Genomic DNA, 56233 nt, shown 5'->3' with positions numbered 1-56233 from the left:
TCTCGACCATCTTGCGCGCGAGCAGGCATTGTCGGCCAAAGGTCGCGGTGTCCTTGTCGTTGAGACCATACATCTCGCGCGTGGCCTCGTTTTCGCCCTGGATGTCCACCAGTTCGGGTACTTCCATCTGCATGCGGTAGGCCAGCTCGTAGCTCTCCATGCGCGCGGCAAGTTCCTTGTGCTCCGCATGCTGCACGGCGTGCTGTTCATTGAGAAAGGCCATCTCATCGAGGAAACGGCGCTGGTGCGCACGTGTCTTGAAAGGCTGCGCGTTCAGGTCCAAAATCGGCGAGCCTTCGGGGCGCAGGCGCGTGCCCTGGAAGTTCGCAGGCAGGAAGCCATTGCTCCAGTTCCGCGCACCGCCCTGCGGGTAGGCGAGTTCGGTCATGACCACATAGCCCGGCAGATTCTGATTCACCGAGCCGAGCCCGTAAGTGACCCAAGATCCAAGCGCCGGATCTGCACCAAGGCGGCTGCCGGTGTTCATGTGATACAGCGCCTCGGGATGGTTCAGCGACTCCGCCTGGCAGCCACGGTAGTTGCACAGTTCATCGGCCACATATGGATCTGCGAGGTACTTCCACTGGTCGCACATCTCGATGCCGTTTTTCCCGACCTTGTGGAACTTAAAGGGGCTGCCCACGAAAAATTTAAAGCCCGTCTCCTGACCTGCGGCCAGCTTCGATTCCTTCTTGTGCAGCTCGTTGAGCTTCGGTTTCGGATCAAACGTGTCCATGTGCCCCGGCCCGCCTTCCATGAACAGCATGATCACGTTCTTGGCTTTCGCGGGCAGCATGGGACTCTTTGGCGCGAGCGGAGAGGCAGCGACACCATCCTTCGCGAGCAGATCGGTGAACGCGAGCGAGCCAAGCGAGGCCCCAAGACCGTGGAACATCTGGCGGCGTGTGAATGCGTTTGAGACAGGGCGTGAGCAGAGTGGGTGGTTCATGGTGGTTTCAGTAAAGGTAGGCAAACTCAGGGCTGTTCAGCAGCAGCAGGCACACATCGGCGAGCGCACGCGTGTCAGCGCCCACGTCGGCGGGTTTCTTGTCGGCGGTGTATTTTTCAAAGGCGGGCAGGATTTCCTCATACTCGAAGATCTTGCCGGAGAACTCCTCCACGAGTGAGCGCGTGATGCGTTTGGGATACGTCACCGGTTCCGGCTTCACCCCGCGATGATACTGCTGCATTTCACCGAGATAAGCGGTCAGCCGCTTGCTCTCAGTGGCGGAAGGCGAACGACCAAGCGCGAGCTGAAAGGCGCGGTTGATCTGCGCTTCCGGCGTTTTCGTGTCCTTTTCCACCCGCAACGCGAAAGCGATGGCGCGATCCGTGATGAGATCACTGTTCATCATCGTAAACGCCTGCGGCGACACGGATGCGGAATCGCGCATGTCGCAGGAGTCGTTCGGGTTCGGCTGGTTGAAGACTTCCAGAAAGGGATCGGCCTGACCACGCACACGATACGCGTAAATGCTGCGGCGATTGCGCTCCGCCGGCGTGGGCGAAGCCTGATACGCCGGTGCGAGTGAGAACTGAATCATGCGCGGCTGCAGGGCGACCTCCATGTTTACTTCCGGCATGACAGGAAGGCCACCGAGCGCGGGGTTCAGCTCGCCCGTGATGAACAGCATCGCATCGCGCATTTCCTCGGCGGTCAGACGGCGGTTCGGAAAGTAGGCCAGCCGCTCGTTGTTTGGGTCGTCATTTTTGAGCGTGTCCATCTGCGGATGTCTTGCCGCCATCTGGTAGGCCTGCGACATCATGATGAGCTTATGCATGCGCTTCATCGTCCAGCCGTGCTCCACGAAATCAGCCGCCAGCCAGTCCAGCAGTTCAGGGTGGGTCGGCTTTCCGCCCTTCACACCGAAGTTGTTCGGAGTTCCCGCAATGGGTTTCCCAAAATGATACTGCCAGAGACGGTTCACAATCGAGCGCGTGGTGAGCGGATTGCGCGCATCAGCGATCCACTTCGCCAAGCCCAGGCGGCGGCTGGTCAAATCCTCCGGCAGCACAAACGGGTCACCGTCTGCGCCTTCAACTCCCAGGCCGATTGCGCTGAGCACGCCTGGCTGAACCTTTTCTCCCGGAGCTTCGATGGAGCCCCCGGTGAGGATGTGAGTCTCGGGCTTTAGGCTGGCTTTGATCACCTCCGGCATGCGCAGCTTTCGCGCGTTTTTGAATTTGGCATCACCGCCGTCATAGACGCTCTGCACCATCGGCTCGTAGCGTTCCAGAGCACGCTCCCAGATCCATTCATCCTGCTCGCGCACCTTGAGCTGGCCTTCGTCCACAAAATCCAGGCCTACATTGCGCGCGGGCTTCACCTCGTCGGGCAGGTCCTTGCGTTCCTCGTTTGTCTTGTAAGGCAGGTTGTGCTCCTTGAACCACGCGCGCGCAGCATCTTCGCGCCTCTGGGTGATTTTGTTCTTCTCACCAGTCGCAAACAACAGCATGCGCTGCACAAATATTTTCCCTTCCGCAAAACTATCGCGCCGTTCCTCCGGCAGAAAGCGCAGAGGGCGCTCGGCCATTTGGATGCCCGAGATGGCGGCATACACGCGGTAGTAGTCACGCGTCGGCAGAGGGTCGAACTTGTGATCGTGGCATTTGAAGCAGCGCATCGTCGTTGCCAGAAAGGTCTGGCCGATGGCATTGACGAGATCGTCACGGTAGATCTGCCGCGCCTCCTCGTCCTTCACCATCGCATTGTCCCACGGCCCCATGCGCAGAAAACCGGTCGCCACGATGTCTTCAGCCTCCTCCGGCGTGTAGTCTCCCTTCAGGCGAGTCTGCGCCAGCTTCTTGGCATCGCCACCGAGCCGCTTGAGCGCTGATGCATCAGCCAGTTGATCTCCCGCGAGCTGTTCCAGCACGAACTCATTGTACGGCTTGTCGTTGTTAAGCGAACGAATCACATAATCGCGGTAGCGCCACATGTTGGAGCGCTCGTAATCATTCGCCATGCCCCCGGTGTCAGCGTAGCGTGTCACATCCAGCCAGTGTTGCCCCCAGCGTTCGCCGTAGTGAGGGCTGGCAAGCAGGCGGTCAATGAGCGACTCCCACGCCTTGGCCGCATCCACCTTCCACGCGGTCACGAACGTCGCGACTTCTTCAGGCGTCGGCGGCAGGCCGATGAGATCAAAGCTGGCGCGACGGATCAGTGTGGGCGCATCTGCATGCGCAGCAGGCTCGGTCTTCGTCTTTGCCAGTTTGGCGCGGATGAAATGATCAATCGCATTCCCCGCCAGCGCCTCCGGGACTGCGGGCTTTTTCACCGCCTGAAACGCCCAGATGTCCTCCGGCTTGTAGCGGCGGTACGTCCACGCATCCGCCAGACCGCCGCTGGATTTCAAAATGACGCCATCCGCATTCGACACCACCGCCCACTCAGCTTCACGTAGTTTTTTTTGCTCCGCCTCGTCCGGCCACGGCGCGCCGGCATCAATCCACGCCCGCAACAGTTCGGTCTGCTCCTTCGTCAGCCGGTCATTCTCCTTCGGTGGCATCTCCAAATCTGCATTCTCCCACGTCACCGCGACAAACATCGAGCTCTCCTCCGCCTTGCCAGGCACCAGCACCTTGTCCGAATTTTCACCACCTTTCAGCAGCCCCTCTCGGCTCAGCATGTTCAGGTCGCCCTTGATCTTCTCCTTGTCATCGCCGTGGCAGGCAAAGCACTTCTCCTTGAGCAGCGGCAAAACCTTCAGCGTGAAGCTGCGCGCAGCAGCGGCCTCGTCGGCTGGCGCGCCGTGCAGTGCAGAAGCAAGGGAAAGCGTGAATGCAGCAAAAGCGGATGAAATGCGATAGATGGTGCCCATGGGTGGTCAGGTGTGTCTACCTGCAAATGCCGCTTCTGGGGAAAGGTTAACGGCAAAACGCACCTTCCTTTGAGGATGTCCTCTGCAGGCTGCTAAGGCCTGCCATGTTCGTAGATCGCGGAAATCTCCGTGGCAGGCAGAGCGGCATCAAACAGCAGGAACTCATCCATGCTGCCGTTGAGATTGCGCACCGCGAACTCGGCGTCCTTGCGGTACGCGGGCTCGCTCCAGTTGCCGATGGAGGCATTGCCAATGCGCACGTCCTCCACCAGAAAATCATCAGGCACCGTCTCGCTGCCCAGTATTTCTCCATTGAGAAAATGCGTCACCGTTCCGGCCTTCACGTCATACACCACCGCCAGCATCAGCCACTGGCCGCTCAGAGATGTGTTCCAAAACGGCGGCGAGAAGGCGTTGTGTTTGTCGGGCCTGCCTTTGGCTTTTTCTGATAGAGCCAATTTTTTCACCGAGAAAAACAGCCGTCCATCTCGGGTGATCTGCCAGTGCGGTGCGCCGACTTCATGCCCGTCGGTGAGAAAGAGCGAATTGTAGAGCCGGTCGACGCTGTTGATTTTCACCCAGCACAGCATCGTCAGCGAGCCATGCTCACCCGGCACGCTCACCCGCACCCGGCTGCCTGCGGGACTGAAATCCAGCGCGCCATCCGTCGTGCCCCAGCGATCCTCCGCACGCCGCGCGGCCACGATGGCCCCCGCACCAGGCCTGGCTGCCGATGTCGAGGCAAGATTGCGCACCAGGCGCTCGCCCGAATCAGAAACATCCATGCGGTAGCTCGCCAGCAGGCGCGGGTCCTTCAGCAGCTTCTCGCTGTAGCGCAACCAGTCGGCGCGGCGGTGTTTCTGCGCCTCCTCATGCCGCATTTTTATTTCTGATAGTCCGACAAAGCGTGACTGGTCCGCTGGCAGGGCCGCATGATCACCACCCGCCTGCCAGCGCAGGGCCTCGCCGCCAACCATGCTCTGCATCTTGGCAGCGCGCGGATGCCACTCCACCTCGCCTTGAAGCACATGCAGCTCCGAGCTTTGCGCCGAAGCATTCACCGCGAACTCAGTACCGAGATCGACCACATCACCCTCTGGGGTGTGAATGCGGAAGCCATGCGCCGTCTCCGGCACATGAGCGCGCACCCGGCCCTGCGTCAGCCGCATTTCCATCGGTGAAAGCACCTCAAACTCCGCCGTTCCTTCCACGACCAGCCGTACGCCGCTGAAGAGTTCCACCTGCGCAAGGCCAGACTCCAGCTTGACCAGACCGGCGGGCAGCAGCGCACCATCGGCCATCGCGCCTGCTTTCCCCGCCCAAACCGCATCCACCTGGCTCACCAGCGCGGCATAGCCATTCGCGGTAGGTTCCACCTCTGCCACGGAAACCGGACGCTCAGGCCGTACTAGGAACAGCGCCGCAACTCCAACGAATGCCACCCACAGTGCCGCCATCGCCAGCCAGGACGGCGTGGTTTTCCACCGCACCGGTGCCTTCTTCTCGGGGATCTGCTTCGCCTGTTCGACCAGCGCCATCGACAACTGCACGCGCTCATAGTACGCCGTACGCGCCTCGGGATCGACCGATAGCTCCGCCTCCAGCCGGAGGAAATCCGCCTCGCTGATCCGTTCCTCAATCAAGTCGTCGATGAGTTCATTGCGTTCCGCCGGGTTCATGATTCCGCCTCCAGAGGTGCGAGTTGTTTTTCAATGCAGCCCAGCAGCGCATTGCGCAGGCGGTGCAGCGTCACCTTCAGGCCGCCCACGCTGCGGCCCGCCCGCTGCGCGTAATCCTCCAGCGTGCCCGCCGAAGCCGTGTAGCGGTGCAGCAGCAGCTCGCGGTCCTGCGGCCGCAGTTTTTCCAGACACCCTTTCAGCGCTTCATGCCGCCGCTCCGTGTCATCGTCCCGCGCAGCGATCTCCTCTGCAAAAGTTTGCTCCAGATCCTCGCCAAACACCAGTCGCGAGTCCCGCGCCTGCTGCTTCCGGTAGTTCAGCACCTCATAGCGTGCCACGCTGAACGCCCATGCTTTAAAATTCGTGCCCAGCGTGAAATCCCCGCGCTTCTTCCACAGCGTCGCATTCGCCTGCTGCACCACATCCGGTGCCGCCGGATCACCCGGAAGCAGCGACTGCACATACAGCCGCAACGGCATCTGGATGTCGGTCAGCTGCGCGACAAAGTCGCTCTCCTGCTGGGATTCGTTCATGTGGGGGGAATTCACATGCAAATGCCGGCCTCCGTCAAAGGTTAACAAGATTTCGACAGGATGTCCATGAACCCACCTATTCGTCGAAAGTGACTGCCAAACTTTTATTGTTTCGTCGCCACGCTCACTTCCGCTCCCACACGCGGACGTAGTCCACCTCCATCGAGGTAGGAAAGCCCTGAGGCGTTGCGGCTTTTGGCTGGGGTTTCATGTCCTGGCCCACCCAGCCAATGTGCGGATGGCGCAGGCCGAGCGAAAGAGTGACATTCATAGGCAGGTGCCAATACTTGTTCGGTTTCCTCGCGACTTCTTTGCCGTCGATATACCAAACGATGGTCTCTGGGGTGACATCGCAACCATAGACGTGGAAGTCCTCGCGCGGGTCCCACGGGGCTGTCCAGGCGCTCTTGCAGAGCGCGGGGTCTGTCCCGGGACGAACCCATTTCACGTTGCCGTCTTTGTCGGCGAGTCGCAGATGGAGGTTCATGTCGATCTGATGGACGGAATCGCGTACGTTGGTCTCGCGATTGAGTTCGTTCATTTGCAGTTCGACGAAATCGATCTCACAGTAGCGCACCTCGCCAGTTGTGGCCTTGCCGTCGCTGAACATCCAGAACGCCGGGCAAGCTCCAGGGAAGAGACTGCACCCTTTGATTCTCGCCTCGTAGTAGCCGTAGGTTCGCTTCAGTTTCGAGCGGAGGATGCCTGATTTGTAAAATAGTGGCTGTCCTTGCTTCCTCGCATGAGGATCGTAGGTCATGCTCAGGATCAGCTTCCCGTCTTTTTGCACTGCGTTCTTCTCTTCCCAAGTCCAAGGTCCCCAGCTTGCGACTTTTGTAGTCCACTTTCGGGCATCGGCCTCTGCTCCATCGAACTCATCGGAAAAAGCAGGTCTGGGCTCCCACTGGCCGGTTTGCCCAAGGGGGCCGACGGGAGGTGTCTGAGCGTGCGCCGACGCGACGAACGTTAGAGAGACGATGAGGGGCAGGAGCTTCGCGATCATTGTTTGGTTCGTGGTTGGTAGAGTGATTCACCCATCGCACGGCTGGCGGTGATGAGTTCAGCATACGGCGTGTCGCACACATCGGTGAAGCCGATTTGGTAGTTTTCACCATCCCAGAGCCGGCCCGTCGTTGGGGAGTCACTGAATTGAAACCAATGACAGCCGACGATGTTGGGATGCTTCAAGCAATCAGTGACAAAGCGCGTGAAGTGCTCAGCGCGGTCGGCCTGATTCTTCACGGGAACGAGGCCGGTATGGAATAGGCCGCGATCAAGCGCGCCGTAGTGAAACTCACCGACGAGATAGGGCTTGTCGCCGGCCTTTTGAAGTTCGGGGAAATGATCCGCAAGTTGCTGCTCGTAGATGTTGAAGCTGACGACATCGCAATGCCGGGTGCTGGCCATGGCGGCGATGGGATTGACGGTGCCGCCCATGAGCCGACAGCCGAGGTAGAGGTGGTTTGGCGCATACTCCTTCAAGGCTTTGCGGACCTTGATGAAGTAGGTGTCGGCGACTTTTTCGGAGAAGGCTTCGAGGTCGGCTTTGGCATCTGGGATCGCGGGTGAGGTGGTTGAGGTCAGCATGGCATCCCAAGAGGCGTGCGCGGTTTTCCAAACCTCGTTCAGCGCCGTAATGGTGTCGAATTTGGCCTTCAGGTCGGCGATGAAAACTTGCTTGGCTTTCTGTTCGGGAGGTGACGCCAGGGCACCGAGAGCGAGGGCTGTGGTGTCTCCCCAACTGAGTTCATTGTCCACGAAGTAGCCGATGCACCAGGGGTCGTTGATGCTGGCGAGGTGTTGCTTCCATTTCATGCGCTGGCGCATCTGGGCCATGAAGTCGGGCTGAAAGGGATCAACGAACTTGCCCCAGTAGCCCCTGGTGCCTTCGATAGGCGGACCGTCTGCGTTAAAGATGACGGTGTAGGGTGTCTTTTTCCTGGTCCACAGCATGTGGTCCGAATGGTTGCCGAGAGTGTTGATACCCCAGGCGGGAAGACGCTCCGTTGTGATCTGGTAGAAGGACTGTTGCCAGTCGCCGCCATATTTCAGCATCAGGTTATGCTTCGAGAAATTGAAGCCTCGGGCATTCTTCCCGAAGTAGTAATAGCCCGCCATGTTGCCCATCCAGCTCAGATAAAAGGCTTTGTTGGCTTCGTCGTCTGGTGGCAGCCCCTCGAACCAATGCTTTCGCTCGTCGATGATGGTGGCGTCGCCGATGCCCACGCCGTCGATGCCGAGTGAAAAGAAAAGGTGGCCGTCAGGATCAACGAGCTGCCATTTGCCTTCGTGCTTCGCAGTGCGAAAAAAACCCGTGGCTTCGAGCTGTGGACCGTCTTTCCATCCACCGAAGCGATCCCATGACGCCGGTGCTTGGGTGGAGGCGAGATGCATGGACTCTTCGTCTCTACGGGAGAGCATCTCTGCGACGGAGTGAGTTTTGCCCGGCCAATCCCGATGGATGAACTGCCCGAACCGGTCGATCAATGGAAACGGTTTCTCGGGTGCTGGCTCCAGTTTGTTGGGCGTGCCTTCAAGTCGCAAACTGCCGACCTCGAAGGTGAGCGGTTTTTCGAGTTTGAAGAGGAAGAAGGTGATTTTGGAGACGTGCTCCAAATGAAACGTCTTTTCTTGGAAAAACGGGATGCCTCTCATGCCGATCAAGTCTTCCTTCTTGATGCCGTGATACTCCACAAACGGCAGCAACGGAATGCGGACCTCCTTGGTCTCGCCTGCCTTCAAATAAATGCCGGTGGTGCGGTCGAGTTCTTTGGCACCCGGCATGTCCTTGGGCCGGCTGTCAATGCGGCACTGGAGCTGCATGGAGTCCGTCTGCGGATTCTTCAGCGTGAACACAAGGTCGCCATATTGCGAGACATCAAGTCCATCCGTCATCGGAAAGGTCACTCCAGGCCAGTCAAGGCCGGTTCTGGCGACGACCTTCAGGGCAGGTCCTTTGTGGCCGTTAACGAGCGACATCTGAACGGCTCTCGGCTGGACTTGCTTGAGCGTGGCCTCTTGAGAGAAATCGAGGAGGACGCGGTCAGCAGCGTGAGCTGTGGACAGCGAGGCAAGGAGAAGGAGGGAGAGGATTCGCATGGGATGTGATGAATGAAGGGCGGTCTTTACCTGTGGCTAGTCGGCCTTCGGCTTGCCCTTGCCTGGCTTCTCATAAGCCGTGGCACCGGGGAACGCGGGTGGGACCATCTGCGCATCCCAGCCTTTGATGCTTTCGCTCATGGCTTTCACCGTATCCGGTTTGTCGCCTTGCAGGTTGGTCTTTTCACCGACGTCAGTTTTCAGATCGTAAAGCGACAACTGGTTGCCGCCGAGTTTCACCAGTTTGGCGTCTCCCTCCCGCATGGCCATGCTGGGGCCGGTGCGCCAGAAGAGTTGTGCATGAGCCGCCTCTTTCTTCTCGCCGCTGAGGTAGGGAATGAGATTCATGCTGTCGTAGATCTTGTCGGTCGGCATGGTGACGCCTGCCACGGCCAGCGATGTGGCGAAGACATCCAGCGAACTGACCGGCAGATCGTAGTTCGCACCGGCTGGCAGCTTGGCGGACCACTTCACCACGAAAGGCACGCGCATCCCGCCCTCATAGACATCCCCTTTGCCGCCGTGAAGGGGAGCGTTGTTTGAGCCATTTCCTTTGCTGCCAATTGGGCCACCATTGTCGCTGAAGAAAAAGACCAGCGTGTTTTGATCTTGTCCCGAAGCACGCATCGAATCCAACGCAGCACCGATGGCATCGTCCATCAGGCTGACCTGGGCAGCATACTTGCGCCGCAATGGATCGGCGATGGCGGCAAATTGAGCGAGGCGCTCTGCGGTCGGCTCGTTCGGCATGTGCGGCGCGTTGAAGGCGAGGTAAAGGAACCATGGCTCGCTCTTGTGCCGCTTGATGAAATCCGCAGCTTCGTTACCCAGCGAGGTGGTGAGATGCTCCTTGATCTCCACTGGCTTGCCGTTGCGTTCGATGGGCACGGTGTATTCGTTTTTGATGTCCACCTTCCAGTTAAGGAATTTGTGGCCTCCACCGATGAAGCCAAAGGTCTCCCCGAAGCCACGATTCTCCGGCCGAAACTCAGGTGCTGCACCGAGGTGCCATTTGCCGATCCAGCCTGTCTTGTAGCCAGCCTTGCCGAGATACTCTGGCAACAACTTTTCACTCAGCGGCAGACCCTCTTTGTGATCGGCTGGATTGTAATACGGATTGAGTTGATGCCCGAAGCGATGCTGATAGCGCCCCGTCATCAACCCCGCCCGCGTTGGACTGCAAAAGGGATGCGAGACATATCCGCTGGTGCAGTGCATGCCCTCGGCAGCCAGTCGGTCGAGATGCGGCGTGGGGATGTCTTTGCAGCCTTGGAAACCCACATCCCCATAGCCGTGATCGTCCGAGACGATGAGAAGGATGTTGGGTTTGTCGGCGGCTTGAGTCTCACGCAGGCTCGCTGAGGCGCTGAGACAGATGAGAAGGAAAAGGGATAATCTTTGAGGTTTCATGTTAAGGTGTACTGTTGGAAAGTGTTGTGGGTCAGTATTCTGGGCTATTTCAACTGCGCCCGCAGTTGCTCCAGGTGCGCTTTGGTGACTTCAGGATTGGCTTTCGCAACGTTCACAGCTTCGTGCGGATCGTTGTCGTGATCGTAGAGTTCTTCGGCGAACGGCGTTTCATCCAGCGCCCGGCGGTCCAGCCAGGCAGTGTAGCGGTAGCGATCCGTGCGGATGCTGTAGCCCATGAGATGGTTGTTGAAGAGCTCCGCATCGTAACGCGCACCGTGCTCCAGTTTGAGCCTGGCTTCCACCGCTTCAATCACGGGGCCGAAGTAGGTGCCGCGCATGGCCGTCGAAAGCGGGCGTGCAGCCCACTCACGCAAGGCAGGTGACGGGAACTGGCTCAAGGCGGCACCTTTCCATTTTTGCTCGGGGTCCTTGAGCAATGGCACGAAGCTTTTGCCTTCGAGAGCGTGGGGCACTGGCAGGTGGACCAGTTCGCAGAGCGTGGGATACACATCGACGAACTCAACAAGTGCCCGCGTTCCCTTCCCTTTGGCGGCCATGGTTGGTGCGCTCACGATGAGTGGTGCGCGCGTGGCGACTTCATAGTTGGTGGCTTTTCCCCAGATGCCATACTCTCCGAGATGCCAGCCATGGTCACCCCAGACGACGACGATGGTGTTCTCGCGCAGACCGAGTGCATCCAGCTCCGCGAGCACGCGGCCGATCTGTGCGTCCACGAAGCTGGCACAGGCATAGTAGGCGCGCAGCAGTTCGCGGCTGCTGCGTTCATCAATCGGACCACTCGTCGGCACCAGCGTGCGGGTGCGCAGTTCAAAGGAGCTGTGCCTCGCGATGCTCGGCGCATCCTGCGGCGGATTCGGTGTGTCGGTCAGCGTCAGCTTCGCCGGATCGTAGAGATCGAAGTATTTCTTCGGTGCGACGAAGGGCAGATGCGGCTTCACGAAGCCCACGCCGAGAAAGAATGGTTTCCCCTTCAATTCGCGCAAGGTCGCGATGGCAGCATCAGCAGTCCGGCCATCCGGGTACTCGCTGTCGCCAGAGTCGGCACTTTCCCAGGCTGGGTCCGCTCCCATGCCTTGGAGTTGTTCGCTCCTGCCATACTTGGCCTCGGATTCCTCCCGCCGCTTTTTGGCGGTGGCGATGCTCTCCGGCAGCTTGTACTCCTGGCCCTTGGGCAGCTCATTGACCTTGTGACTCCATGAAATGGCGTCGTCGGTTTGTCCGGCATGGAAAACCTTGCCCACATACAGCGACGTGTAGCCATTCGCTTTGAAATGCTGCGGCAGCGTCACGACATCCGGCACTGTGTTGCGGAAAAAGGTGTCGATCTCCTCAATCTTGAGCGTGTCCGGCCTCAGTCCGGTGAGCATGCACGCCCGCGATGGGCCGCAGATGGCATACTGGGTGTAGGCGCGTTCAAAGCGCAGTCCCGTGCTCGCAAGTTGATCGAGATGAGGCGTTTTAACTTCTTGGTTGCCATAGCAGCCCAGCTCAGGCCGAAGATCATCAATGGCGATGAAGAGCACGTTGGGCTTATTCCGGGCTGCCTTGGCCGAGGCGGGCTTGTCGGCGGCATGCGTCTCATGCAGAGTCGCGCAGACACAGAGGAAGGTGAGATGGAACCGCAGAACGCGGGCAAACATGGGAGTCATCCCCCTATCACTGCCGAGACTTCAAAAACCTCACGTCCTCTTTCATAAAAATTAACCTTCACTCTTCCGTCGGTGTGCCTGCTGCGTGCAGCGCCTTGATTTCCGTGGCGGTGAGTGCGGCGTTGAAGATGGCCAGCTCATCCATGCGACCATTCAAATTACGCACGGCGAACTGCGCGTCATTGGCCTTGAAGGGCAGGCCCCAGCTCCCGATCTCGGCAGCACCAATGCGCAGCGTGGCGATGTGAAACTTGTCTGGAATTTGCTCCCGACTGAGTTCCACGCCATTTAGAAAGTGGGCCACCTCTCGCCGTCCAGGATCGTACGTGGATGCAAGATGCAGCCATTTGCCGCTCATGGAGTCCTGCCAAAACGGCGGCGAGTAATAAAGGCGATGCAGCCCGCGGTCGCCTGGTTTCATCGGTTCCTTCGTGTCATCCACCATCACGGAGAGCATGAGCTTCCCATCCTCCCGGATCTGCCAGTGCGGCTCGCCCGTGTTGTAGTTGTCACCCATAAACAGCGCGTTGTAGAGACGGCTGAGACTGTCGATCCGCACCCAGGTGGCGAAGGTGAATGCGCTGAACTCGCCGGGTATTTGGACGCGGGCACGGGCATCAGGTCGCTTAACATCCAAGGCGCTTTTTTTTGCATCGAACCGTCCGGGAAGACGATTGGCAAAACCAAGCAGGATCGCATCGCAAGGCTTGCTGCCATCCGCATGCAGTGAGCGATCATGCAACGCCGTATCCGTCCAGTCCTCAGCGGCCATCGGATAGTAGGCGATGAGGCGGGGATCGCGGCGAAGCTTTCGAGAATGCTCTTCCCATTGCGCAAACTCGCGGCGCTCGCGTTCGGCATCGCCGGAGCGGATCTCGCTGAGTCCAGCAGAGGCCGGAGCCTGATCGCTGAGAGTTGCTTTCAGCCCATCGGGCTTGAGTTGCAGCGCATCGCCACCCAGCACTTCACGCGCTGCACCCTTGCTAGGATGAACAATGACCTTCCCCTCCAAAACTTGAACTTGAGAAGCTCCCGGCTGCACGGAAAGAGCGAACTCAGTGCCCAGGTCCTCCACTTCCCCCTGCGCAGTGAGAATGCGAAACCCACGCGCTGCCGGCGGCACCACGGCACGGAGATGACCGCTGACGCAGGTGGCCCCCCAGGCGGAGGTTATGTCCAGTTCCGCCGGCCCTTGCACGACCACGGTGGCTCCGCAGAAAAAATCAATCTGTATCAGGCCAGACTGCAGTCTCAGCTTTCCTTCAGCAAGCAGATCTCCAGATCGCCTAGCTGTCTCGCCTTCAGCCCACTCGGGTTGCAGCACACGACGAACCACGGCATAACCCTGCATGGTGGTCTCTTCGCTCTCAGACTTCGCCATACCCGAAATGGGTATCTTTTGCGGCCAAAGCCAAAGCGTGGCCAGCACGGCGATGGATGCCGCCAGCGCCACCGGCAGCCATGTCGAACGCCACCGAGTTGCAGGTTTTGCCTCCAGTTGGTTCGGCCGCCAGGCCTCAATAAGAGGCGACACGTCCGCAGCCTTTGCACGCAATTGCGCATCCAGCCGCAGGTAGCGCCTCAGTCTCTCACGTGCTCCAGAATTCGTCCGCAGATGCTCCTCGAATGCCCCGAAAGCATCGGCATCGAGAGTCCCGTTCACATAAGCCTCAATCCATTGCTGCTCTTGTTCGCTCTCGAAGTTCATGCGTGTTCCTCCTGTTTAAGAGAGGCCTCCATGCAATGCATCAGATCCTGGCGGATGCGGTTCAGCGTCATGTAGAGGGTGTTGGGCCGGCGGCCTTGCTTTGCCGCGATGTCAGTGATCTGCACCCCCGGCGTATAGGCGAGCATGACGAGCTCACGCTTCGCCTCCGGCAGTTTTTCCAGACAAGCATCCAGCGCCCGCTGCTCCCGGCTGCCCAGCGCGGCCGCTTGCGAGACCTCCGCCTCAGCCTGCGCCTCATCTGCCAGCAGTTCCATGATGCTCTCGCTAAAGACCAGCCGGTCCCGCGCCATTTTCCGTCGATACGCCAGCACCTCAAAGCGCGCCACGACGCAGGCCCACTTCATAAAAACCGTATTCAGATCAAACTGCGCAAACTTCCGCCACAGCGCCAGCGCCGTCCGTTGCATGACCTCATCCACATCCTCCCACGAAGGCAGCAGCGACCTCGTAAAAGCACGCAGATCCCCCTCGTGGCGTGCGAATAGCGCGACAAAGGTTTCGTAGTGGTCAGAGTTGTCCGAGTCCGGTGGCATCGAACGAATACTGCCACCATTGCCGAAACCTCACACCCGAAATGATCGAATTGAGGCGGCTTTGAAGCCAGTCTCTCAGCAGGAGGAGCGTTGGTATTGCCGTAAATGAGCATGAGACTTCAGTGCGCCATGCTAAATTCCGGCGTGGAAATAACAGGCAAGCGACCGGGATCACTTTGAAGCTGAATCAGCAATAGCTAAAAAAGAACTCGATGATGGCTTGCCGCCACCATCGAGCTTTATTTTCTTCATACCGACAATCCGACATGGGTATCAAGCAGGCCATGCAGAGCCTCCGTGCGTTTCGGCAACTCCACCAGATTGCCTTCCTTCAACGATTCGGTGAACGCGTTGAACAAACTCCACACATTTCGTCCTTCAAAGGCATCATGCCTTGGCTCGCGCCACTCGTGAAGCACAGGTGGGATGAGACGGTTGCTGCAGACGCCGACATCTGTGGCGCGGATGACGAGGTCATGGGCTTCGATGTCGGTGATCTCGGCTTCTTTATAGGCAGCGATACGTTTGTCCTGATCATGCCATTTGGCGAGCAGAATTCCGATGGACCGGCTGACCAATTGAGGCAGGTCGCGCACGATGAAGCGGGTGTGTTTGCGGGCGAATTTGATCTCGCCACTGAAGCTCAAATTATCGCAAACCAGAACTGCGGCCCCGGCGACGATGCCTGCGGGAAACGTTTTGTCGTGGCTGTTGCGCAGTCCGAGCACCCAGCAGTAGTCGTCGCTGGATTTCTGGGCATGAACTTCCATAAGACCGAAGTAGCGCTGGCCCTCGTGGGACAGCGAGTGGGCTTGCGTACCGATGCGCAGATTGGTGGTGGCCAGTGTGCGCTGGACGGTGGTGATGAGCTGATGATGGGAAATGGGACACCAGCTTTCGGTGGAGCGTGGTGTCCTGACTTTGCTGACTTCATCAAGGGCAACGTTTTGAGCACCGCAATGGAGGATTAGGTTAGGGGCTCTGCGAGAGGTGATAACGGCTTGAGGTTCAAGATTTGCAATCATGATGGTGTTATGGTTTGGGGTTGAAAACGTCAGGAAAAAAGACGCTCGATTCTTTTGATGACAGGAACTGCGAGTAACCGGGCCGCAAGCTCGCCTGAGCTGGTCCAGTAGCGATCACCCGCCACTTCCCGCCACTCGACCTTGATGGTGCCGAGCGGGGTGATGATCGTGGCTCGTTTGAGTCGCTCGTGTTTGTCGAAGACAATGGACGAAATGCGTTTCATGAAATGACAAGAGCCAGACACACCGATGAGGGCGCGTCTGGCTCTTTTGGGTTTGGCGTAGGGTCAGATCTTCAGACCTTGGATGGACCTGAGCGTGGAACGGACAGACTGCATTTCGCGGGCACTGGCCTTCTGGTCCCGGTTGATGGTTTTGAGTTTCACGGACAGATCACGCAGCAGGTTGAATCCATCGTTGAACTTGTCTCGGATGAGCAAGGTCAAATCGATGGCTTCTTCCACGGCGTTTTTGGGTTCGTTGGTCGCATTTCCTTCGGAAGTGGGGTTCGTGATCATGGGTGGGGATGGTGGTGGTGCTGGCGGAAGAACAGGCCGAGATGGAGGCATGCTCACCGGAGCGGGTTGTGGGTTTGCTGGGGGCGGGGTGCTGGCTCCATCAGGTCGCAGTGGCATCACGATCATCTGCCTGCCTTTGTTGTGGAAACGCAGCGGGGCGATTTGATCAATGATACTGATGGTGTTGAGACCGTAATCGAGGGCCTTGATGAAGAAGCGTCGACTCAGGAAGATCAATGCTTCTGGACCCTGAGCTTTGGCATCGGGCACAGGGACTCGCGTGTAAGGCTCGTTGCAGTTGTCTTTGCCGAGGAGCAGCAATTGCCCCTCTTTGCATTCCACACCGATGCTCTGGTACTTCTCTGGATCGTGACAAGGCATGCGCTGGATGAGCTTGGAGAGCGCTTCCAGTTTTGCCGGGTCGAGCGTGAAGTGTGTCTTGGCGTCGTCTGGGTTAGGGATGGTTTGCCGCCAGTTGGGATAGTTCCCTTCGATCTGCTTGCTGATGAACCTCCAGCGTCGGCTGCTGAGCTGGACTGTCTTGTCGTCCGCCTTGAGCTGCCATTCGCCGTCGTTGTTGAATTCCTTCCAGCCGAGGAATTTATTGTTTGGAATGATGACGGAGTGCTTCAAAGGCAGCGCAAAGGAGTTTGCGCTGTACAGATGCTTGCCATCGGTGCCGACGATGTAGTTGGCCTTCGGGTTGCTGGCGTCGATGAAGGCACCATTGAGAACATACCGCGTGCTGTCGATGCTGGCGCATTCCATCGCTTCGTGGATGGAGCGGCGCAGTTCGGGCGGCAGCGGGATGGCCTCGCCAGGAAGGCGCGGTGTCAACGGAAACTCCGCAAGTGGGATGAGTTTCACTTTGGATTCGCCGAGATTATCAGCCAGGGCGAATTTGATGACGGGTCCCCCCGGTGTGGTATCAATGAGCAGGCTCTCATTGCGATTACAGTTCTTGGTGAGTTGAACGAGCTGGTCATGAGGAATAAACACCGTCATGGCAGGTCCTGTGGCGGGATGTTCGAGACGCACAGTGACGAAGCGGTCGAGATCGGTGCTCGTGAGAGCAATCCAACCATCGGCCGTACGCTCGACTTTAACGTACTGCAGGATGGGCAACGTGGATCGTGGATTGATCACTTTGCCGAGTCCTACAAGGGCGGGTTTCAATTCCGCAATGGGTAGTGAGATGGGATTCATGAGTGTAGGCTTTGGGATTGTACGCAAACAAGTCCAGGCGCCGTTGATGGCACCTAGGCTTGAGCGTGGGTTGTCGTGTTGTACTATTCCTCAGCTTCAGGTTTGTACTTTAGCGGGGCGGTGGTGCATTCGGCGGCGCGAATGTCCGCACGAGCACCCAGGTAAACCGGCTGGTAGATGCTGCCGGAGTCTTTGAATGCGTACAGATAGCGGCACTCCACCACTGTTCCCGGTACAGGAACATCGTGGTTGGGTGGAATGGTGACGTTGCCAGCGGGGCGTACTTTGTCGCCCTCGAACAGGATCAATGAAACGCTGCGCTTGTCGTTCACCTTGGTGACGATGAACGATGCTGTCTCGTGGAACTTGTACTTGAACTGGCTGCCACCACTGTTGGGGCGGCCGGCAGTGTACGGCGCGTCCTTGTGTTTGAACACCACGCCTTCCTTTCCTTCCTGCTTGAACCGCTGGAGCTGGCCAGCCGTTTCAAATGGGAAGATGACCTCGACCAAACGGATGTGCGGATGGTCGAAGGCGTTGAGCATGTCGCGCATCCGCAAATAGCGCACCGCGAAGCCCAAAGAACGCATGTCCTCGGGGCCGATGGTGAGCAAGTCGAAGGCATGGAAGGTTTCTCCCACGGTTTCACCATCGAGGAGGAAGTCGCGAGGGTATTGGGCGGCTTCGCGGGCGATGGATTCAGGGATGGCCGTGGGAAATCCCAGGCGATTGATGCCGGAGATCTGGTTGCCATCCTTTTTGATCAGCAGCCGACGGCCATCGATCTTCTCCTGCATCCAGTAGTCCGGATTGAGCAGCACCTCGGCGAGCTGCTGCTCATGCAGAGGATTGAGGAGCTGGCAGTGAATGCCGGTGTGCTGGTTTTGAGACTCCGGAGGCGCAGTGACGACGCCGTCGGCGCCGGGTTTGTAGCCCTTCGCCATTTTTTCCTGGATCAATTTGTCGTAGATTCCCTTGGCAATCGGGTAAGCGACCGGCGTTTGTGTTTTGCTGCCGGTACTGAGTGTGGTGCCGCGACGGCCATAAGCGAAGTGTACGTGATAGCCGTCGTCCTTGGGGCAGATGCTGGCTTGGTACACTTTATCGGAGGGACCTTCGCGATAGTACAGGGAGATGCTTTCCATGAGTTGTGTTCCTTTCTTGAAATGAAAAAAGCCGGACGATCCTGCGATCATCCGGCTCTGGGGTTGAGGTGTTGAGAAGTGGGTTCCGCGTCAGTAGTTGTAGGGATCCCGGCGCTGGTGCTGCTGGCGCAAGCGCATCGTGAGGATCGATTTCCCGATGGAAATCAGCCCGCAAATGAGGCCGATGACCAGCAGCGCTGAAAGCGGGACGAGCACCATGTTGGAGGTGGTCCGCGTAATGAGATCGATCCAGACATTGAACTGCTTCAATGCCAGCGTGACCAGCGGTGCCACCAGCAAGGCGGGCACCGCAAGTCCAAGGGCGAGACGCAGGTTGAATTTGAACCATTCGCGCAGGATGCCCCGCGGTGAGATCCAATATTCAAACCGGCGGCAGGTGAAGCAGACGACTTCTGCCGAACGCTCAATGGCACTGAGCTGAGGCAAGTCCTGATCGACCACCGGTTCGCTGAGCGGCTCAGGCTGCCATCGTTTGACGACGATCTGACTGACCTGTTTCGCCCACGTGGTGGCGGGCACCGTTGGGAGCTGCCGGGGCAGCGGTGGGGACTGTTCGTCCCAGTCTTGTTGTTCCATCATAGTACTGGCGGGTTTTGGCCCCGAGGGCCGTTCCGATGACAAACAACAACAGGGCTCCGCACGCGAGACTGCCTGTGGCAATCTTCCAGCGGTCGGCGTTTGCCTGCTGTTCCGACATTTGTTCTTCGAGTTTGGAGATCTTGGCCCGATATTCCGGACCGAGGTCCGGCAGTGGGGGCGGCGGATCGTCGAAGAACCAGCCAGCGTGCATGTTCGGGGCGAACAGCATCAGCAGGCCAGTGATGAGGATGAGATGTTTCATTGTGGGTGTGGGGGATGAGCCGCAGACCAGTGCTCGTGTTGAGCACCGGCCTGCAGCGGGGTTTAATGCCAGCGGCGGCATTCGTTGAAGAACTCGCAACTTGAGCAGTGCATCCCAGGTGAAGGGATGAAGTCGCGACGCTGCAATCCTTCGAGGTAGGCCTCCATTTGCCGGAACAGCCGGGTCTGTTGCGGTGGGCTCATGGCTGGCAGTGTGGTGATGACCACCTTGGGGTTCTTGAGTTTGACCAGGTGATGCAACTGCATGCCGGCTTCCTGCGAGCCGGTGTTGTGCCGGTACAGGATGGCGTAGCTGCTGGTTTGGATCTCAGTGGTGTGGGCGACCTTGTCGGCGTTGGGAGTGGTGGCGCTGGTCTTGTAGTCGATAATCTGGCGTTGCTGCACCAGATCGAGGATGCCGATGAGACGGGGCAGCCCATGCTGCTGCAAATCGGCCTCTACCGGGACTTCCACGGCGTCAGGTTTGATGGCGGCAGGGAGGTGGCTTTCACGCAGGTAGGTATCTAGCAGACGCCAACCGGTGGTTTTGTCGGCCTCTTCCTCCCCGGGTTCCCATTTCACCGATCCCTCGGTATCGTCCGCCCAGGCTGTCTGGTAGGTCTCATGGACCACCTTGAGCGAAAGCGGCTGCTGCACCCAGCGCGCCTTGTTCCAGGCCTTCAATACGGCGTGAACCGCATTGCCGAGATGGAGAGAGGCTGTTTTGGGCTTCTTGAGCTTGAGCACGTAGCGGAAGTAGAACTTCAGCCGGCATTGCAGGAACAGCGACAGCCGGGAGGCTGACACGGTTGCCTGCAATGCGGTGAGGACGTCCTGCTCGCTGCGCTCTGGTGGTGAGGCAGCGGGCGTGTTCATGCGGCTTGGGCGTTGGTGGGTTGCTGCTGCCAGCGGGTCTGGCGGGGAGCGGGCTTCCCCGCCATGACGAGCAGATCCTCGATCAACTGGGAGGCCTGCATCTTGTTGAGCTGCTTGACGCCGATGCCGAAGAGCTGCTGGGACAGATCCTCCGCCACCTGCTTGGTGATGCCGGGGTTTTCGTTGACGATGCGCAGGATGAACCCGCGCTGCCCGTCGGTGCAGTTCCAGCGGTCGGCGCTGGGTTGTGCAGTTACGCGGCCACTGCCATTGACGGGCTGAGCACGTTCCTTTTGCTGGGGCGCAGGGCGGCTGTTGCCGTTGGTGCTGGCTGCCGGGACAAAGCCTGGCTGCTGGATTTCCTGATCGACGGACTGCTGCAAGAGCTGGTAAAGCTTCTGCACTTCGGCTTCGACCTGGGTGATGTCGCTGAGTTCGACTTCAACGGAGGCGCTGAAGCTGTGGCTGCTGTATTGGGGCAGTCCGAGTTTTTTGCTGTAATTGGCGCTGAGTTTGATGGCCATGGTGGTGTGTCTCCTGATGTGGGGTGGGTGTGCTTGGGTGGATGAAGAAGCCGCCACATGGCCCGACAACAAAACACCCGGTCCCTCTCGCGAGAGAACCGGGTGGGTGAAGTGGGATACAGTGACGACGTGGTGCGGCTAGCAAGTGGTGCCAGCCTCCTGAATGCGGCCCTGAGCCGGGACGCTCATCTGCGTGGCAGCGATGCTCCATCCCTGCGTGTGTTGCAGGGAAGATGTGAGCAGATCGTTGACCAGTCGCGTCATGGGACGGCGTAGGCGCCGGCCTTCATGATACAACGCGCAGACAATGACCCGGTTGATGCAGGGCGAATAATGGGTTCGCCGGGGCATGGGGGTGGATGAAAGTGGCCGGGGTAAAGCCCGACCTCTCAAGTTCTTATAACGCGAAAGAGGAACAAATTGCAGTTCACCTTGCGGGCAGGCCAGGGGTGGAGGTGTCTGCATGGGTGTCCAGACAAGAAACTGGCCGGGGATGTTGCTCCGCAAAAGTGGCCAAGAAGTGGCCAAGGTACATTTTTTCGGCGTTTCGTCGTCCCACCTAAAATTCGTCATTTCTCCTTCGCAAGTGCCGGAGACAGGACTCGAACCTGCACTAGTTTCCCAACCAGATCCTAAGTCTGGCGCGTCTACCAATTCCGCCACTCCGGCATGGAGTTGCATCGGGCATGATTCCGTGCGGACACCCATGCTGCAAATGAATTATCGCTGGCGCAGCAGACGGGTGGCGATCCAGCCGGTGAACAGAACGGTGCACAGCGGCATGAGCCCGACTTTGAGGTTGGCACCGATCCAGGGCAGCCAGCCACTGGTATAGGTGGTCAGGGCGCTGAAGTATTTCAGGCCAAAGACCCAGCCACCATGCAGGCCGATGCCGGCCCACAATGCTCCCGTTTGCATGCGCGCTTTGGCCAGCACCCAGCCAACGGCGAAGAGCGTGGCAAATTCAGCGAGAAGAAAGTGCACATCGCCAAAGCCTGCGGCGATTTGTCGGAGTACGAGGAATCCACTGCTCCAGGTGACGGCGGCATCGCTGATCTGCCAGCCTTCCGGGGGTTTGAGGAAATGTACCAGGGCAAAGACGAAAGTGAGTGAGAGCAGGGCTTTCGTCTCCTTCATGGTGCGCAGCAGCAGGCCCAGCAGCAGACCACGGAAGAAAAACTCCTCCACGATGCCAGCACCGAGTGCGGCGGTGATGGGTTCCCCCAGTTTCCACCAGCGTGGGTCGGGGCGCAGTTGATAGGCGCCGATCTTGAGAAAAATGAACCCGAGCGCGAGCAGCAGGCCAGAGGCCAGAACAAAACCGACGGCCCACTGTTTGAGCCCCGTGCTGAACGGACGCCAGGCGGGCAGCAGGGCGCGCTCCAGCCGCACCCAGCGCATGAAGGGCCAGATGAAGACCAGAGCGCAGACGAGCACGGCACGGTTGAAGTAGCGCGTAAACTGCGCCCGCTCGATTTCTGAGAGCAGCCACTTCACCAGCCCGGCGTCATGCAGGGATGAAGTGGAAAGCCAGCCGTGGGCTGCTTTGCCAAGGTGAAACAGCGGCGCGGACAGCAGCGCTCCGCCGAGCATGACGGCGAGAAGATAGAGCAGGAGTTTGGGCAGGGCAGGGGAACTGCCGGGGCTGGCGGCTTGCATGGGAGCGATACTAGCGCATCCTACGCGCTCTCAATGACCAAAAACCAAATCCACGAATGGCATGAACGTCTCGAAGACGGTCGCAAACAATACATCCGCGCCTATTGGAACTCGCGCGAATGGCAGTTTCGCTATGCCCATCCCGATGGCGAGGCATGGATGCCCTTGGAAAATCCACCCCCGGAGCGCTGGCTGGAGCTGCGCGATCTGCTCTTCCGCAAGTATCAGCGTAAAAAGCTGCCGTGGAAATATGTCGTCGATCTGGACAAGAAGCTGGAGGACATGGGGATCAAGCTTGAGGAAGACGAGCCGCAGTCAGAGGACGAATGACGTCCCGTCAATGGGCAGCGACGTTCGTTTTGATCTCAGAAGTCACGCCTCCGCCGTAGGCTGCGCCAAAACGCATGCCCACCTGCACCTCGGGGAAAAGAAAACGACGGCTTGCGCGTGCACTGCGCCGCCGTGAAACAATCCCAAGCAAGGCCAGCACGATGCCCCCACCAGCCAGAAAGATGGGAACCGCCAGCGCGAAAGGCTTTTCACCTCGTTGCAGCCAGAGTGACTGCTTCAGCCGCACGCTCTCCATGCTGCGCAGCCGGTCCATCCAGTAGCGCGTGGCCTGGATGAGCCTCTCTTCGAGTGTGAGCTTGGTGTCGGACTGGATGCGGCGAGCCTCCTGGATGATCTCGACGAGATCGGCTGCCGGGTAGCGGTCCCAGAAATCCGGAGAAAAAGACATCGCATTGCTGTTGCTGGCGCGGTCGTAGGCCATCAGCACGGCAGACCGCGTCCCGCTCCATTCACGTCTCGTGATCTGGGCCTGTCGCCGGACGGTGAGCCCCGAAGGCATGAAACTCGTGGCTTGGAACCACGCATCGCATTTCAAATTTTGGGAAAACTGTTTGAACTCCTCGGCGAGCACCCGGTGGCTTTCAGAGGTGAGCGCCCGGGTCTCATCGCGAATACCGTCTGCAGGTGGCGCAGTCTGGGCCACACTCCACCCGACCATGGCAAGCCAGATCCCGGCGCAAACCGGGAAAAAAGGGCATCGTTTGAGGTGGGGTGCGTATCGCATGTCCGCACGTAGTTTGTCCCAGACCGGGCCTGAGGGCAACTTCCGCCGCGCCAGCTCCCTCATCTTCAGCCTATCTAAAGGGTGGTTGGAGAGGGTTTTTGAGGCGGTTTTGAGCGAGCTTGTGAAATTTTTCACAAAATCGCCTTGCCGCTCTTTGGGCAGCATAGATAGATACCCCTCACGCACGCTACCAGCCCCCTGCTTTTCATGCCCACTGTCACCCGAGAATACGAGGCCCCGGATACCGCCGCCAAAGCGGCCCGGCAGCTCGAAGCTGTGGAAGAAGCCACGACGGACATCGTCGGGGAGAAACTGGTGCTCAACATGGGGCCAAGCCATCCGGCCACCCACGGTGTGTTGCGGCTGATTCTGGAACTCGACGGCGAAATCATCACCAAGTGTGATCCCGATGTCGGCTTCCTGCATCGTGGCGACGAAAAAATCGCCGAGAACATGCACTACAACCAGTTCGTGCCTTACACGGACCGGCTGGACTACCTGGCACCGCTGGCGAACAACGTCGCTTATGCCCTCGCGGTGGAAAAGCTCATGGGCTGGGAAGTTCCCGAACGTGGCCGCGCGATCCGTGTGATCTGCTGCGAGCTCGCCCGCATTTCCGCCCACATGCTCGGAGTCGGGGTGTTTGCCATGGATGTCGGCGCGATGACCGTGTTCCTCTACACCTTCACTGAGCGCGAAAAGATCTACAATCTGTGCGAGCAGCTCACCGGCGCGCGCTTCACCACCAGCTACACCCGCGTGGGTGGGCAGATCCGCGATCTGCCCAATGGCTTTGTTGGTGCCGTGAAAACCTTCCTCGATCAGCTGGAGCCGGTGATCGATGAGATCGACAAGCTGCTCTCACGCAATCGCATCTTCATCGACCGTACGCAGGACATCGGCATCATCTCCAAAGAAGACGCCATCGGCTATGGTCTCACAGGGCCGAATCTGCGTGGCTCGGGTGTCGAGCATGACCTGCGCAAGGCGCATCCTTATCTCGATTACGACAAGTACGACTTCGACGTGCCCGTCGGCTCCAAGGGCGACTGCTATGATCGTTATCTCGTCCGTATGGAAGAGATGCGCCAGAGCGTGCGCATCCTCCGGCAGGTGTTCGCCACTTTGCCCGAAGGCCCCATCAATGTGGCCGACGCCAAAGGGCTGCTGCCAAAGAAGGAAAAAGTGCTGATGAAAATGGAGGAGCTGATCCACCACTTCATCATCTCCACCCAGGGCATTGATGCTCCTGCGGGAGAAGTTTATTTTGCCGCCGAAAACCCCAAGGGAGAGCTCGGCTTCTACATCAACAGCACCGGCGGCGGAGTCCCGCACCGCTTGAAAATCCGCGCCCCCTCCTTCCTCAATCTCAGCATCATCTCCAAGCTGATCCCAGGCCACATGCTCAGCGACATTCCTGCAGTGCTTGGCAGCCTGGACTTCGTCATGGGCGAATGTGACCGCTGATTCATCCTAACCATTTCATCCGAGACACTCCCCCGCATGGCCTTTGAAGTTCCAGCCGAATTGGAAAAACGCATGGACGAGGCGATCTCGCATTACCCCGTTTCCAAACGCAGCGCCGTCCTACCCCTGCTGCATCTCGTGCAGGAGCATTTCCGCTTCATCAGTGAAGAGGCTGTGAACTGGGTGGCCGCCAAGCTCTCTCTTGAGCCGATTCAGGTGCTCGAAGTCGTCACCTTCTATCCGGGCTTCCGTCAAACCGCTCCCGGCAAATACCACATCCGGGTGTGCCGCACGCTCTCATGCGCCATGGCAGGGAGCTACGAACTGATGGACGCGCTTTGCAAAGCCGGCAACATCGACCGCTCGCACACAGATCATCATCATCCCATCGCGGTCAGCGCCGATGGCAAGTACAGCATTGAATTTGCCGAGTGTCTTGCGAGCTGCGGCTTTGGTCCGGTCTGCATGATCGAGGACGACTTCTACGAGAAAGTCGATCCCGCCAAAGCCGGTGAACTGCTCGCCCAACGCGCCTGATCCAGACATGAAAAAGCGCAGCGGTTTGCCGCTGCGCCTCTTGGGTCACCTGCTGGCAGGTTCTCTCACTTGCTCCGCCAGGACACAACGTCATCCGGCGTCTGCTGTTTCAAGTCCTGACCCCAGCTGTAGATGGCGACTTCCAGAGGAAGCTTCTGCGGCGGCGGGCTGATCGCGTTGGCTGAAATCTTGGGGTCTGAGTTGCCCAAGTCTGGATTGGTCACCTGGAGGTCGCCGTTGGTGTCAAGCAGCACGTAATAGACGGTGCCCCAGAGATCGACCAGCTTGTAGGGAGGCTGGGCGTTGACCAGGCCAAACTTGCCATTCCTGGCAGTCGGAAGGTCGATGAATTTGATGCCCTTGGGGTTCAGGTTGACTGCGCCGCTGCCACCGCCGCTGCCGCCACCACTTGAAGATGTAGTCAGAGTCGTCAGAGCACCGACGATGCCGCTGTTCTCATCCGTCGGCAAAGCCGGAACGTCCTGGCCGGAAGAGGCGGCGCTGAGCAGGCTGGGATTCACCGGCCAGCGGTTGTAATCGACCTGATAGCTCGTGATGGCGCTGCGCATGTCTTTGAGGACCACCTGCACCTGCAACTTTCTGCCATCCGCCATCAGCTTGTTGGCCTGTGAGATGACCAGACCTGCAAGGACGGCGATGATGGTGATCACCACCAGCAGTTCGATAAGCGTAAAGCCCGGTCGAGTGGAAAGGTTGGAACGAGGTTTGAGTTTCATGATCTTCGGTTGGGTTTGTGTTAGGCGTGTGCCAGGAACGAAAAGGTTCGAAAAAACAGTCGTCGTTCCGCTGAAGCAATTTAATCGTTTTTGCATTGCCACGTCAATACTTGTCATGAACAAGCGCCAACTTCGACGGCTGCTCACAGAGTGAGCAATCACCCATGTGAGTCTTGATGCGCCGCATTCACCGGCGGGCCTGGATTGTCAACTAATGCTTGCATCATATACTGCAACGATTTAAATCCGCGCTTCAAACCCCACTGAACCTACACACAACCACGGATCGCATCAGACGATTCGAAATATCTTATATGGCAAAGACAGCATCCAAGGGCAACGCAGATAAAAAGAAGTACGTTTACTTTTTCGGACCAGGCAAATCAGACGGTGATGGTTCCATGAAAGCATTGTTGGGCGGCAAGGGCGCCAATCTCGCAGAGATGAGCCGCATCGGCCTTCCCGTTCCTCCCGGGTTCACCATCAGCACCGAGGTCTGCACCTACTTCTACGAAAACAAGAAAACCTATCCTGCCTCTTTGCAGTCGCAGATGGAAGCTGCCGTCAAAGGCATGGAAAAAATCATGGGCTACAAGTTCGGTGACGCCAAAGGCTTCCCGCTTCTCGTTGCCGTGCGCTCCGGTGCGCGTGACTCCATGCCCGGCATGATGGACACGATTCTCAACCTTGGCCTGAACGACCAAACCGTTCTCTCCCTGGTTGCCGCCACAAACAACGAGCGCTTCGCATGGGACTGCTACCGCCGTTTCGTTCAGATGTACGGTGACGTCGTTCTCGGCGTGCAGAAGCTCGAAGGTGAAGACCATGAGCCTTTTGAAACGGTGATCGAGAAGTTCAAACACGAAACTTACGGCAAGGACATCATCGACAGCGATCTGACCGCTGATGACCAGAAGGAGCTGGTGAAGCGTTTCAAGGCTCTCGTCAAAGAGCGCACCGGCAAGGTGTTCCCTTCCGATCCATGGGATCAGCTGCGTGGTGCCGCCGGTGCCGTTTTCGGCAGCTGGATGAATGACCGCGCCATCGTTTATCGCCGCAAGTACAACATCCCCGCCGAGTGGGGCACTGCCGTGAACGTCCAGGCCATGGTGTTCGGAAACACGGGCCCGACCTCTGGCTCCGGCGTGGCCTTTACCCGTAATCCTGCGAACGGTACCAACGAGTTCTATGGTGAGTTCCTCATCAACGCCCAGGGCGAAGACGTCGTCGCTGGCGTGCGCACTCCTGAGCCGGTGATCCAGCTCAAGAAGGAAATGCCGAAGTCCTATGCCGAACTGCTGTTGGTCCGCCAGAAGCTTGAAAAGCATTTCAAGGACGTGCAGGACATCGAGTTCACCATTCAGGAAGGCAAGCTGTTCATGCTGCAGACCCGCAATGGCAAACGTACCGCAGCCGCCGCTCTGAAGTTCTCCATCGACATGGTGAAGGAAAAGCTCATCGACTGGGAAACCGCCGTGCTGCGCAATCCTGCCGATCAGCTCGAACAGCTTCTTGCTCCTATCTTTGACGTCGCTGACGTGAAAAGGGCCAAGGCCATCGCTTCCGGTCTTCCTGCCGGCCCGGGTGCCGCCTCTGGCAAGATCTACCTCAACGCCGACCGTGCCGTCATCGCCGAAGCAAAAGGCGAGAAGGTGCTGCTCGTCCGCAATGAAACCAGCCCTGAAGATCTTCGCGGCATGATCGCTGCAGAAGGTATTCTCACCGCACGTGGTGGTGTGTCATCCCACGCCGCTCTCGTCGCCCGTCAGATGGGCAAGGTTTGCATCTGCGGCGCCGCCGCTCTGGAAATCGATTACGACAAGAAGACGGTTTCTGTCGCAGGTGTGACCTTCAATGAAGGGGATTACCTCTCCATCGACGGCACCAGCGGCATCGTTTACGGCGGCGAGCTGAAGACCGCTCCTTCCGAAATCATCACTGGCATGATCAGTGGTGACAAGGCCGCACAGGGCACCGAAAAATTCAAGAGCTTCCAGCAGCTCATGACCTGGTGCTCCAAGGCAACGCGCATGGAGGTCCGCACAAACGCCGACAATCCGGAGCAGACGCAGAACGCCATCGCTTTCGGTGCCCAGGGCATCGGCCTCACCCGCACAGAACATATGTTCTTTGAAGGCGATCGCATCGACGCCGTGCGTGAAATGATTCTGGCTGACAATGTGGCTGACCGCAAAAAAGCGCTCGCCAAGCTGCTGCCATATCAGCGTGAAGACTTCACCGGCATCTTCAAGGCTCTCAAAGGACTTCCTGCCACCATCCGTCTGCTTGACCCACCGCTTCACGAATTCGTGCCGCATGAAGAAAAAGCTCAGGCTGAACTCGCCAGGAAAATGGGCGTGTCAGTTGAGAAGGTCACCGCACGTGTCGCTGCTCTGCATGAGTTCAACCCGATGCTCGGACATCGCGGCTGCCGTCTTGGCATCGCTTATCCAGAGATCACTGAGATGCAGGCTCGCGCCATCTTTGAAGCCGCTGCAGATGTGGCGAAACTGAAGATCAAGGTGAAACCTGAGGTGATGATTCCGCTTGTCGGCTTCAAGAAAGAACTCGACCTCCAGGTGGAAATCGTGCATAAGGTAGCAAAAGAAGTGATGGCTGAGAAAAAAATTAAGCTCGACTATCTTGTCGGCACCATGATTGAGGTGCCGCGTGGAGCTCTCACGGCTGATGAAATCGCCGAGACCGCACAGTTCTTCAGCTTCGGCACCAATGACCTCACGCAGACTGCGCTTGGCATCAGCCGTGATGACATGGGCAGCTTCCTGATGCCCTACACGGAGAACGAAATCTTCAAGAAGAACCCCTTTGCTACACTGGATCAAACCGGTGTCGGCCAGCTCATCAATATCGCCATCGAAAAAGGCCGCAAGACCAAGCCCGACATCAAGCTGGGCATCTGCGGTGAACACGGCGGCGATCCTGATAGCGTCAAATTCTGCCATCGTGCAGGCCTCACGTATGTGAGTTGCAGTCCTTTCCGGGTCCCAGTCGCACGCCTTGCCGCAGCGCAGGCCGCGATCGAAGAAAAGCGCGCCGCCGCTTCGGCCGCCGCAGGAAAAAGTGTCCCTGGAGGTGCCAAAAGCGCGTCCGTGGCAAAACAAAACAACAACGCAACCAACAACAAACAGAGGATAAACACCATGGCTAAGAAAGCTGCAAAGAAAGCCGCCAAAAAGGCGCCTGCAAAGAAAGCCGTCAAAGCCGCCAAAAAGGCGCCTGCAAAGAAAGCCGTCAAAGTCGCAAAGAAGGCCGCAAAGAAGGCTGCAAAGAAGTAACGCATTGACCTCCTAGGGAGGTCAATATGGCGGAGCAATCCGCCCCAAAAGCCCTGTGGGGATCACTCCTCACAGGGCTTTATCTTTGAATGCGGTGGCTTCTGTCGCGATCCCGGCCCAAAGGGCCCAAAAAAGAAAAGGGGGCGTCTGTTTAACGCTTCACGTCTTGATCGTAAACGGAACCGGGAGGCGGCGCGGAAAGATAGGTGCCCCCGGCTGACATGGCATCATTGCGGATGCTCTTGGATTGTCCAATCTGCTCATTGGCAGATCGCATGCTGCCCATGCCTGCGGTGCCACCCATGCCTGTAACGGCACCATAATTCTGATATGAGGGCTGATAAAACGACCCCATACCCCCGGATGCGACTCCTCCGCTCATGCCATTGCCTCCCACCAGGCCCGCATGCAATGCCACCGGCTGATCCGGGGTCGGGACACCGTCAGATTTGCGCTCTGATTCTGCGAGGTAGTGTTTGTTCCATGCCGCGTTGTTGACGTTCTCAGCGACCTTGGAATCCAGCCGGTGCTTCTCTTCCGCATAGTCAGCTTTGCTCAGCGCACCGCTGGCGCGCTTTTTCTCAAGTTCATCGTACATGACCTGATATCTGGCGCGGACCACTTTTTCGTACGCATTCAGATCTGCCAGTGTGGGAATGCTGTCCATGGTTCTGCTGGCGCATGATGCCAGAAGACCAGAGAGCACTGCGGCCTGGAGGAGTTTTGAGACGTTATTCATGGCTCATTCTAAGCTCCCGCAGCGGCATTTCAAATCAAAGCGCCGTTGCATACCGCACCCCCGCAGCCCATCTTATGATAGAAAACGCACCTGTTTTGGACCCCATCGACGCTGCTCTGCAAGCCCCCGAGCCCCGTGGCAACTACCTGCCGTATCCGGCTTCGCGCCTGGCTGCCAAAATCATCCCGCAGGATCTTACCAATTTCAAATCCCGCGGCGTCTCCCGGGTCGAGCGCGTCCTCCAGCAGGAGATGGTGGAAATCCAGGAGCGCTACATGGAGGTCATCGACGCGTTCAACTGGAACAAGCTCATCTACGAAAGCAGCTTCGGTTTTGAACCTGTCTGTGGCGAGGTCTATCACCTCTACGAAGTCTCGGGCAGGCACCAGCTCAGCATGATTTCCCCCGAAGAGTGGCACCAGCGCTGGCTAGGCAGCGTCAGATTGAACGCTGATGGCCGCTGGCAGATTGAAAAAGCTGCGCCAGATTTCAGCATTCGCGACTGGGTGCAGACCTCGGTCGCCTCTTGATGCAACCCACCTTCTCAGACATCGGCCAGCGCCTTGCCGGCCCCAGCGGCATCCAGGAACTCATGGATGATTGCGGAGCCGCGCTCACCACCCACCCGGACATGCGCATGCTCGGCGGCGGACAGCCTGCGGCCATTCCCGAAGTGCAGCAGCTCTGGCGCACTCGCATGCACGCCATGCTCGCCGACGGCAGCATCGACCGCACCTTGCTCAACTACGATCCTCCCGGTGGCAATCCGCTCTTCCGTGAAGCCTTCGCTGCCTTCCTCCAGCGCGAGTGTGGCTGGAATGTGACCCGCGAAAACATCGGGGTCATGCCGAGTTCGCAGTCGGCGTTCTTCCTGCTCTTCAATCTTCTCGCCGGTCAGGCGGGCACCACCAGGAAGCGCATCCTCTTCCCGCTGCTGCCCGAATACATCGGCTACGCCAATCAGGCGCTCTGCCCCGGCCAGTTCACCGCCTGTCTGCCCCGCATTGTCGAAACCGCCCCGCACGAAATCAAATATCACGTCGATTTTGATCAGCTTCGCATCACTCCGGATGTCGCAGCCATGTGTGTCTCCTGCCCCACCAATCCCACGGGCAACGTGCTCACGCAAAACGAGTTCGAAAGCCTGCATGCGCTGGCGGATGCGCACGGCATCCCGCTCATCATCGACAACGCCTACGGCCATCCTTTTCCGGGCGTCATCCACAATGGCTTCCAGCCTAGGTGGCAGCCGGGCATGATCTTCAGCATCAGCATGAGCAAGGTCGGCCTGCCCGGCTTGCGCACCGCCATGATCGTCGCCGATCCTCACATCGTGAAGGCGCTGTCCAACATGAACGCCATCGTCTCGCTGGCGAATGGCAATCTCGGCCAGGCGCTCCTCATGCCGCTGCTCCAAGACGACACCCTCGTCAAACTCGGCCCCTCGGTTATTCGCCCTTTCTACCGCGAGCGCTCCGACTTCGCCAAATCCGTGCTCGCATCTGCACTGGGAGATCGTGTCCCGTGGGCTCTGCATGCTCAGGAGGGTGCTTTCTTCCTCTGGCTCTGGGTCAATGGCCTGCCCATCCCCGCCGCAGAACTCTATCGTCGGCTCAAAGAGCGCAAGGTGCTCGTCATCCCCGGGCATTACTTTGCTTTCGGCCTGGAGAAGGAGTGGCGTCATCCTCATGAGTGTCTGCGTCTCACCTACTCGCAGCCGGAGCACATCGTGCGCGAAGGCTTGGAAATCATCGCTGATGAAATCATCCGCAGTTTCTGAGCCCTTCTCCGCCTTCATGGCACGCGCCCTGTTCGATCCCGAACGCGGCTACTACACCCGCCACATTAAGACCGTCGGCGCACGCGGCGATTTCTCCACCTCCGCCACTCTCTCGCCAGCGTTGGGTCACGCCATCGCCGCCTGGCTCAAAGCCGAATCCCGCCTTCAGCCGCAGGTGCGGCACATCATCGAAATCGGTGCCGGCGATGGATCTCTCATGCACGCCGTGCGCAATTCGCTCGGCTGGTGGGCGCGCCGTCGTTTCACTTTCCACATCGTCGAAACCTCCCCGGTGCTCCAGCGGGAGCAGCAAAAGAAACTGGGAGCCAAGGTGAGCTGGCACAACGATCTCGAATCCGCCCTCGCGGCTGCGCAAGGCCACGCGCTCATCTATCACAACGAATTGCTCGACGCCTTCCCCGCCACCCTCGTTCAATGGGACGCCGCATCGCAGCGCTGGCTGGAGGTCTGGGTGCCCGAGCAGCTTCACCCGCACGCTCTCGATGCCGCCCACTACAGCGCGCTGCGTCACACCACCTTTGCCGATCGCCAGCGCTGCGAGCTCCACCCCAGTGTGCGCGACTGGCTGCACCGATGGACCCCGCATTGGAAAAGCGGCGCCATGCTTACCATCGACTACGGTGACGATTTTCCCCGGCTCTACCATCGGCGGCCACACGGCACGCTGCGTGCTTATCTGCTGCATCAAAGAATCACCGGAGCCGACATCTATGCCAACCCCGGCCGCCAGGACATCACCGCCGACATCAACTTCACCGACTATGCCGCCTGGCTGCTTGAACTGGGCCTCGCAGAGGTTTCACACCAGACCTTGGCCGAATTTCTGCACTCACATACTGCACCAGCCGCGCTCATCGACTCCGATGGAGCCGGAACCGCCTTTAAATGCTTCGTGCATCGCCGTCAGGCATGCGCATCATCCCATCACCCCACATGAATTCTGTCAACGACCGCCCCGGCACGCTTGAAAAGGCGCTCAAGATCAATCTCGCCCAAACCATCTACGGCACCTTTGCTGAAATCGGCGCCGGTCAGGAAGTCGCCAACTGGTTCTTCCGTGCCGGCGGCGCATCCGGCACTGTCGCTAAAACCATGTCGGCGTATGACATGACCATCAGCGATGAGATCTATGGCAAATGCTCTCGCTACGTCTCGCGTCAGCGCATGTGCGACATGCTGGAGCATGAGTATCCCATGCTCATTCAGCGGCTGAATGCCAAACGGGGCGCCACCACCACCTTCTTCACGCTGGCAGACACCGTGCGCGCCCGTTCCTACCGCGACACCAAGGAGGAATGCCACGGCTGGATCGGCATGCGCTTTCAGACCGATCCCGGCGGCCCGAGCAGCGAAATCCAGATGCATGTGCGTCTCCTTGACGACACGAACGCCCGGCAGTCGGATGCACTCGGCAAACTGGGCGTCAATTTCATCTACGCCGCCTTCCATCTGCGCGATGACCTCTCCACCTTTCTCCAAAGCTTGCTCGACGATCTCAGCCGCAAGCGTGTGGAAATCGACATGATCGACTTCACCGGCCCCGCCTTTGCCGCATCGGAGTTCCAGGACCGCCTTGTGGCGTTGAAACTCGTCCGCCTCGGTCTGGCTGACGCCGCACTGTTCGGTGCCGATGGCGAAATCTGGCAGGCTTCGGATGTCCTCTACAAAAAGCCGGTCTTTCTCAAGCGCGGCAGCTTCGATCCCATCACCAAGCTCAACCTCGACATGATCGAGCGTGGTCAGGCCGCGTTTCAGGCAGATTTCGGTGAGGCCGCCCGCCACAACATCGAGATTCTCGAAATCACCATGCACAATCTTCTCGCCAGTGGTGCCGAGGTGCCGGACAGCGAATTCCTCGCGCGTGCAGATGTCCTCCAGGCACTTGGCAAAAACGTGCTCATCTCGACGTATCCGGAGTTCCATCGTGTCAGCAGCTATCTCGCGCGCCACACGCAGTGCCCCATCGGCATTGTCCTCGGTCTGCCCCTGTTTCAGGAGTTGTTCAATGAGCGTTGGTGTGCGGATCTCGAAGGGGGGCTGCTCGAAGCCTTTGGGCGGCTTTTCAAAAACCAAGTGCGTGTCTATGTCTATCCCATGGGCAATCCGATGAACGGCCAGGTCCTCGGGCTCAACGACGTCCGCGTCACTCCTGAGCAAAGGCATCTGCTCCGCTACCTGATTGAAACCAAAAGCGTGCGGGCGCTGGAGGAGCCCAACCAGGACTTCCTCTTTCACACCAGCGCCGAAGTGCGCAACATGATCCACGCACGGGATGGCAACTGGCAGTCCCTCGTGCCGGACATCGTTCTTAAGCAGGGACCGTGGCGTGAGATCGGGCAGCCGGTCATATAGCCTCGGCATACCTATTGCTTTTCTGGGCGCAGCCGCTTGAATTCGCGGCACCATGCCAGACTTCAAATTCACCAGCACAGAGCCGCTCTGGATCACAGTCTGGGTCGTTTATATCCTGATTTACTGGGGCACTCTCGCCTACCTGCTTAACCGCAGGCGCTTTGGGACCCAAGAGCGCATCCTCTGGTTTCTGGTCATCACTTTCGCACCTGTGATAGGCATTCTGTTGTTTGTCCTCATCAGCGAAGACGACAAACTTCCGGCCAGTCACGCCTCCAAAAGCCGCCCCCCGCTTTCAGACACCACCGGCACTCCCTGGCAAAACAATCCCGGCCACACCAAAGACTCCGCCCCATGAGCGACCCAATGCCAGACGACCTCGATCTCATCACGATCACCCAGCTGCGGCAGGTCGCGAATCCAACACCGCAGCCCTACCGTTTGCACCTGCAGGTCGAATCACGCATCGAAAAAACCACCAGCTCGGGGAGCCCGTTCTTCGAGGTGAAGCTCGTCGATGCCGCCGATTCCTTCATCTGGCGTGTCTTTGACAACAATCCGCTCTTCCAAGACGCGGCCAGGCTGGGGCGCAATGCCTTCATCCAGCTCGCGGGACAGTGGGTGGAGGGCAAATACGGTCTCGAACCACGGCAGGTGCAGATGCGCCTTCTCGCCGAAGACGAAGCCAGCACGCTGCTCCTCGGAGATCCCGATCTCTCGGCACGCCAGTCGGCCGATTACGCCGACATTGCCGCCTTCGTCGAATCCATGCGCGACCCACGTCTCGCGAAGCTCTGCCGGGTCTTTCTTGAACGCCATGGCGAACGCTTCCGCCGCACCGGCGCCGCGCGCAAAAACCATCATGCCCGCCGTGGCGGACTGGTGGAGCATGTGGCGCAGATGATGCGCTGCGCGGTGGCGCTGGCTGGCCTCTACCCGCAGTTGAACCGCGACCTCATGATCGCGGGCGTCTTGTTTCACGACTGCGGCAAGCTCTGGGAGAATGTCTATGCGGAGTCCGGCTTCACCATGCCCTACAATCTCACCGCCGAAATGCTCGGGCACATCCCGCTGGGCCTGGAACTGGTGAACAAGCTGTGGCGCGATCTGCTGGAAGATCCTGCAGCGGCAGAATGGACCGCCTTGGAGCCCGCTTCGGAAATCGTGCGCCTCCATCTGCTGCATCTCATCGCGGCACATCACGGCAGTCTTGAATTCGGCTCCCCCGTTCTGCCCAAGACGCCTGAGGCCGTGGCGCTGCATCACGTTGATAACATCGACGCCAAGCTCGAAATGTTCCGTCGCGGTTATGCCAGCAGCAAAGAACTCGCCCCTGGCATCTTCGAGAAATTTTCCCCATGGCCGGTGAACATCGTCGCACCGCTGCCAGCCGTGCATCTGCCGCCGGCGGAGGGTGCCGCCTAGGCGCGCAGTTTCATCAGCGCCGCACGCACCATGAGCGTCTCACCCACGTTTTCAGTGGTGAGCAGGCCGATGAGTTCCCCGCTGCTGGGATCAAGCACTGGCAGAGCCGGGCAATTGCTGGAGTTCAAGGTTTCCAGCGCTTGGGTGAGGTCAATGGTTGCCTGGGTCGATTCAGGGCAGGGGCGCATCACATCCACCACCGGCTGCTCGGGGCCCTTTTCCGCGAGGGCTGAGATCAGATCATGTCGCGTCAGCATGCCCTGGATGCCGCCATGGGTGTCCAGCACTGGGAAATCCTGCTGCGCGCCGGCCAGCAGCAGCTCGACGCCATCACGCAGCGTGGCCTCCGGTGGCAGACTGCGGAAATCCGTGAGCATGGCATCACGCACGCGCAGATTCCGCGTGGCCTCCTGCTGGGTTACCATGGCTGCCTCCTGCCCTGCGGCCATGAAGATGAAGAAGCAGATGAGCAGCAGCATGGGCTGAAACGTGTGGTTCAGCAGCATGTAGATGGCCACCATCATCGCGAGACCCTGGCCGATGGAAGCCGCCCGCCGTGTGGCGCTGCTGTATTCCATGAACATGGCAAAGACGGCGCGCAGCACCCGCCCGCCGTCCATGGGAAAGGCGGGGACTAGATTGAAGGCCACCATCATGACATTCCACACCATGAGCTTCTCGAAGAAGTTGCCCGATTTGAGGAAGTCGTAATCGGGATGCAGCGCGGTGTTGATGCCAAGGCCCAGCCAGATGGCCGCAGCGATGATCACATTGACCAGCGGGCCGCTGATGGCCACCACCAGCTCCTGCGAAGGTTTGCGCGGCATGCGCTCCAGCCGCGCCACGCCGCCGATGGGCAGCAGCGTGATGTCCGGCGTGCGAATGCCGTAGCCCCGCGCCGCCATGACGTGGCCAAATTCATGCAGCACCACGCACGCAAACATGGCGGTGATGAACAATGTCGACTCCAGCGCTGCTGGAAGCCCCTGTCCGCTGAGAAAACTCTGGCTGGCGACAAACAGCAGCAGCAGCAGGAAGGTGACATGAACACGAACCTCCGTGCCGGCAAAGGTGAAGAGGCGAAAGGACCATTTCATAGAGGGGGTAGTCAAAACTAGGTCTTGGGGGATTTCGAGGGATCGTAGTAGATACGCACATCAGCGTCTTTGATGCCCAGAATCTCCTGCGCACGGCGCAAAGCATTGCGGGTGGAAAGATTGGGATTGGACGGGCTGGCGGGGAAGAGGTTGTCCTTGCCGATCACCTCCACCATGCCCGCACCCTTCAGCACGCGGTACAAATCCTTCGACACGCCGCTGACGATCAGGTCGCGCCCGTCGGCACGCAGCGTGCGCACCAGTTCTTCAATCGCCATGGCACAGGTGGCATCGAGATGGCGGGCATTCTTGAGCCGTAGAATGACGACACGCAGATTCGGGTCCGTGCAGGAGCCCTGGATCTGCGTGCGAAACAGGTCGGCCGACGCAAAAAACAAGTCGCCCTCCACATGCACGATGGAGATCGCCGGATGCTGGCGCCCGCCCTGATGCGCTTCGGCCAGATTGCCTTCCTCATTGAAGACGTACTCCACCAGCGAGGGCTGGCTGGCTTTGTGCAGGTAAAGAATGATCGAGATGCCCACACCGGTGAAGATCGCCACATGCAGCGGCACCAGCAGCGTGGCCACGAAGGTTGTGACAAACACCGCCGCATCCGCCCCCGTGGCTCGCAGGGAAATCTGGATCTGCCGCTTGTTGATGAGCGCCACCGCCACGCAGATCACCATCGCCCCCAGCGCAGCCTTGGGGATGAACGCCACCAGCGGGCCGATCGTCAGCGCCGCCACCAGACACACCACGCCACTCACAATGGCAGACACAGGCGACACCGCCCCGCTCTCATACGCCGCCAGCGAACGCGTCAGTGAATGAGACGCCGGCATGCCGCTGAGATAGGCGCAGGCCAGATTCGCCGCGCCCAGGCTCAGCATGTCCTGGTTGGCATCCACGTTGTGCCCTGACCGGCTGGCCAGCGTGCGCGCCATCGCGGAGTTTTCCATCATCGCCACAAACGCGAGCGAAAGTGCCAGCCCAAAAAGCTGGCTGAACTGCGCCGAGGCATTGCCGCTGGTGAAATCCGGGAACGGCGGCAGCAGCGTGCGCCAGGTGAAGGACAGATCTGAATAGGTGGCCACCTGCAGCCCCGCCCTGTTCATCGCCATGGCGATCAGTGACATGAGAATCAGCGTCAGCGTCAGCGCCGGGAAGCGTTTGCCGAAACGTTTGAGGCCGTAGTAGCAGCCTATGGCCAGAGCGCAGATCAGCGCACTCGGCCAGTGGATGCCTCCCAGATTGCCCAGCACATCGTGCAAATCGGAGACCAGGGTTCGTGCCACCGGTTTGCCAGAGGGCGAGGCGATCTGCTGGCCCAGCACCACCGGGAGCTGATGCGCAAACATCTGCAAAGCGGCACCAGTGAGATACGCCACCACCACCGCCCGGCTGATGAACCGCGCCATGTCCGCCACGCGGAAATACGCGCCGAAGATCAGCAGCGCTCCCACGAGGAATACCAGCATCGGCATTGACGCCATTTGATTCAGGTTGGGAAACGCGGCGAAATAGGACGAAACCATGAAGGCCGTGGCATTCGTCGGCCCATAAATGGAATGCCGCGAACTCATCAGCAGCGCCCCAACCACGCAGGCCACCGCCGAACAGGTGATGCCATAGGCCAGCGGCAGCCCGGCCACCACGGCAAACGCCATGCCCTGCGGGATGGCCAGCAGCGCACCGTCCAGCCCGCTCTTGCAGTCCGCCTTGAGGAACTCCCTGTGGTAGCCTTTCAGGATCTGTTTCAGCGGAAACGGATCCAGCTCGCTGGCTGCGGTCATGGCATGCAGCCATGATCGGCCTTGGCGTGCAAAGTCACGCAGTTGCTGGAACCAGGCTCGTAGGTGGGAAAGCAAAAGAAACTCCTTGGAGGCGCTCGGTCCAAGCTAGACGCCTCAGCACAGATCACAAGCTTTGTGCTTATACGATTGCCATTGGACTCAAGGTTTTATCGAATCACCTTCCCGCATGACTGCCGCTGATGAAGAACCGATCCCCGAGGTGGTGGAGCATCCCATCGGTCCCGAACTCGATCTGCACACCTTCCGGCCCGGTGAAATCGGCAGCCTGCTGCCTGAATACTTCGCCGAATGCCGCAAGCGCGGCATCCTCCGCGTCCGCATCATTCACGGCAAAGGCAGCGGCACCCTCAGAGCCGGCGTGCATCAGCTGCTCGCGAAGCTCCCAGAAGTGCAGCAGTTCATCTGGCCTGCCGATGAAACCAGCGGCTCCTGGGGCGCCACCTGGGTCATTTTGCAGGCCTGAAGCTACTCAGGGAGCCCAGTTGGCACTCGTCCACACCTTTGGCTTGGCGTTTTCCAGCTTCTCCAGATCCAGCGCCGTGCCGTTTTTGACTTCCAGTTTCTGCCCGCGAATTTCCAGGGTCAGAGGGCCGGCGAGGTCGGCTTTTTCCAGCCAGAAGCGCAGGCGGACGTCTCCCGTGGTCTGGGCTCCGATGCTCGGCGGGCGTTCCACGGGGAGAATAAAGGGTGGCACGTCCTTGCCGGCTCCATTGACCAAACGCACATCCGGTGCCTGCATCGAGAGGGGGCGTGGGCTGGAATTCTTGTAGCGCACCTCCAAATCTAGCCGGGCATTGCCAAAATCCCGCTCCAGCGTGCTGCGGCGCAGTTGCAGGGCGGCATCGGCGCTCATTTCTGATCCGGGCCCAGTTTCAGCCGGGGTTTGGACAGGTTCAAACGACCACCAAATGGCGATTCCGCCTACGATAAGCAGCAGCCAGACCTCAAATCTCTGAAAAATACGCATGAAGGCTAAAATCGGGGATGTCGTTCTCTGTTTGTCAAAACCGTCAAACTGTCTATCATGCGCGCCCCTCCGGCCCGGACGCGGTTCCCCACCGCCCGGTTCTTGGGATGGAAAACACTTCGCCCACTAACCTCTTTCTCATGAACATCAACGTCGAACATCAGCCCAACTGCCGAGCCGTCGCCCACGTCCGCGTACCTTCCGACCAAGTCGGCAAAGAACGTGACGAGATCATCACCTACTTCGCCGGCATGGTGCGCATGCCTGGCTATCGCCCCGGCAAAACGCCGAAGAGCATCGTCGCCAAGCGCTACGAAAACGAAGTGAAGGACGAACTCGAGAAGAAGCTCATCAGCGAAGGCCTGCGCCAGGCTGTGAAGAGCGAAGGCCTCGAACTCCTCAACGTCCTCGCCGTGAACGACAAAATGTATCACGACACGGACAAGAGCTTCAGCTTCACCATCGAGATGAGCCTCGCGCCGAAGTTTGAGCTGCCTGAGTACACCGGCATCCCCGTCAAGCTCCCACGCATCGAAGTCACCGACGCGGATGTGGACCACGATCTCCTCCACCTCCGTGAAAACCAGGCCACCTATGAAGACGTGGACCGTGTCGCCGCCGTGGGTGATGTCGTCGTTCTCAGCGTCACCGGCAGCCTCGACGGCCAGCCCCTCGCCGAAGCCATGCCAGACGCTCCTGCGCATCTCAAGGAGATGAAGGAAAACTGGTTCCTCCTCGCCGATGAAGACGATTTCCTCCCCGGCTTCTACGCAGGCCTCGTCGGCATCGCCAAAGATGACGAGCGCACGCTCAACATCACCCTGGCAGACGACTTCAATTTCGAAGCCCTGCGCGGCAAGACCATCGCCTTGAACGTTAAATGCCACGGCGTGAAGAACAAGGCCGTGCCGGAACTCACCGAAGAGTTCATCAAAAAGATCGCCGGTGAGGAAATGAGCCTCGAAACCCTGCGTGACGAAGTGCGCGACGCCATCCGCCGCCGCCGCGAACAGGCCCGTGATGCCGCAAAGTCCAATCAGGTCATCGCCCACCTCTTTGAAAAGGTGGAGTTCGAACTCCCGCAGGAAGTCGTGAACCGCGAAGCCCAGCGCCGCACCAACGAAATCGCCCAGCGCGCCATGCAGCAGGGCATCGGCGAAGAGGAGCTGATCAAGCAGCAGGACGAGATCCTCAACAGCGCCACCAATCAGGCCCGCCAGAACGTCAAAGTCAGCTTCATCCTTGAGCAGATCGCCAAGAAGGAGGCCCTCGAAGTTCCCGCCCAGAAGATCGCCATGGCCCTCGCCCAGATCGCCGAGCGTCAGAAGACCCCCGCGAAGAAGTTCATGGCCGAGGCGCAGAAAAACGGCCTCATCGACAACGTCCGCGGCGACCTTCTCCTGCAGGAAGCCATGGAGTTCCTCAAGTCCAAGGCCATCGTCGAAGAAACCGAGCCCGAAGCGGAACACTGCGACGTGCACAGCAAGTAAGGCGCGGAGCAGTCAAGGATTCGTCAGGAGGTCAAGCTGGTCGTCACAGACCCTTGACCTTCCTCACAGCTCCTTGATCGAAATATTCCTGAATTGAATCAGGCTGGAGGCCGGCGAGAGTTCGCCGGTCTTCGCATTTTTACCGCCGTGGTGCTGCAGGCCCAGTCTGCCTTGGGCGGGAACGCCCGGCAGTTGCGCGTTTTCGATCACCTTCTGCCCGTTGAGCACCACGGTCAGCCTGTCGCCCTTCATCGTGATTTCAAAGGTGTTCCACTCACCCACGGGTTTGTCGGCCTTCACCTTTGGCGTCACTCCAGCGCGTACTGCAGGCGGCATCGTTTTGTCCATGCGGTAGCCATAGACTTCACCTGAACCGATGGGCCAGCACCAGATGTTGATCTGGGATTTGCCAGCGCCGCGCAGGTAGATGCCCGAGTCGGCATTCGGCGTGGGAATTTTGATCTCCTTGCCGTTTTCATCCAGCTTGTGCGTGCCGTCGGGCAGAACAACTGGCATGTCGTAGAGCCCCGTCGTCTGTTTGAGCCGCCAGTCGATCTTCAGCGTGAAGTCGCCATATTCCTTGGCCGTCCACAAGTCCTTGGACTTGTGGGGGGATTCACTGCACGCATCGTAGTCGATCACGCCGTCGATCACCTTCCAGTGGCCGTTATCACCTGCGGGCACGGTCCAGTTCGTGAAGTCCTTGCCGTTGAACAGCGGAGAGAAGCCGTCATCGGCTGCGAATGACGTCAACGACAGGGCGAGGAGGGAGTAAAGCAGGGTCTTCATGGTCGTGAGAAAACGCCACGGGCAAGGTTTGCATTGCATGCCGAAGCTGGAATGTGCCATGAGTGCGCATGTCCCACGATCTCCACGCCGCCTTGAAACAGCACTTTGGCCACAAGGCCTTTCGTGCCGGGCAGGAGCAGGTGATGGAGGCCCTGCTCGCAGGAAGAAGCGCACTCGCGCTCTTCCCCACCAGCGCGGGCAAATCGCTCTGCTATCAGCTCCCGGCGCTGCTCATGGACGGTGTCACGCTGGTCATCTCACCACTGATCGCGCTGATGAAGGACCAGGTGCAGGCGCTGCGCGCGCGTGGCATCGCCGCCGCACGCTTGGACTCCTCGCTCTCTGCCGACGAAGCGGCGCAGGTCTTTGACGACATGCGCAACGGCACGCTCAAGCTGCTCTACATCGCCCCGGAGCGGCTCATGAATGAAAACTTCGTCGAGCGGCTCAAGCGCCTGCGCATCGCCATGATGGCGGTCGATGAAGCGCACTGCATCTCCGAGTGGGGGCACAATTTCCGCCCGGAATACCTGCGTCTCGCGCTGGTTGCCAAAGAACTCGGCATCCAGCCCGTGCTCGCCCTCACCGCCACGGCCACACCTTCGGTCGCGGCAGACATTCGCAAGGCCTTTGGCATTGAGCCAGCGGACCATGTGCAGACTTCCTTCCTGCGGTCAAATCTGCACTTTCGCATCACGCCCTGCACCGCGCAGCAGCGCCTGCCCGTGCTCACCAAGCTGCTTCTCAAGCGCAAGGTGCCCTCCATCGTCTATGTGACGCTGCAAAACACCGCCGAGCACGTGGCCACGCATTTGCAGAAAAACGGCGTGAACGCCCTCGCCTACCACGCCGGTTTGCCGGATGAGCATCGCCACGCCGCGCAGGATGCCTTCATGAACGGCCAGACCGATGTCATCGTCGCCACCATCGCCTTCGGCATGGGCATCGACAAAGCGGACATCCGCGCCGTCTATCACTACAACCTGCCCAAGACCCTCGAAAACTACTCGCAGGAAACCGGCCGCGCCGGACGCGATGGCAAGGTCTCCGTCTGCGAACTGCTCGCCTGCGCGGACGACTGCATCGTGCTGGAAAACTTCACCTTTGGCGACACCCCCACACCGCAGGCCATCCGCCAGCTCCTCGATCATCTGCTGCTGCAGGGCACCGAGTTTGATGTCTCCATGTACGATCTCGCCCACGCCACGGACATCCGCCCGCTGGTCATTGAAACGGTCATCACCAACCTCGAACTCGACGGCATCCTGCGCCCGCTCGGCTCCTTTTATGCCAGCTACCAGTTTCGCTTCATCCAGCCGGAGCAGCGCATCCTTTCGGGTCATAAACCCGAGCGCCAGGCCTTCCTGCGCCTGTTGTTTCAATGCGGCAAACGCGGCACCAAGTGGATCACGCTCAATCCCGACGAAGCCGCCGCCGAACTCAACGAACCGCGTGAGCGCGTGCTCAAAGCCCTGACCTGGCTGCAGGAATCCGGCGACATCGAGCTCAAGCCCAGCGGCAGCCGCCAGAAATATCGTCTCTCCGAAGACGCGCATCGTCGTGACCCGCAGGAGATCACCAAAAAGATGCAGCACCTCTTTGCAGAGCGCGAACGTCGTGATGTCGAGCGCTTGAACGAGGTGCTGGCCTTCGCCCAGCACCGTGGCTGTCTCACGCGCTGGCTCCTGCACTACTTCGGTGAAGAAATGGCCGCCGACTGCGGCACCTGCACCAGTTGCAAAGAGCACGAAAAAGGCAGCGCCGACGAATCACCGCGCGAAATTCCGCAGTCCGAGCCGCCGCCGATCACCGTCGAGCACGTGGCCGCCATCCACGAGGTCATCGCCGAGCGCAAAGCCGCGCTGCGCTCCTCCCGCCAGCTCGCCCGTTTCCTCTGCGGTCTCACCAGTCCTGCCACCACCCGTGCGAGACTCGGCCGGCATGAGTCCTTCGGCCTGCTGGAGCGCATTCCCTTTGGCGATGTTCTCGCCCAGACGGAGACGATGCTGGGGTGAGTACCGGCGACCTTGTGCGAAGCACTTTCAGATTTTGCGATCAACGGCTTGTTCGGCGGAAACGAGGTAGTACGTGCGGCTCTGTTTCCCCAGCACAAACCAGCAAAGTAATGACACAACTATGGCAAAACCGATCCACCGCCCCAACTCTAAGGTTTGGTCATCCGAGGCGCCAGGCCAGGAGATTTTGAACCATACACTCCCGAGACTCAACAGGGCGGCAAGAGCCAGGCAAAGACTGACGAGCCAATAAACCCAGGGTTTTCTCCTCTTAGCAAGCATCGCTCTGCATGCGATCAGGCACCCGAGAAACCATGCCCATGACAACCAATCATCATGAAGGCTTGGAATACCGATGTGAAACGGATCTCCTCCAAACCGGGTGAGGATCCATGATGCGCCTGCAAAGAAAACAGCGACTGCCAGGAGTAGAATTGAGCACCCGCCCGTCAACGCAGGCAATGCCAGACAACCCAGTGCAGCACGACTCGATGATGGTAGAGAAGGGGGATCATAGGCTGCTGAAGCCGGGATCGGCTTTTCAAAGCCTGAATCTGGACTCAGGTTGGAATCACTCATCAGTTGTTAAAGCTAGTGGCTCGGTCTTCTTGTCACAAGATGTGAGTTTACGGATGGATAAACAAATCCTTGCCAGAACGCCCTTTCTTGCGCGGTATGTGCCTCTCTCTCATTTCCATCCACCACCATGCGCTTTCTCCCGCTTCTCCCCATTCTTCTGGCCGCCGTCAGCTTGCGTGCCGAGCCCCTGCTGCCGCCAAACGCCCGTGTCGCCGTCATTGGTGACAGCATCACGGAGCAGAAGATCTATTCGAGATACATCGAGACCTATCTTCTCGCCTGCACCGGGCGCAGCGACATCAAGGTCTTCCAGTTCGGCTGGAGTGGCGAACGCGCCGGTGGCTTCGCCGCACGCCTCGAAAACGATCTCGCGGTCTTCAATCCGAATGTCGCCACCACCTGCTACGGCATGAACGACGCCAGCTACAAGCCCTATGCCCCCGAAATTGGCGCCGAGTATGAAAAGAACATGCGTCTGGTGATCGAGGGCCTCAAGAAGGTGGGCGTGAAGGCCATGGCCATCGGCTCTCCCGGTGGTGTGGACCCGGATTACTTCAAGAAAAACGTCACCGGCCAGGACTACAACGACAACCTCGCCCACCTGCGCGACGTCGCCAAAAAACTCGCTGAAGAAAACAAGCAGCCCTTTGCCAACGTGTATGACACGATGATCAGCGCGCTCACCAAGTCGAAGGCGGCGCTGGGCAAAGAATACGGCCCTTTCGGAGGCGACGGCTTCCATCCGGCTCCCGCAGGCCAGCTTTTGATGGCCCAGGCGTTTTTGAAGGCGCTGGGTTTTGACGGAGACATCGGCACGGTCACGGTCGACATGAAAGGCCCCAACACCGCGAGCACCGGCCACACGGTCAAAGGGCTGGAACTCGGCAGCGTCACGCTGGAAAGCACCAAGTGGCCGTTTGTCTTCGATGCCGATCCAAAGTCAGCCAGCAGCAACCGCAGCATCCTGCCCTTCACCAGCTTCAATCAGGACCTCAACCGCTTCACGCTGCGGGTGCTGAACCTCGGCAGCGCCAAGGCCACGGTCACCTGGGGCAGCCAGAGCAAGGAGTTCACCCGCGAGCAGCTCCAAGCAGGCGTCAATCTCGCCGCCGAGTTCACCAAGACACCGTTTGACAATGACTTTGCCGCATTGACCAACGCCATCACTCAGAAGGAAGCCTTCGAAACAGTGCTGGTCAAAAACCTCGTCACTCACATGCGCGTGATCGCTGCCGAAGCGGCGGAAGACCCCAAAGTGGCCGTGGCTCTGACCAAACTGAAGAAGAAACTGGCCGATGAGCATGCCAAACAGGACGCCAACGTCCGCAAGTTCATCAAGCCCGTCACGCACACGATCAAGGTCGAAGAAATCCGCTGAGGAGGCGCTCAGAGCAGCGTGCGCCAGCCATTCGGAAGCTGCCCTGTCCAGAGGATCGAGCCGCTGGCATTTCGCGTGATGTGCCAGCTGTTCTCGGGCTGCAACCCCTGCACCAAGTAGGACTTCATGCGGGCCGCGAAGGCCGGGCTGCGAATGATCACACCTGTCTCTGTATTGATGTATTTCGAGCGGGGGTCCATGTTGTACGAACCGATGAATGACAGGCGGTCATCGACGACGAAGCTCTTGGTGTGCATGCCCAGCGGCGTGAGTCTGCGAGCATGGATGTAGTCTTTCCGATCAGCCGCATGGGAGTTGAGTTCAAAGAGGTTGATGCCACAGTCGAGCACGGCCGTGCGGCGGTTGGCGATTCCGGCCATGGCAGCCAGCCCATCAATGGAAGCCAGCGAATTGGTTAGTACCTGCACCTGCACACCGCGTGCGGTGGCCGCCTGAAGCAGATCCAGCGTGTCCTTTTGAGGGATGAAGTAGGCGGCATGCATGACCACATGGGATCTGGCGCCACGCACCGTGTTTTCAATGCTGCGCCATACCGGTGAGGGCAGGTGTCCCTGCCGCATCATGCGCTCCGGTGGGTCCGCCACAAATTCATACTCCGCCCAGATCATGCGACTCACGATCTTGTGCAGGGTGTCCAATGACTCCGCCCTGCTTAGAGAGAGGGGGAAGGGGCGGCCGCTCCTCGCGGCGAGCCTGCGTTTTTTGCGTGCAATGTGGCGGCGCAAATCCTGGAGCGTTTCTCGATCACGATCGGTGATTTTTGTCTGATCACCCATGCGTGTCAGCGGCGAACGCCAGTAGAGCTGAAAGGACCTGACAGCTGCTTCCACCACTGGCCCGGCGGCGAGGAAATCCAAATCTCGCATGTTGTGCTGGCGATCAACGCCAAAGTAGGTGTCTCCCAGATTGCGCCCGCCGCCCATGACAAGGGTGCCGTCCGCGATCATGAGCTTGTTGTGCATGCGGCTTTGCATGCGGTCGATCTCCCCGATCACCGGAATGGGGTTTCCGGCAAAGATGCCCTTGAGGTCGGTCATCGGATTGAAGAAGGCCACCTGGATGTTGGGGTGCGCCGCCAGTGCTGCAGAGCTCACCTCCACCTGGGCGTCGGTGGTGTTGTCCAGCAGCAGCCGGATTTTCACACCCCGGTCGGCGGCTGCCAGCAGACGGTCGGCAAAGGTGGTGCCGACCACATCGTCTCTCCAGATGTAATACTGCATGTCCAGCGTGCGCTGCGCGGCTTCCACCATGGCCAGCCGTGCCAGAAAAGCCTCGCGGCCATCCACCAGCATTTCAAATCCAGCCGTGCCCTGACGGCGCACGGTGTGCTGACGGCAGGCATGCGCGATGGTTTCCTGACTCACCAATCCCACCGTGGGGAGGTTCCCATTTTTTGGGCTGGAGGTTCCACAGGCCGCCAGCTCCAGAGTGAGTATCCCACCAAGCAGAAGACGGGGCCATGATTTCATCCGATAGGATTCCAGCCCTGAACAAAGTTGCAAGTCCATCAAAAAACGAATCGCTGATGGCGTTCTAATTGGATGCTTTTAGCTGATCTCACCTGGCCCGCCGTGGCCGCTCTCGACAAAAACACCCCCGTTATCTTCCCCGTCGCTGCCTTGGAGCAGCATGGCCGGCACATGCCCGTCTTTACCGACAGCATGCTGACCAACGAACTCGTCCGCCGCACCGAAGCGGCGCTGGGGGAGCGTGTCTTGTTTGCTCCTCTGACCTGGCTCGGAAATTCGCATCACCACATGGACTTCCCCGGCACCTTGTCCGCAGAGCCACGGCTGTATCTCGATCTGCTCAACGGCCTGATGGACAACTTCATCGCCCATGGTTTCAAGCGCCTCGTCTTCCTGAATGGTCACGGCGGCAACGACATTCCCGGCAAGCAGGCCGTGTTTGAGACCCGCCAGAAATATCGTGATCGCAGCGATCTGCTGCTCCTCTTCGCCACCTACTGGAACCTCGGGGCCGAACCCTGGACTCGTGATCCCTCCATCCAGCAGCGCGTCATGGGCCACGCCTGCGAATGGGAGACCAGCATGGTGCTCCGCCTCCGCCCCGAACTCGTCGTCGATTTGTCAAAAACCGGCGACGTCCCCTTCGGCAATCCCTTCGAGCCCGCCTCCCGCGGCTGGATCATGCCCGATCGCAGCGAGCCTGGCCACGTCGGCGATCCCCGCTCCGCCACCGCCGAAAAAGGCGAGGTGCTGTTTCAATGCTTCAGCGAGACAGTGGTGAAGATGCTGGAACGCGTGATCGCGTGGGATGGCAAAAGCTGGGAAGGATAGTCTCATGGCCCTAAAAGTGTCCGTCTGCTAATGAAGCTCGCGGACACGAATGCCGCGATTTCACTCAGCTCAGTTGGTCTGATTTTTGCATGAGAAGAAAAATGCAGTGATCTCCATTTGCTCCCGTACTCAACAACATGCCCACTCCCCGCTCCTCCCTCTGGAAATGGTACCTCTGCGGCCTCCTGCTGCTCGCCACGACAATCAATTACATGGACCGCCAGACGCTGGCGAATGCCTCGACACGCGTGACGAAGGAGTTCCATCTGTCGCAGGAGCAGTATGGCGACTTGGAGCTGGCCTTCGGCTGGGCCTTTGCGGTGGGATCGCTCGTGTTCGGCTTTCTGGCGGACCGCTTTCGCATTTACTGGCTTTATCCGGTGGTGCTCAGCGGATGGTCGCTGATGGGCATTGCCTCGGCGCAGACGGAAGGCTACTGGCCGCTGCTGACGTGTCGTGTGCTGCTGGGCTTCTTTGAAGCAGGGCACTGGCCGTGTGCGTTGAAAACGACGTTTGCCCTGCTGGAGCCGAAGGACCGCACCATGGGAAACAGCGTGCTGCAAAGCGGCGCATCCATCGGCGCAGTGGTGACGCCGCCGCTGATGATCTGGCTCATGACGGACGAGCTTTCCAGCTGGCGTCTGGCCTTTGAAGCCATCGGCTTCATCGGGCTTATATGGGTGGTGCTTTGGTTCGTGTCGATGCGCAAAAATGATCTGGACGTGGTGGTGGAGGATGATCCATCGAAACGCGAGAGCATGTGGGGCATTCTTCGTGGCGGCCGCTTCTGGGCGCTGGCCATTTTGATCTTCGGTGCGCAGACCTGCTGGCATCTCTTCCGCGTCTGGCTGCCGAAGTTCATGCAGGAAGGGCGTGGTTACTCGGAGACGGAGGCCCTCGCCTTCAACTCCGCCTACTACATCGGCACGGACATCGGCTGCATCGCCGCAGGGATCATCTCGCTCTGGCTCGCCCGGCGGTTCACCATCTCCGCACACGGCGCCCGGCGTTGGGTCTATGCAGGCGCTTGTTTCATGACGTCTTTCAGCGTGCTGCTGCTCTGGCTGCCCAAAGGCTGGCCTCTCATGGGGGCCATTCTCATCGTCGGTGCCGGAGCCTTGGCCTTGTTCCCCTGCTACTACAGTTTTGTGCAGGAGCTTTCCGACAGGCATGTGGGGCGCCTCACCGGCTTGCTCAGCACCTGGGTGTGGGCGGTGTCATCCCCCATGCACAAGCTCTTTGGCCGCCTCGTCGATGAAACGAAGTCCTTTGATCTCGGAATGGCGATGGCAGGCCTCGTCCCGTGGCTCGGCGTTATCGCCATGAAGCTCCTGTGGGACACGCAAAAGTCGAAGGACCCGGCAGCTGCGGTGCGTTGAGTGGGCATGATTCGTCTGCTGACTCCTGCCTTGCTCGTCGTTTCGGTGCTGCACGCCGCAGAACCGTATGAACTGAAGCTCGAAACAATCACCAAAGGATACGACGGCAAAATGTGCTGGGTGCATCCCCGTGCAGGCGCCATCCCCGGCAGCCCGCCGCAGGTTGTGCTGACCATGCAAAAGCTCCTCCTCACCGGCAGCGATGTCTTTTATGCGCTGAACCATCTGAGCAGCTCCGATCTCGGCAAGACGTGGACCCGGCCGGTCGAGCACTCGGCAGCATTGGGTCGGCGCGAAGAGCCTGACGGCGTGATCGTGGCCGCCTGTGACTTCACCCCGAAGTGGCATGCCAAGTCTGGCAAACTCCTCGGCATCGGCCACACCGTGCGTTATTCCAGCAACAAGGTCATTCACGAACGCCCCCGCGAAACCTGCTTCTCCGTCTATGACCCGCAGCACGCCACATGGTCTCCTTGGGCGGTGATGCCCATGCCCGCAGGCCCCAAGTTTTACAACGCCGGTGCCGGCAGTGTGCAGCGCGTGGATCTGGAAAACGGTGACATTCTTCTGCCCATTTATTTCAAGGGTCAGGGAGACAAATACTACCGCGTCACCGTGCTGCGTTGCAGCTTTGACGGCAGCACGCTGCGCTTCATTGAGCAGGGCAACGATCTCGCATTGGAATCCGGACGCGGCGTGTATGAACCGTCATTGATCCGCTGCGCGGGGAAATTCTATCTGACCCTGCGCAACGACACCGCAGGCTACGTGTGTGCCAGCGATGACGGCCTGCACTTCAGCGAACCGAAACGCTGGAATTGGACTGACGGCAGCGATCTGGGCAACTACAACACCCAGCAGCACTGGGTGGCGCACAAAGATCATCTCTACCTCGTTTACACCCGCAAAGGCGCGAACAACGATCACGTTTTCCGCCATCGCGCCCCGTTGTTCATGGCAGAGGTGGACAAGGCCAGCCTAACCGTGAAACGCGAAACCGAACGCATCCTGGTGCCGGAACGCGGCGCACGGCTCGGAAACTTCGGCGTGTGTGAGGTCAGTGAAAACGAAACCTGGGTCACCGTGGCCGAGTGGATGCAGAAAAACGGGCCTGACATCGTCATCAAGCCCGACAACAAATATGGCGCTGACAACAGCGTCTATGCCGCTCGTATCCTGTGGCAGGCTGAAAAGTAGCCCGCCTCAGCCCAGATACTCACCCGCAATCACTTCTTCCTCGCCTTCGTTCTCATGAATGGCACCCGAGATGACACGCTCAGTGACTTCATCAAGGTAGGTTTGCAGCACGCCGCTGAGTTCCAGAAACTCCGGCCATAGCGTCTCATCCACAAAGCTCCGCGGCACTCTGACCATGACGGTGGTTCGCCGCTGACGTGCATAGCGGTACGGTCTGAGCGAATACCGCCTCAGCAAAGCGGTGAAGAGTTTTTTCGACCAGCCATCGGCCAGGGTGAACTTGTATTCGATGGGCCTCTCGATCTTTGCCGTCTCACCCAGCCTCCGTTTGATGCGCTCCATGGCATCAGCGGCGGCTTCCTTCTCACCCAGAGTTGCGGCACCGGCATAGAGCCGCTCAATTTTGCTCAGCTTGTCGAGAAGATCCTGTTCGCGCATGCAGGTTCTTTCTCAAACCAGACGCACTTGTCAACGCATGCCCCGCTTACGATGCGCGACGGATGCCACGTGTGGCCAGGATGTTGCGCACAAGGCGCAGCATGTCGGCGGGCTCGTACGGCTTGGGCAGCACGGCGGCAAAGCCGTAGGCGGCAGGGTTGGCCATCACCGGATCGTCCGAGTAGCCGCTGGAGACGATGGCAAAAACTTCAGGATCGATGGCGCGGAGTTTTTCCATTGCACGCACCCCCCCCATGCCATTGGGAATGCTGAGGTCGAGAATGACGAGGTCAAAGGCGCGGCCTTGAGTCACGCTTTCCTGGTACATGCGCACCGTTTCACTGCCTTCGGAGCTTTCGGCCACATCGAAGCCGTTGCCAGTGAGGTTGCGGACGATCAACGAGCGAACCAGCGGATCATCCTCAAGCACCAGAATGCGCGGATTGGCGGCGTTCAGGTCCGGCGCCGCGTCGAACACTTTGCTCAGGCCAAAGGCATCGGCTTCCTCACCATCAGAATCCAGCGGCAGGTAGAAGCGCACCGTGGTGCCCTTGCCATGCTCGGAACTGACGGTCAGCGAGCCGCCGTGGGCTTTCGCAATGGATTCGCAGACCGTGAGGCCCAGCCCTGTCGCGTTGTCTGCCTTGCGGGTGCTGAAGTAAGGCTCAAAAATATGCGGCAGATGCTCCGTCGTGATCCCTTCACCTTTGTCTTCGACTTCGATGGCGAGGCCTGAAGGCTGGAAGTTCGTGTCGGTGACCATTTCACCGGGGAACATCTCGGCGTGGTCAGGCGCAAAGCAGCGCACGGTGATTTCACCGCCATCGGGCTGCGCCTGTTCGGCGTTGCGGATCAGATTGCTCAGCAGGCGGCGGATTTGAGCACCATCAATGGCGATCTGCGGCAGGCCGGGCTGCACTTCGATGCGGTACTCCACGCGATTCGCGCGCGTGTGATGCGCAAAGAAGGTCTCAATCAGATCGCCAAGGCGGATCTGAGTTTTGATCGGCGCACCACCTCGGGCAAAGGTCAGCAGCTGCTGCACAAGGTTCTGCGCCTGCAGCGTGGCCTGTTTGGCCGTGTGCAGTTCCGGCAGTGTGATGGCATTGCGCAGCCGCATCTCCGCCAGCGAGATGTTGCCCAGCAGCACGGTGAGCAAATTGTTGAAATCGTGGGCAAAGCCACGCGCCAGCAGTCCGAGTGATTCCAGGCGGTCGATGCGGTTGCGGCGCTCCGCTTCCTCGCGCCGGGCCGTCACATCCTGCACGAGGAGCAGCAGACCTTCTCCAAAAGGATAACCGCGCAGTTCCAGCCAGATCTGCTTTTCGTCGAGGTAAAGCTCACGGTTCACCGTCTCGCGGTGCAGCATGGCATGGGCGAAGGCCTCATGATGCAGCTCGCGCGTGGCGCTGGGCATGATGTCCCACAACGAAAGGCCCAGCATGTTCTGCAGGTTACGGTCAAACAGGCGCAGGGCGCTCGCATTGGCATAGGTCACCCGCCAGCGGGCATCCAGCGCAAACAGCGGGTCCGAAATGCTTTCGACCACATCCACCAGCGGCGCAGTGCTGCGGTTCGGGATGGGCGTTGTTTCCTCCGGCGCTGGCAGAGCCGCGGCTCGGAAAAGAATGATGAGCCCGGTCAGCTGGCCCTGCGCATCACGCAGCGGTGCCGTCCGGTCCTGGATTGGTACACGTTCACCCGCCAGAGTCGTGAGATAAACCGTACGTTCGGCGGCCTGCGTGGCTGACTCCGCTGACAGAATCTCCGCCGGCTCACCGGTGCTCTGATAAATGCGAAACACTTCATTTAAGGAGCGGCCCACGGCTTCCTGCGCATTCCAGCCCGTGACACGGGCGGCGGAGGGGTTCATGAACACCACCCCTCCAGACAGATCCGCAGCGATCACGCCATCGGCCAGGCTTTGAAAAGCCTCAAAGTAGCTGTGCTCCCTCCGCTGGCGCTCATTCTCTTCAAAATGGCGCTGCGCAGCCACTTCCACGGCCAGGCGCAGTTCATCGTGGTTAAAAGGCTTGAGCAAATAGCCATGCGGGTGCGTTTGGCGGGCACGTGCCACGGTGTCCAGATCTGCGCAGGCCGTGACATAGACGATGGCCACATGGCTGCGGCTCTGCAGCTCACGGGCAGTATCAATGCCATCCAGCTGACCCGCCAGATGAACGTCCATTAGTACTAGATCAGGTCGAAACTCGTCCAGGCGTTCCAGTGCTTCCTCTCCAGAGGCACAGATGGCGACCACCACATAGCCGAGTTTGCCTAGAGTCGTGGCCATGTCACAGCCCACGAGGCCCTCGTTTTCGACGATCAAGATGCGGATGCGGTCAGAATTGGTCATTTCCCCGTAAGTCCAACTATTCTAACCGATATGAATTAGAAACGCCATAGGAATTCTAAGTACTTTTATTTGATTGGTGAGAATTCCACGAAACGGCACCCTTCACCATGGGGCTGTTCATCGGGACTGGCGGGGTTGTTCTTTCCTAGGGTGGGATGAAATGGCCTCCTGTGCCCGCTTTGCCATGATGCCGGAAAAAAGAGGCACGCCACAATTTTGACTCGCCAACCATCGCTTTATTTTTAATAATCTTACCGGGTATCATACACAATCTCTCTCATGAAATCGTTCTTTGCATTTCTCGCCGTCTTCGCTCTCAGCTTCTCGCTTTCCGCTGCTGACACCTCCGCCCCGAAAAAAGGTCCGGAGAAACCCTCGGCCAAGGTGGAGGCTTTAGCCAAAACCCTGGTAACCCAGCAAAGGGCCCAGTTGCTGACTCTGCTGAACCAGGGTGATCTGGCGGCGCTCATGGCGATTCCCGGCATTGGTGAAGTCCGCGCCAAGGCCATCCAAAAAGCCCGCCCCTTGGCCGATGTGACCAACGTGGTGGGCGTTGATGGCATTGGCGAAGGCATTTTTGCTCAAATGGTTGCTTATGCGCAGGCAGGATTTCCCCAGCCGGAGAAAAAAGCTCCCGCCAAGAAGAAGTCCGCGCCGAAGAAAACGGGCATCCAAGGCTCCCAACAGCCTTCCAAAGGGCGCTTTGGCCCTCCCCTCGCTCATTCAGGTGATTCAAGGCCCATTTCGGCCTGATTTTGGGATTCCGGCCCGACCTTGTGAAATTTTTCACAAATAGCGGTTGCCGCACTGCGGGACGTTCGGATAATCAAACCCGGTTCTCCTGCGGTTCCCTGCTCCTACATGGCCACTATCATTGTACAACGTCCCAAACTTGCCTGGCATGAACGCTGGTTCATTTCCACGCTGCTGAAAGGGCTGAAAATCACAATTGGGCACGGTATCAAGACCTTCCTCCAGATCGCCGGGGGCAAGCCCAAGGTCACGATGGAATACCCGGAGCAGAAGTGGGACGAGCATCTGCCCGAACACTACCGTGGCGCCCCCGCTCTCGTCACGGACGAGCAGGACCGCGAACGCTGCGTCAGCTGCCAGCTCTGCGAGTTCATCTGCCCGCCCAAGGCCATCAAAATCATCCCCGGCGAGATCCCCAGCGATGATCCGTGGGCCAAGGTCGAGAAGCGACCCAAGGAATTCGACATCGACATGATTCGCTGCATCTACTGCGGCATGTGCGAGGAGGTCTGCCCGGAGCAGGCCATTTTCCTGCGCAAGGACTACGCCATCACCGGTCTCTCACGTCAGGAGATGGTGCACAACAAAAAGCGCCTCTATGAAATCGGCGGCCAGCGCGTGGGGCTGGTGAACAAGTGGAACGAGCTCAAGTAATGCCCCCTCTGCTGTTCTATCTCTTTGCACTGATCACCTTGGGCTTCGGCTTCCTGGTCGTCACGGGTCGTAATCCAGTCACCTGCGCTCTCGCGCTCGCCGCCAGCTTCGTCGGCCTCGCGGCGCTGTTTCTCAGCCTCGACGCCTATTTTATAGGAGTCATCCAGATTCTTGTCTATGCCGGTGCAGTGATGGTGCTCTTCCTGTTCATCATCATGCTCTTGGACATTAAGACGGAGGAGGGCAAGAAGCTGAATGTCCCGGCCATCGTGTCCGGTGTGCTGCTGGCGGTGTTGCTGACCCTGCAGATCATTGCGGTCGCCGGTGGTACGGGACTGGCAAATAAAACCACGCAAAACACCCCTCTGGCGTTGACCGAGGCAGCCGGAAAGATTGGCAAAGCGGCGCTGCCTACGATTACCAACGACCTCAAAGCAGGCACACTGCCTGACGCCAAGCTGATCGGCTTCACCCTTTTTGATCAATACGGCTTCCACCTTCAAGTCATCGGCCTGCTGCTGCTCGTCGGTACGATCGGTGTCGTCGTTCTCAGCAAACGCGAAAGGAGCGCCCCATGATCACCCTTGGCCACTATCTCGTTGTCAGCGGCATGCTGTTCTCTCTGGGGCTCGCTGGCGTCATCGCCAGAAGAAACATCATCATCGTCTACATGTGCCTGGAGATGATGCTCAGCGCCGCAAATCTCGCTCTCGTCGGCTTCTCCCGCTTTCACCTCGTCAACGGCCTGCCGGATTACACCGCTCAGTCGCTCGTGTTCTTCACCATCACCGTGGCTGCTGCTGAAGTGGCCGTGGGTCTCGCCATCATCGTGGCTCTCTTCCGCTCCAAGCAGAGCGTGGATGTGGAGTCCGTCACCAAACTTCAAGGATAACGCGCCCGCATGCACGCCAGCATCATCCTACTGCTGCCATTCTTTTCGGCGCTCGTCATCCTTCTGGGGCACCGTCAGCTCAAAGGGGCTTCCGTGCTCATTTCGGTGGGTTCCTCGATCATTTCCTTCATCGCCTGCCTTTTCTTCCTGGCGGCGGAAGATGACAACAAGCTGCTTCTGCCCTTCCTCGATGTCGGCGGCCATTTCCATGCAGGCATTGATGTCCTGATCGACAAGCAGAGCCGGGGCATGATGTTCATCGTCAGCTTCATCGGCATGCTGGTGCACATTTTCTCGCTCGGCTATATGAAGGACGACGATGCGAAGCCCCGCTTCTTCGGCTCGCTCTCCCTCTTCATGTTTTCCATGACCGGCATCGTGCTGGCTGGAAACC

General features: G+C 59.1%; 52 protein-coding genes and 1 tRNA gene (2 of these 53 running past the window's edge). 22 read left to right on the top strand and 31 right to left on the bottom strand.

Translation table 11 applies throughout. The features are described 5' to 3' along the window. The 20 genes from ACILSL_RS02575 to ACILSL_RS02480 all read right to left on the bottom strand — a co-directional run. A protein-coding gene (locus tag ACILSL_RS02575; RefSeq protein WP_395730433.1) for a DUF1501 domain-containing protein crosses the window boundary here: on the bottom strand, positions 1–949 show its 5' portion. Its footprint begins 467 nt before the window's first position; the window shows 949 of its 1416 coding nt (coding positions 1–949); its start codon is at positions 947–949; its stop codon lies beyond the left edge, outside the window. Between the two features lie 7 nt (positions 950–956). Further along, a complete protein-coding gene (locus tag ACILSL_RS02570; protein WP_395730432.1) occupies positions 957–3821 on the bottom strand; it encodes a PSD1 and planctomycete cytochrome C domain-containing protein in 2865 nt (954 codons plus the stop codon). 92 nt (positions 3822–3913) lie between these two features. Then, a complete protein-coding gene (locus ACILSL_RS02565) occupies positions 3914–5500 on the bottom strand; it encodes a LamG-like jellyroll fold domain-containing protein (protein ID WP_395730431.1) in 1587 nt (528 codons plus the stop codon). Then, positions 5497–6033, bottom strand: a complete 537-nt coding sequence (locus ACILSL_RS02560; protein ID WP_395730430.1) for a sigma-70 family RNA polymerase sigma factor — start codon at positions 6031–6033, stop codon at positions 5497–5499. Before ACILSL_RS02560 ends, ACILSL_RS02565 begins: the two co-directional genes overlap by 4 nt. Positions 6034–6157: 124 nt before the next feature. Continuing rightward, positions 6158–7036, bottom strand: coding sequence for a kappa-carrageenase (locus ACILSL_RS02555; RefSeq protein ID WP_395730429.1), 879 nt, complete (start codon positions 7034–7036; stop codon positions 6158–6160). Next, positions 7033–9132, bottom strand: coding sequence for a beta-agarase (locus ACILSL_RS02550; protein ID WP_395730428.1), 2100 nt, complete (start codon positions 9130–9132; stop codon positions 7033–7035). Before ACILSL_RS02550 ends, ACILSL_RS02555 begins: the two co-directional genes overlap by 4 nt. Before the next feature lie 36 nt (positions 9133–9168). Beyond that, complete coding sequence (locus ACILSL_RS02545) at positions 9169–10542, bottom strand: sulfatase-like hydrolase/transferase (RefSeq protein WP_395730427.1); 1374 nt, start codon at positions 10540–10542, stop codon at positions 9169–9171. Positions 10543–10586: 44 nt separating this feature from the next. Then, positions 10587–12203 (bottom strand): sulfatase, encoded by a 1617-nt coding sequence (locus ACILSL_RS02540; protein WP_395730426.1) that lies wholly within the window; start codon positions 12201–12203, stop codon positions 10587–10589. Between the two features lie 67 nt (positions 12204–12270). Continuing rightward, a complete protein-coding gene (locus ACILSL_RS02535) occupies positions 12271–13920 on the bottom strand; it encodes a LamG-like jellyroll fold domain-containing protein (protein WP_395730425.1) in 1650 nt (549 codons plus the stop codon). Then, positions 13917–14474 (bottom strand): sigma-70 family RNA polymerase sigma factor, encoded by a 558-nt coding sequence (locus tag ACILSL_RS02530; protein WP_395730424.1) that lies wholly within the window; start codon positions 14472–14474, stop codon positions 13917–13919. The genes ACILSL_RS02535 and ACILSL_RS02530 overlap by 4 nt, the downstream gene beginning before the upstream one ends. 248 nt (positions 14475–14722) lie before the next feature. Beyond that, a complete protein-coding gene (locus tag ACILSL_RS02525) occupies positions 14723–15499 on the bottom strand; it encodes a DUF932 domain-containing protein (protein WP_395730423.1) in 777 nt (258 codons plus the stop codon). A gap of 29 nt (positions 15500–15528) precedes the next feature. Continuing rightward, positions 15529–15723, bottom strand: a complete 195-nt coding sequence (locus tag ACILSL_RS02520; protein ID WP_395730422.1) for a hypothetical protein — start codon at positions 15721–15723, stop codon at positions 15529–15531. A 63-nt stretch (positions 15724–15786) separates the two neighbouring features. Beyond that, entirely contained in the window at positions 15787–17223 is a 1437-nt protein-coding gene (locus ACILSL_RS02515; RefSeq protein WP_395730421.1) for a DNA polymerase III subunit beta, read from the bottom strand. Positions 17224–17306: 83 nt separating this feature from the next. Further along, complete coding sequence (locus ACILSL_RS02510) at positions 17307–18368, bottom strand: DNA ligase (RefSeq protein WP_395730420.1); 1062 nt, start codon at positions 18366–18368, stop codon at positions 17307–17309. A 90-nt stretch (positions 18369–18458) separates the two neighbouring features. Continuing rightward, complete coding sequence (locus ACILSL_RS02505) at positions 18459–18908, bottom strand: hypothetical protein (protein WP_395730419.1); 450 nt, start codon at positions 18906–18908, stop codon at positions 18459–18461. Continuing rightward, positions 18847–19230 carry a hypothetical protein gene (locus ACILSL_RS02500; RefSeq protein ID WP_395730418.1) on the bottom strand — a complete coding sequence of 128 codons (384 nt, stop codon included), beginning with the start codon at positions 19228–19230 and terminating at the stop codon, positions 18847–18849. The genes ACILSL_RS02505 and ACILSL_RS02500 overlap by 62 nt, the downstream gene beginning before the upstream one ends. 62 nt (positions 19231–19292) lie before the next feature. Beyond that, complete coding sequence (locus ACILSL_RS02495) at positions 19293–20105, bottom strand: RecB family exonuclease (RefSeq protein WP_395730417.1); 813 nt, start codon at positions 20103–20105, stop codon at positions 19293–19295. Continuing rightward, a complete protein-coding gene (locus tag ACILSL_RS02490; protein ID WP_395730416.1) occupies positions 20102–20629 on the bottom strand; it encodes a hypothetical protein in 528 nt (175 codons plus the stop codon). Before ACILSL_RS02490 ends, ACILSL_RS02495 begins: the two co-directional genes overlap by 4 nt. A gap of 587 nt (positions 20630–21216) precedes the next feature. Beyond that, positions 21217–21298: transfer RNA gene (locus ACILSL_RS02485), tRNA-Leu, on the bottom strand. A 51-nt stretch (positions 21299–21349) separates the two neighbouring features. Then, the gene (locus tag ACILSL_RS02480) at positions 21350–22288 is read right to left on the bottom strand and encodes a type II CAAX prenyl endopeptidase Rce1 family protein (RefSeq protein ID WP_395730415.1); all 939 of its coding nucleotides are present in this window, start codon (positions 22286–22288) and stop codon (positions 21350–21352) included. 33 nt (positions 22289–22321) lie between these two features. On the opposite strand from ACILSL_RS02480, the gene ACILSL_RS02475 reads away from it, so the two are divergent. After that, the gene (locus ACILSL_RS02475; RefSeq protein WP_395730414.1) at positions 22322–22618 is read left to right on the top strand and encodes a hypothetical protein; all 297 of its coding nucleotides are present in this window, start codon (positions 22322–22324) and stop codon (positions 22616–22618) included. A 7-nt stretch (positions 22619–22625) separates the two neighbouring features. On the opposite strand, the gene ACILSL_RS02470 is transcribed toward ACILSL_RS02475, so the two are convergent. Next, positions 22626–23297 (bottom strand): hypothetical protein, encoded by a 672-nt coding sequence (locus ACILSL_RS02470; protein ID WP_395730413.1) that lies wholly within the window; start codon positions 23295–23297, stop codon positions 22626–22628. A 273-nt stretch (positions 23298–23570) separates the two neighbouring features. On the opposite strand from ACILSL_RS02470, the gene nuoD reads away from it, so the two are divergent. Then, on the top strand, positions 23571–24830 hold the full coding sequence (nuoD, locus tag ACILSL_RS02465) for an NADH dehydrogenase (quinone) subunit D (protein WP_395730412.1): 1260 nt from the start codon (positions 23571–23573) through the stop codon (positions 24828–24830). A 36-nt stretch (positions 24831–24866) separates the two neighbouring features. Beyond that, positions 24867–25367, top strand: a complete 501-nt coding sequence (locus ACILSL_RS02460; RefSeq protein ID WP_395730411.1) for an NAD(P)H-dependent oxidoreductase subunit E — start codon at positions 24867–24869, stop codon at positions 25365–25367. A gap of 65 nt (positions 25368–25432) precedes the next feature. Here the strand turns inward: ACILSL_RS02460 and ACILSL_RS02455 are convergent, their stop codons facing one another. Beyond that, a complete protein-coding gene (locus ACILSL_RS02455) occupies positions 25433–26104 on the bottom strand; it encodes a type II secretion system protein (RefSeq protein WP_395730410.1) in 672 nt (223 codons plus the stop codon). A 314-nt stretch (positions 26105–26418) separates the two neighbouring features. Here ACILSL_RS02455 and ppdK point away from each other — a divergent pair, with 314 nt between their 5' ends. After that, positions 26419–29400, top strand: a complete 2982-nt coding sequence (ppdK, locus tag ACILSL_RS02450; protein WP_395730409.1) for a pyruvate, phosphate dikinase — start codon at positions 26419–26421, stop codon at positions 29398–29400. A gap of 151 nt (positions 29401–29551) precedes the next feature. On the opposite strand, the gene ACILSL_RS02445 is transcribed toward ppdK, so the two are convergent. Then, positions 29552–30067, bottom strand: a complete 516-nt coding sequence (locus tag ACILSL_RS02445) for a hypothetical protein (RefSeq protein ID WP_395730408.1) — start codon at positions 30065–30067, stop codon at positions 29552–29554. Positions 30068–30213: 146 nt separating this feature from the next. Here ACILSL_RS02445 and ACILSL_RS02440 point away from each other — a divergent pair, with 146 nt between their 5' ends. The 6 genes from ACILSL_RS02440 to ACILSL_RS02415 are packed head-to-tail and all read left to right on the top strand — an operon-like array spanning position 30214 to position 35717. Next, on the top strand, positions 30214–30669 hold the full coding sequence (locus ACILSL_RS02440; protein ID WP_395730407.1) for a DUF2452 domain-containing protein: 456 nt from the start codon (positions 30214–30216) through the stop codon (positions 30667–30669). Then, positions 30669–31919 (top strand): valine--pyruvate transaminase, encoded by a 1251-nt coding sequence (locus tag ACILSL_RS02435; RefSeq protein WP_395730406.1) that lies wholly within the window; start codon positions 30669–30671, stop codon positions 31917–31919. Before ACILSL_RS02440 ends, ACILSL_RS02435 begins: the two co-directional genes overlap by 1 nt. Next, positions 31897–32877 carry an SAM-dependent methyltransferase gene (locus ACILSL_RS02430; RefSeq protein ID WP_395730405.1) on the top strand — a complete coding sequence of 327 codons (981 nt, stop codon included), beginning with the start codon at positions 31897–31899 and terminating at the stop codon, positions 32875–32877. Before ACILSL_RS02435 ends, ACILSL_RS02430 begins: the two co-directional genes overlap by 23 nt. Further along, on the top strand, positions 32874–34292 hold the full coding sequence (locus tag ACILSL_RS02425; RefSeq protein ID WP_395730404.1) for a TonB-dependent receptor: 1419 nt from the start codon (positions 32874–32876) through the stop codon (positions 34290–34292). The genes ACILSL_RS02430 and ACILSL_RS02425 overlap by 4 nt, the downstream gene beginning before the upstream one ends. Before the next feature lie 52 nt (positions 34293–34344). After that, positions 34345–34650, top strand: coding sequence for a hypothetical protein (locus ACILSL_RS02420; RefSeq protein ID WP_395730403.1), 306 nt, complete (start codon positions 34345–34347; stop codon positions 34648–34650). Then, complete coding sequence (locus ACILSL_RS02415) at positions 34647–35717, top strand: HD domain-containing protein (protein ID WP_395730402.1); 1071 nt, start codon at positions 34647–34649, stop codon at positions 35715–35717. Before ACILSL_RS02420 ends, ACILSL_RS02415 begins: the two co-directional genes overlap by 4 nt. On the opposite strand, the gene ACILSL_RS02410 is transcribed toward ACILSL_RS02415, so the two are convergent. Next, positions 35714–36814: a site-2 protease family protein gene (locus tag ACILSL_RS02410; RefSeq protein ID WP_395730401.1), complete on the bottom strand. Its 1101-nt coding sequence runs from the start codon at positions 36812–36814 to the stop codon at positions 35714–35716. The genes ACILSL_RS02415 and ACILSL_RS02410 overlap by 4 nt on opposite strands. A 17-nt stretch (positions 36815–36831) precedes the next feature. Next, positions 36832–38610 carry a SulP family inorganic anion transporter gene (locus tag ACILSL_RS02405; protein WP_395730400.1) on the bottom strand — a complete coding sequence of 593 codons (1779 nt, stop codon included), beginning with the start codon at positions 38608–38610 and terminating at the stop codon, positions 36832–36834. Positions 38611–38797: 187 nt separating this feature from the next. Here ACILSL_RS02405 and ACILSL_RS02400 point away from each other — a divergent pair, with 187 nt between their 5' ends. Beyond that, positions 38798–39094 (top strand): Smr/MutS family protein, encoded by a 297-nt coding sequence (locus ACILSL_RS02400; RefSeq protein ID WP_395730399.1) that lies wholly within the window; start codon positions 38798–38800, stop codon positions 39092–39094. A 6-nt stretch (positions 39095–39100) separates the two neighbouring features. Here the strand turns inward: ACILSL_RS02400 and ACILSL_RS02395 are convergent, their stop codons facing one another. Further along, positions 39101–39484, bottom strand: a complete 384-nt coding sequence (locus tag ACILSL_RS02395) for a hypothetical protein (RefSeq protein WP_395730398.1) — start codon at positions 39482–39484, stop codon at positions 39101–39103. Positions 39485–39738: 254 nt separating this feature from the next. Here ACILSL_RS02395 and tig point away from each other — a divergent pair, with 254 nt between their 5' ends. Next, a complete protein-coding gene (tig, locus tag ACILSL_RS02390; RefSeq protein WP_395730397.1) occupies positions 39739–41088 on the top strand; it encodes a trigger factor in 1350 nt (449 codons plus the stop codon). 63 nt (positions 41089–41151) lie between these two features. Here tig and ACILSL_RS02385 read toward each other — a convergent pair whose 3' ends face one another. Beyond that, positions 41152–41877, bottom strand: a complete 726-nt coding sequence (locus ACILSL_RS02385) for a DUF1080 domain-containing protein (protein ID WP_395730396.1) — start codon at positions 41875–41877, stop codon at positions 41152–41154. 68 nt (positions 41878–41945) lie between these two features. Between ACILSL_RS02385 and ACILSL_RS02380 the strand changes: the two genes are divergently transcribed. After that, on the top strand, positions 41946–43892 hold the full coding sequence (locus ACILSL_RS02380) for an ATP-dependent DNA helicase RecQ (RefSeq protein ID WP_395730395.1): 1947 nt from the start codon (positions 41946–41948) through the stop codon (positions 43890–43892). A 27-nt stretch (positions 43893–43919) separates the two neighbouring features. Here the strand turns inward: ACILSL_RS02380 and ACILSL_RS02375 are convergent, their stop codons facing one another. Next, positions 43920–44471: a hypothetical protein gene (locus ACILSL_RS02375; RefSeq protein ID WP_395730394.1), complete on the bottom strand. Its 552-nt coding sequence runs from the start codon at positions 44469–44471 to the stop codon at positions 43920–43922. Positions 44472–44598: 127 nt separating this feature from the next. Here ACILSL_RS02375 and ACILSL_RS02370 point away from each other — a divergent pair, with 127 nt between their 5' ends. Beyond that, positions 44599–45849: an SGNH/GDSL hydrolase family protein gene (locus ACILSL_RS02370; RefSeq protein ID WP_395730393.1), complete on the top strand. Its 1251-nt coding sequence runs from the start codon at positions 44599–44601 to the stop codon at positions 45847–45849. A gap of 8 nt (positions 45850–45857) precedes the next feature. Here ACILSL_RS02370 and ACILSL_RS02365 read toward each other — a convergent pair whose 3' ends face one another. Further along, positions 45858–47234 carry a phosphatidylserine/phosphatidylglycerophosphate/cardiolipin synthase family protein gene (locus tag ACILSL_RS02365; protein WP_395730392.1) on the bottom strand — a complete coding sequence of 459 codons (1377 nt, stop codon included), beginning with the start codon at positions 47232–47234 and terminating at the stop codon, positions 45858–45860. A 177-nt stretch (positions 47235–47411) separates the two neighbouring features. Here ACILSL_RS02365 and ACILSL_RS02360 point away from each other — a divergent pair, with 177 nt between their 5' ends. The 3 genes from ACILSL_RS02360 (at position 47412) to ACILSL_RS02350 (ending at position 50746) form a co-directional block, all read left to right on the top strand. Then, a complete protein-coding gene (locus ACILSL_RS02360) occupies positions 47412–48170 on the top strand; it encodes a creatininase family protein (protein ID WP_395730391.1) in 759 nt (252 codons plus the stop codon). Positions 48171–48307: 137 nt separating this feature from the next. After that, positions 48308–49549, top strand: coding sequence for an MFS transporter (locus ACILSL_RS02355; protein WP_395730390.1), 1242 nt, complete (start codon positions 48308–48310; stop codon positions 49547–49549). Between the two features lie 6 nt (positions 49550–49555). Continuing rightward, positions 49556–50746: a sialidase family protein gene (locus ACILSL_RS02350; RefSeq protein ID WP_395730389.1), complete on the top strand. Its 1191-nt coding sequence runs from the start codon at positions 49556–49558 to the stop codon at positions 50744–50746. A 6-nt stretch (positions 50747–50752) separates the two neighbouring features. Here the strand turns inward: ACILSL_RS02350 and ACILSL_RS02345 are convergent, their stop codons facing one another. Beyond that, the gene (locus tag ACILSL_RS02345; protein WP_395730388.1) at positions 50753–51184 is read right to left on the bottom strand and encodes a hypothetical protein; all 432 of its coding nucleotides are present in this window, start codon (positions 51182–51184) and stop codon (positions 50753–50755) included. Positions 51185–51230: 46 nt separating this feature from the next. Beyond that, the gene (locus ACILSL_RS02340; RefSeq protein WP_395730387.1) at positions 51231–53540 is read right to left on the bottom strand and encodes a response regulator; all 2310 of its coding nucleotides are present in this window, start codon (positions 53538–53540) and stop codon (positions 51231–51233) included. A 279-nt stretch (positions 53541–53819) separates the two neighbouring features. Here ACILSL_RS02340 and ACILSL_RS02335 point away from each other — a divergent pair, with 279 nt between their 5' ends. From ACILSL_RS02335 to nuoL, 5 genes are all read left to right on the top strand, one after another. Further along, positions 53820–54293, top strand: coding sequence for a hypothetical protein (locus ACILSL_RS02335; protein WP_395730386.1), 474 nt, complete (start codon positions 53820–53822; stop codon positions 54291–54293). Between the two features lie 108 nt (positions 54294–54401). Next, on the top strand, positions 54402–54947 hold the full coding sequence (locus ACILSL_RS02330) for a NuoI/complex I 23 kDa subunit family protein (protein ID WP_395730385.1): 546 nt from the start codon (positions 54402–54404) through the stop codon (positions 54945–54947). Beyond that, the gene (locus tag ACILSL_RS02325) at positions 54947–55525 is read left to right on the top strand and encodes an NADH-quinone oxidoreductase subunit J (protein ID WP_395730384.1); all 579 of its coding nucleotides are present in this window, start codon (positions 54947–54949) and stop codon (positions 55523–55525) included. Before ACILSL_RS02330 ends, ACILSL_RS02325 begins: the two co-directional genes overlap by 1 nt. Then, complete coding sequence (nuoK, locus tag ACILSL_RS02320; RefSeq protein ID WP_294401205.1) at positions 55522–55839, top strand: NADH-quinone oxidoreductase subunit NuoK; 318 nt, start codon at positions 55522–55524, stop codon at positions 55837–55839. The genes ACILSL_RS02325 and nuoK overlap by 4 nt, the downstream gene beginning before the upstream one ends. A 9-nt stretch (positions 55840–55848) precedes the next feature. Next, a protein-coding gene (nuoL, locus tag ACILSL_RS02315; protein WP_395730383.1) for an NADH-quinone oxidoreductase subunit L crosses the window boundary here: on the top strand, positions 55849–56233 show its start. 1496 nt of this gene lie beyond the right edge of the window; the window shows 385 of its 1881 coding nt (coding positions 1–385); it begins with the start codon at positions 55849–55851; its stop codon lies beyond the right edge, outside the window.

The sequence above is a fragment of the Prosthecobacter sp. genome, assembly GCF_044222345.1.
GTDB lineage: Bacteria > Verrucomicrobiota > Verrucomicrobiia > Verrucomicrobiales > Verrucomicrobiaceae > Prosthecobacter.
This window is presented reverse-complemented; position numbering and strand designations above follow the sequence as displayed.

What these genes read in the sequence shown, in the direction of transcription:
- ACILSL_RS02570 (WP_395730432.1), bottom strand. Translation starts at nt 3,821, where the DNA reads ATGGGCACCATCTATCGCATTTCATCCGCTTTTGCTGCATTCACGCTT.
- ACILSL_RS02510 (WP_395730420.1), bottom strand. Translation starts at nt 18,368, where the DNA reads ATGGAAAGCATCTCCCTGTACTATCGCGAAGGTCCCTCCGATAAAGTG.
- ACILSL_RS02515 (WP_395730421.1), bottom strand. Translation starts at nt 17,223, where the DNA reads ATGAATCCCATCTCACTACCCATTGCGGAATTGAAACCCGCCCTTGTA.
- ACILSL_RS02415 (WP_395730402.1), top strand. Translation starts at nt 34,647, where the DNA reads ATGAGCGACCCAATGCCAGACGACCTCGATCTCATCACGATCACCCAG.
- ACILSL_RS02540 (WP_395730426.1), bottom strand. Translation starts at nt 12,203, where the DNA reads ATGTTTGCCCGCGTTCTGCGGTTCCATCTCACCTTCCTCTGTGTCTGC.
- ACILSL_RS02435 (WP_395730406.1), top strand. Translation starts at nt 30,669, where the DNA reads ATGCAACCCACCTTCTCAGACATCGGCCAGCGCCTTGCCGGCCCCAGC.
- ACILSL_RS02360 (WP_395730391.1), top strand. Translation starts at nt 47,412, where the DNA reads ATGCTTTTAGCTGATCTCACCTGGCCCGCCGTGGCCGCTCTCGACAAA.
- ACILSL_RS02500 (WP_395730418.1), bottom strand. Translation starts at nt 19,230, where the DNA reads ATGAAACATCTCATCCTCATCACTGGCCTGCTGATGCTGTTCGCCCCG.
- ACILSL_RS02340 (WP_395730387.1), bottom strand. Translation starts at nt 53,540, where the DNA reads ATGACCAATTCTGACCGCATCCGCATCTTGATCGTCGAAAACGAGGGC.
- ACILSL_RS02440 (WP_395730407.1), top strand. Translation starts at nt 30,214, where the DNA reads ATGATAGAAAACGCACCTGTTTTGGACCCCATCGACGCTGCTCTGCAA.
- ACILSL_RS02375 (WP_395730394.1), bottom strand. Translation starts at nt 44,471, where the DNA reads ATGAGTGATTCCAACCTGAGTCCAGATTCAGGCTTTGAAAAGCCGATC.
- ACILSL_RS02475 (WP_395730414.1), top strand. Translation starts at nt 22,322, where the DNA reads ATGACCAAAAACCAAATCCACGAATGGCATGAACGTCTCGAAGACGGT.
- ppdK (WP_395730409.1), top strand. Translation starts at nt 26,419, where the DNA reads ATGGCAAAGACAGCATCCAAGGGCAACGCAGATAAAAAGAAGTACGTT.
- ACILSL_RS02385 (WP_395730396.1), bottom strand. Translation starts at nt 41,877, where the DNA reads ATGAAGACCCTGCTTTACTCCCTCCTCGCCCTGTCGTTGACGTCATTC.
- ACILSL_RS02350 (WP_395730389.1), top strand. Translation starts at nt 49,556, where the DNA reads ATGATTCGTCTGCTGACTCCTGCCTTGCTCGTCGTTTCGGTGCTGCAC.
- ACILSL_RS02490 (WP_395730416.1), bottom strand. Translation starts at nt 20,629, where the DNA reads ATGGCCATCAAACTCAGCGCCAATTACAGCAAAAAACTCGGACTGCCC.
- ACILSL_RS02535 (WP_395730425.1), bottom strand. Translation starts at nt 13,920, where the DNA reads ATGAACTTCGAGAGCGAACAAGAGCAGCAATGGATTGAGGCTTATGTG.
- nuoD (WP_395730412.1), top strand. Translation starts at nt 23,571, where the DNA reads ATGCCCACTGTCACCCGAGAATACGAGGCCCCGGATACCGCCGCCAAA.
- ACILSL_RS02410 (WP_395730401.1), bottom strand. Translation starts at nt 36,814, where the DNA reads ATGAAATGGTCCTTTCGCCTCTTCACCTTTGCCGGCACGGAGGTTCGT.
- ACILSL_RS02480 (WP_395730415.1), bottom strand. Translation starts at nt 22,288, where the DNA reads ATGCAAGCCGCCAGCCCCGGCAGTTCCCCTGCCCTGCCCAAACTCCTG.
- ACILSL_RS02470 (WP_395730413.1), bottom strand. Translation starts at nt 23,297, where the DNA reads ATGGTCGGGTGGAGTGTGGCCCAGACTGCGCCACCTGCAGACGGTATT.
- ACILSL_RS02445 (WP_395730408.1), bottom strand. Translation starts at nt 30,067, where the DNA reads ATGGACAGCATTCCCACACTGGCAGATCTGAATGCGTACGAAAAAGTG.
- ACILSL_RS02335 (WP_395730386.1), top strand. Translation starts at nt 53,820, where the DNA reads ATGAAATCGTTCTTTGCATTTCTCGCCGTCTTCGCTCTCAGCTTCTCG.
- ACILSL_RS02520 (WP_395730422.1), bottom strand. Translation starts at nt 15,723, where the DNA reads ATGAAACGCATTTCGTCCATTGTCTTCGACAAACACGAGCGACTCAAA.
- ACILSL_RS02370 (WP_395730393.1), top strand. Translation starts at nt 44,599, where the DNA reads ATGCGCTTTCTCCCGCTTCTCCCCATTCTTCTGGCCGCCGTCAGCTTG.
- ACILSL_RS02420 (WP_395730403.1), top strand. Translation starts at nt 34,345, where the DNA reads ATGCCAGACTTCAAATTCACCAGCACAGAGCCGCTCTGGATCACAGTC.
- ACILSL_RS02430 (WP_395730405.1), top strand. Translation starts at nt 31,897, where the DNA reads ATGAAATCATCCGCAGTTTCTGAGCCCTTCTCCGCCTTCATGGCACGC.
- ACILSL_RS02395 (WP_395730398.1), bottom strand. Translation starts at nt 39,484, where the DNA reads ATGAGCGCCGATGCCGCCCTGCAACTGCGCCGCAGCACGCTGGAGCGG.
- ACILSL_RS02545 (WP_395730427.1), bottom strand. Translation starts at nt 10,542, where the DNA reads ATGAAACCTCAAAGATTATCCCTTTTCCTTCTCATCTGTCTCAGCGCC.
- ACILSL_RS02550 (WP_395730428.1), bottom strand. Translation starts at nt 9,132, where the DNA reads ATGCGAATCCTCTCCCTCCTTCTCCTTGCCTCGCTGTCCACAGCTCAC.
- ACILSL_RS02560 (WP_395730430.1), bottom strand. Translation starts at nt 6,033, where the DNA reads ATGAACGAATCCCAGCAGGAGAGCGACTTTGTCGCGCAGCTGACCGAC.
- ACILSL_RS02555 (WP_395730429.1), bottom strand. Translation starts at nt 7,036, where the DNA reads ATGATCGCGAAGCTCCTGCCCCTCATCGTCTCTCTAACGTTCGTCGCG.
- ACILSL_RS02325 (WP_395730384.1), top strand. Translation starts at nt 54,947, where the DNA reads ATGCCCCCTCTGCTGTTCTATCTCTTTGCACTGATCACCTTGGGCTTC.
- ACILSL_RS02495 (WP_395730417.1), bottom strand. Translation starts at nt 20,105, where the DNA reads ATGAACACGCCCGCTGCCTCACCACCAGAGCGCAGCGAGCAGGACGTC.
- ACILSL_RS02405 (WP_395730400.1), bottom strand. Translation starts at nt 38,610, where the DNA reads ATGACCGCAGCCAGCGAGCTGGATCCGTTTCCGCTGAAACAGATCCTG.
- nuoK (WP_294401205.1), top strand. Translation starts at nt 55,522, where the DNA reads ATGATCACCCTTGGCCACTATCTCGTTGTCAGCGGCATGCTGTTCTCT.
- ACILSL_RS02380 (WP_395730395.1), top strand. Translation starts at nt 41,946, where the DNA reads ATGTCCCACGATCTCCACGCCGCCTTGAAACAGCACTTTGGCCACAAG.
- ACILSL_RS02460 (WP_395730411.1), top strand. Translation starts at nt 24,867, where the DNA reads ATGGCCTTTGAAGTTCCAGCCGAATTGGAAAAACGCATGGACGAGGCG.
- ACILSL_RS02400 (WP_395730399.1), top strand. Translation starts at nt 38,798, where the DNA reads ATGACTGCCGCTGATGAAGAACCGATCCCCGAGGTGGTGGAGCATCCC.
- ACILSL_RS02345 (WP_395730388.1), bottom strand. Translation starts at nt 51,184, where the DNA reads ATGCGCGAACAGGATCTTCTCGACAAGCTGAGCAAAATTGAGCGGCTC.
- ACILSL_RS02565 (WP_395730431.1), bottom strand. Translation starts at nt 5,500, where the DNA reads ATGAACCCGGCGGAACGCAATGAACTCATCGACGACTTGATTGAGGAA.
- tig (WP_395730397.1), top strand. Translation starts at nt 39,739, where the DNA reads ATGAACATCAACGTCGAACATCAGCCCAACTGCCGAGCCGTCGCCCAC.
- ACILSL_RS02355 (WP_395730390.1), top strand. Translation starts at nt 48,308, where the DNA reads ATGCCCACTCCCCGCTCCTCCCTCTGGAAATGGTACCTCTGCGGCCTC.
- ACILSL_RS02425 (WP_395730404.1), top strand. Translation starts at nt 32,874, where the DNA reads ATGAATTCTGTCAACGACCGCCCCGGCACGCTTGAAAAGGCGCTCAAG.
- ACILSL_RS02330 (WP_395730385.1), top strand. Translation starts at nt 54,402, where the DNA reads ATGGCCACTATCATTGTACAACGTCCCAAACTTGCCTGGCATGAACGC.
- ACILSL_RS02455 (WP_395730410.1), bottom strand. Translation starts at nt 26,104, where the DNA reads ATGAAACTCAAACCTCGTTCCAACCTTTCCACTCGACCGGGCTTTACG.
- ACILSL_RS02530 (WP_395730424.1), bottom strand. Translation starts at nt 14,474, where the DNA reads ATGCCACCGGACTCGGACAACTCTGACCACTACGAAACCTTTGTCGCG.
- ACILSL_RS02525 (WP_395730423.1), bottom strand. Translation starts at nt 15,499, where the DNA reads ATGATTGCAAATCTTGAACCTCAAGCCGTTATCACCTCTCGCAGAGCC.